The sequence below is a fragment of the Mycoplasmopsis agassizii genome, from assembly GCF_002272945.1.
In the GTDB taxonomy this organism is placed as follows: Bacteria; Bacillota_I; Bacilli_A; order Mycoplasmatales; family Metamycoplasmataceae; genus Mycoplasmopsis_B; species Mycoplasmopsis_B agassizii.
In genome coordinates this window covers 173,015-230,685 of the sequence record NZ_NQMN01000002.1, presented here as the reverse complement: position 1 = coordinate 230,685, position 57,671 = coordinate 173,015, and the positions used below count along the sequence as shown (strand labels likewise).

Annotated in this window: 38 protein-coding genes and 1 tRNA gene (2 of these 39 running past the window's edge); 23 read left to right on the top strand and 16 right to left on the bottom strand. The window is 28.2% G+C overall.

Annotated elements, in window-relative coordinates; all coding sequences use genetic code 4:
- A protein-coding gene (locus CJF60_RS03570) for an ATP-dependent helicase (protein WP_084232715.1) crosses the window boundary here: on the bottom strand, positions 1-887 show its 5' end (the start). It extends 1,123 nt beyond the left edge of the window; only the first 887 of its 2,010 coding nucleotides appear in the window; its start codon is at positions 885-887; the stop codon falls past the left edge of the window.
- Positions 888-1,432: 545 nt separating this feature from the next.
- Positions 1,433-4,276, bottom strand: a complete 2,844-nt coding sequence (locus tag CJF60_RS03565; protein ID WP_084232714.1) for a cation-translocating P-type ATPase — start codon at positions 4,274-4,276, stop codon at positions 1,433-1,435.
- A gap of 181 nt (positions 4,277-4,457) precedes the next feature.
- On the opposite strand from CJF60_RS03565, the gene CJF60_RS03560 reads away from it, so the two are divergent.
- From CJF60_RS03560 to CJF60_RS03545, 4 genes are all read left to right on the top strand, one after another.
- The gene (locus CJF60_RS03560) at positions 4,458-5,561 is read left to right on the top strand and encodes a restriction endonuclease subunit S (protein WP_214608178.1); all 1,104 of its coding nucleotides are present in this window, start codon (positions 4,458-4,460) and stop codon (positions 5,559-5,561) included.
- 105 nt (positions 5,562-5,666) lie between these two features.
- Positions 5,667-6,329: a hypothetical protein gene (locus CJF60_RS03555; protein ID WP_095279144.1), complete on the top strand. Its 663-nt coding sequence runs from the start codon at positions 5,667-5,669 to the stop codon at positions 6,327-6,329.
- A 303-nt stretch (positions 6,330-6,632) separates the two neighbouring features.
- Positions 6,633-6,723: transfer RNA gene (locus CJF60_RS03550), tRNA-Ser, on the top strand.
- A 47-nt stretch (positions 6,724-6,770) separates the two neighbouring features.
- Positions 6,771-8,276, top strand: coding sequence for a phospholipase D-like domain-containing protein (locus tag CJF60_RS03545; protein ID WP_084232780.1), 1,506 nt, complete (start codon positions 6,771-6,773; stop codon positions 8,274-8,276).
- 44 nt (positions 8,277-8,320) lie between these two features.
- Here CJF60_RS03545 and CJF60_RS03540 read toward each other — a convergent pair whose 3' ends face one another.
- The 3 genes from CJF60_RS03540 to CJF60_RS03530 form a co-directional block, all read right to left on the bottom strand.
- Positions 8,321-9,115, bottom strand: coding sequence for a thermonuclease family protein (locus tag CJF60_RS03540; RefSeq protein ID WP_084232781.1), 795 nt, complete (start codon positions 9,113-9,115; stop codon positions 8,321-8,323).
- A gap of 2 nt (positions 9,116-9,117) precedes the next feature.
- A complete protein-coding gene (locus CJF60_RS03535; protein ID WP_084232782.1) occupies positions 9,118-11,274 on the bottom strand; it encodes a P68 family surface lipoprotein in 2,157 nt (718 codons plus the stop codon).
- Between the two features lie 177 nt (positions 11,275-11,451).
- Positions 11,452-13,236 (bottom strand): P68 family surface lipoprotein, encoded by a 1,785-nt coding sequence (locus tag CJF60_RS03530; protein WP_084232783.1) that lies wholly within the window; start codon positions 13,234-13,236, stop codon positions 11,452-11,454.
- Between the two features lie 390 nt (positions 13,237-13,626).
- Between CJF60_RS03530 and CJF60_RS03525 the strand changes: the two genes are divergently transcribed.
- The 4 genes from CJF60_RS03525 to CJF60_RS03510 all read left to right on the top strand — a co-directional run bounded on the left by CJF60_RS03525 (position 13,627) and on the right by CJF60_RS03510 (position 15,735).
- Complete coding sequence (locus CJF60_RS03525) at positions 13,627-14,052, top strand: hypothetical protein (protein WP_095279143.1); 426 nt, start codon at positions 13,627-13,629, stop codon at positions 14,050-14,052.
- Between the two features lie 102 nt (positions 14,053-14,154).
- Entirely contained in the window at positions 14,155-14,631 is a 477-nt protein-coding gene (locus tag CJF60_RS03520; protein ID WP_084232785.1) for a hypothetical protein, read from the top strand.
- A 106-nt stretch (positions 14,632-14,737) separates the two neighbouring features.
- The gene (locus CJF60_RS03515) at positions 14,738-15,187 is read left to right on the top strand and encodes a hypothetical protein (RefSeq protein WP_084232786.1); all 450 of its coding nucleotides are present in this window, start codon (positions 14,738-14,740) and stop codon (positions 15,185-15,187) included.
- Between the two features lie 143 nt (positions 15,188-15,330).
- Complete coding sequence (locus CJF60_RS03510; RefSeq protein WP_143823423.1) at positions 15,331-15,735, top strand: hypothetical protein; 405 nt, start codon at positions 15,331-15,333, stop codon at positions 15,733-15,735.
- 105 nt (positions 15,736-15,840) lie between these two features.
- Here the strand turns inward: CJF60_RS03510 and CJF60_RS03505 are convergent, their stop codons facing one another.
- Genes CJF60_RS03505 through CJF60_RS05425 form a run of 3 tightly spaced genes read right to left on the bottom strand, consistent with a single transcriptional unit; the run spans position 15,841 to position 19,599 of the window.
- A complete protein-coding gene (locus CJF60_RS03505) occupies positions 15,841-16,833 on the bottom strand; it encodes an ABC transporter permease family protein (protein WP_084232788.1) in 993 nt (330 codons plus the stop codon).
- Positions 16,781-17,824 carry a carbohydrate ABC transporter permease gene (locus tag CJF60_RS03500; protein WP_084232789.1) on the bottom strand — a complete coding sequence of 348 codons (1,044 nt, stop codon included), beginning with the start codon at positions 17,822-17,824 and terminating at the stop codon, positions 16,781-16,783. The genes CJF60_RS03505 and CJF60_RS03500 overlap by 53 nt, the downstream gene beginning before the upstream one ends.
- Positions 17,824-19,599 carry an ABC transporter ATP-binding protein gene (locus CJF60_RS05425; protein ID WP_084232790.1) on the bottom strand — a complete coding sequence of 592 codons (1,776 nt, stop codon included), beginning with the start codon at positions 19,597-19,599 and terminating at the stop codon, positions 17,824-17,826. The genes CJF60_RS03500 and CJF60_RS05425 overlap by 1 nt, the downstream gene beginning before the upstream one ends.
- 486 nt (positions 19,600-20,085) lie before the next feature.
- On the opposite strand from CJF60_RS05425, the gene CJF60_RS03490 reads away from it, so the two are divergent.
- From CJF60_RS03490 to CJF60_RS03455, 9 genes are all read left to right on the top strand, one after another.
- Complete coding sequence (locus CJF60_RS03490; protein WP_084232791.1) at positions 20,086-20,604, top strand: BLOC-1 subunit 2 family protein; 519 nt, start codon at positions 20,086-20,088, stop codon at positions 20,602-20,604.
- A 1,762-nt stretch (positions 20,605-22,366) separates the two neighbouring features.
- Positions 22,367-23,470 (top strand): hypothetical protein, encoded by a 1,104-nt coding sequence (locus CJF60_RS03485; RefSeq protein ID WP_084232792.1) that lies wholly within the window; start codon positions 22,367-22,369, stop codon positions 23,468-23,470.
- A 24-nt stretch (positions 23,471-23,494) separates the two neighbouring features.
- Positions 23,495-25,009, top strand: a complete 1,515-nt coding sequence (locus CJF60_RS03480) for a hypothetical protein (protein WP_084232793.1) — start codon at positions 23,495-23,497, stop codon at positions 25,007-25,009.
- A gap of 242 nt (positions 25,010-25,251) precedes the next feature.
- The gene (locus CJF60_RS03475) at positions 25,252-26,445 is read left to right on the top strand and encodes an HNH endonuclease family protein (protein ID WP_084232794.1); all 1,194 of its coding nucleotides are present in this window, start codon (positions 25,252-25,254) and stop codon (positions 26,443-26,445) included.
- 75 nt (positions 26,446-26,520) lie between these two features.
- Complete coding sequence (locus CJF60_RS03470) at positions 26,521-27,366, top strand: adenine-specific methyltransferase EcoRI family protein (protein WP_200807549.1); 846 nt, start codon at positions 26,521-26,523, stop codon at positions 27,364-27,366.
- Complete coding sequence (locus CJF60_RS05310) at positions 27,330-27,683, top strand: adenine-specific methyltransferase EcoRI family protein (protein WP_200807551.1); 354 nt, start codon at positions 27,330-27,332, stop codon at positions 27,681-27,683. The genes CJF60_RS03470 and CJF60_RS05310 overlap by 37 nt, the downstream gene beginning before the upstream one ends.
- An 18-nt stretch (positions 27,684-27,701) precedes the next feature.
- Positions 27,702-28,544 (top strand): adenine-specific methyltransferase EcoRI family protein, encoded by an 843-nt coding sequence (locus CJF60_RS03465; RefSeq protein WP_084232795.1) that lies wholly within the window; start codon positions 27,702-27,704, stop codon positions 28,542-28,544.
- Positions 28,508-28,870: an adenine-specific methyltransferase EcoRI family protein gene (locus CJF60_RS05305; RefSeq protein WP_084232796.1), complete on the top strand. Its 363-nt coding sequence runs from the start codon at positions 28,508-28,510 to the stop codon at positions 28,868-28,870. Before CJF60_RS03465 ends, CJF60_RS05305 begins: the two co-directional genes overlap by 37 nt.
- A gap of 17 nt (positions 28,871-28,887) precedes the next feature.
- A complete protein-coding gene (locus CJF60_RS03455) occupies positions 28,888-29,979 on the top strand; it encodes an adenine-specific methyltransferase EcoRI family protein (protein WP_095279142.1) in 1,092 nt (363 codons plus the stop codon).
- 75 nt (positions 29,980-30,054) lie between these two features.
- Here CJF60_RS03455 and CJF60_RS03450 read toward each other — a convergent pair whose 3' ends face one another.
- The 5 genes from CJF60_RS03450 to CJF60_RS03430 all read right to left on the bottom strand — a co-directional run bounded on the left by CJF60_RS03450 (position 30,055) and on the right by CJF60_RS03430 (position 40,336).
- Positions 30,055-30,975 (bottom strand): hypothetical protein, encoded by a 921-nt coding sequence (locus CJF60_RS03450; protein WP_084232778.1) that lies wholly within the window; start codon positions 30,973-30,975, stop codon positions 30,055-30,057.
- Between the two features lie 172 nt (positions 30,976-31,147).
- Entirely contained in the window at positions 31,148-32,083 is a 936-nt protein-coding gene (locus tag CJF60_RS03445) for a hypothetical protein (RefSeq protein ID WP_084232777.1), read from the bottom strand.
- A 157-nt stretch (positions 32,084-32,240) separates the two neighbouring features.
- On the bottom strand, positions 32,241-33,260 hold the full coding sequence (locus CJF60_RS03440; RefSeq protein WP_084232776.1) for a hypothetical protein: 1,020 nt from the start codon (positions 33,258-33,260) through the stop codon (positions 32,241-32,243).
- 253 nt (positions 33,261-33,513) lie between these two features.
- Positions 33,514-37,335 (bottom strand): lipoprotein 17-related variable surface protein, encoded by a 3,822-nt coding sequence (locus CJF60_RS03435; protein WP_084232775.1) that lies wholly within the window; start codon positions 37,333-37,335, stop codon positions 33,514-33,516.
- Between the two features lie 421 nt (positions 37,336-37,756).
- A complete protein-coding gene (locus CJF60_RS03430) occupies positions 37,757-40,336 on the bottom strand; it encodes a lipoprotein 17-related variable surface protein (RefSeq protein ID WP_084232774.1) in 2,580 nt (859 codons plus the stop codon).
- A 333-nt stretch (positions 40,337-40,669) separates the two neighbouring features.
- Here CJF60_RS03430 and dcm point away from each other — a divergent pair, with 333 nt between their 5' ends.
- Positions 40,670-41,851: a DNA (cytosine-5-)-methyltransferase gene (dcm, locus tag CJF60_RS03425; RefSeq protein WP_084232773.1), complete on the top strand. Its 1,182-nt coding sequence runs from the start codon at positions 40,670-40,672 to the stop codon at positions 41,849-41,851.
- Positions 41,852-42,061: 210 nt separating this feature from the next.
- Here dcm and infB read toward each other — a convergent pair whose 3' ends face one another.
- From infB to CJF60_RS03410, 3 genes are read right to left on the bottom strand one after another with little or no spacing between them, the layout of a single operon-like run.
- Complete coding sequence (infB, locus tag CJF60_RS03420; protein ID WP_084232772.1) at positions 42,062-43,876, bottom strand: translation initiation factor IF-2; 1,815 nt, start codon at positions 43,874-43,876, stop codon at positions 42,062-42,064.
- Positions 43,860-44,132, bottom strand: a complete 273-nt coding sequence (locus CJF60_RS03415; RefSeq protein ID WP_084232771.1) for a YlxR family protein — start codon at positions 44,130-44,132, stop codon at positions 43,860-43,862. The genes infB and CJF60_RS03415 overlap by 17 nt, the downstream gene beginning before the upstream one ends.
- A gap of 3 nt (positions 44,133-44,135) precedes the next feature.
- Positions 44,136-45,854 (bottom strand): hypothetical protein, encoded by a 1,719-nt coding sequence (locus CJF60_RS03410; protein ID WP_084232770.1) that lies wholly within the window; start codon positions 45,852-45,854, stop codon positions 44,136-44,138.
- A 359-nt stretch (positions 45,855-46,213) separates the two neighbouring features.
- Here CJF60_RS03410 and CJF60_RS03405 point away from each other — a divergent pair, with 359 nt between their 5' ends.
- The 5 genes from CJF60_RS03405 to CJF60_RS03385 all read left to right on the top strand — a co-directional run.
- Positions 46,214-48,379 carry a lipoprotein 17-related variable surface protein gene (locus CJF60_RS03405; protein WP_084232769.1) on the top strand — a complete coding sequence of 722 codons (2,166 nt, stop codon included), beginning with the start codon at positions 46,214-46,216 and terminating at the stop codon, positions 48,377-48,379.
- A gap of 451 nt (positions 48,380-48,830) precedes the next feature.
- Positions 48,831-51,050 carry a lipoprotein 17-related variable surface protein gene (locus CJF60_RS03400; protein WP_084232768.1) on the top strand — a complete coding sequence of 740 codons (2,220 nt, stop codon included), beginning with the start codon at positions 48,831-48,833 and terminating at the stop codon, positions 51,048-51,050.
- A 493-nt stretch (positions 51,051-51,543) separates the two neighbouring features.
- On the top strand, positions 51,544-53,742 hold the full coding sequence (locus tag CJF60_RS03395) for a lipoprotein 17-related variable surface protein (protein WP_084232767.1): 2,199 nt from the start codon (positions 51,544-51,546) through the stop codon (positions 53,740-53,742).
- A 235-nt stretch (positions 53,743-53,977) separates the two neighbouring features.
- Positions 53,978-56,200: a lipoprotein 17-related variable surface protein gene (locus CJF60_RS03390; protein ID WP_084232766.1), complete on the top strand. Its 2,223-nt coding sequence runs from the start codon at positions 53,978-53,980 to the stop codon at positions 56,198-56,200.
- Positions 56,201-56,440: 240 nt separating this feature from the next.
- Positions 56,441-57,671, top strand: the 5' portion of a protein-coding gene (locus tag CJF60_RS03385) for a lipoprotein 17-related variable surface protein (RefSeq protein ID WP_084232765.1). Its footprint extends 968 nt past the window's final position; 1,231 of the gene's 2,199 nt are visible here — the first part of the coding sequence; the start codon lies at positions 56,441-56,443; its stop codon lies off the right edge, out of view.

Genomic DNA, 57,671 nt, shown 5'->3' with positions numbered 1-57,671 from the left:
AAGTTTTTAGAAATTAAAGCGTTTGAGTGTTCTAAAATAACTTTGGTTGAACGATAGTTTTGGTTCATAACTATCGTTTTCATATTAGGAAAATCTTTTTCAAGATTTAAGATGATATCCATTTTTGCACCACGCCAGGTGTAAATAGTTTGGTCAGGATCACCGACAATTGTTAATAAAGAAAATCTTGAAAGATACTTGACAATGCGATATTGAATTTCATCAGTATCTTGAAATTCATCAACTAAAATAGCTTTATATCTTTTTGCTCATTTAATTCTGATAGCTTCATAATCTCTTAAAATTTGATAAGTATAAAATAGCATTAGGTCATAATCTAATAAAGCAAATTCTTTTAATTTTTTCTTAAATGCTTGATAAATTTCTTCTCTAGTTCTGACATAACCACTAGCTAATTGAATTAATTGTTTGTCTAAAAATTCTTCTTCACGGCGTTTTTTAATATGTGCTTTAACTGATGAAAATTCGATCACATCTCCAACATTTAATTCCTTCATAACTTTTTTAAGTAATGAATTAAAATCACTTTCGCTTAGGATGTCAAAGTTTTTGCTAATGCCTAAAACTTCAATTTCTTGTTTAAGAAAAATTAAACATCATTTATGATAAGTTGAAATTGACATGTCACTTTTATTTTGTAACATGTCTTCAATTCTTTCTTTCATTTCTCTAGCAGCTTTTTTAGTAAAAGTCATCGCTAAAATTTCAGATTCTCTGAAATTTAATTCATCTAAGAGATAAACTATTTTTGTTGTTAAAGTTCTAGTTTTTCCTGAACCTGCACCTGAAATTAAACGCAATGGACCATCGTTATATAAGACTGCTTCAAGCTGTTTTTCATTAAGTGATTTTAAATATTGTTTCATATATTTAATTATAAACTCTTTTTTTAATCTTCTAGTGTTTTGTTCAGAATTGTTTATTGGAGCATTTATTTTCAAATAATCATGTCTAAAAATAAATTTTTTGATTTCATATTTTAAAAATATTTTTAATTACAAAAATTAATTTTTGCTTAAAACAAAAATTAAAAATTTAACTTAAAAATATAAAACATGTATTTGTTTCGAGGCAAATAATTTAGTTTTAAAAAATTAATTATGATCTAATTTTAGACAATCATAATTTAATAATTTTATTGATTAAAATATTTTTTTAACAAGCATCTTTTTTAAAAACATGAACATCATATTTTAAAAAATAAGACTGAAATATGCGAGCAAAAAATATGTATTTTTGTAAGTCATTTTTTAAATTTTGAAATTAACTAAAGTCATAAATTCATTAAGTATCCAAAAGATGTTTTTTGTCTAAAAATAAATTCCAAATTTTTTAATTCAAGAAAATATATTTAAAAAATAATTCATGTATTTATTTTAAAAAAATAAAAACTAGGTTTTAAAAACCTAGCTTAAATTGACATCTTATTATTTTTTCTTGAAGGCTTTTTAATTAATTCAAAAGATGTAATTTGTTCTGACTTAATTTTCTTAAATAATTTTTTTCTAAGTAATTTATATACTTCTAAAATAGGGAAAATACTAATTCCAAAAAAGAAAGAAATAAGAACTAAATTAGTGTTATCGAAAAAGTCTTTTGGCATGTGAAATAGTTGTGCTAAATTTGAAACACCCACGGCAATTAATAGCATTATAAAACTAAATAAAACAGATGATAAAACAATATATGAATCTCTAAGTTTTACTTTAAATAAACTGTCTTCACTAATTAAATTTAAACTATTAAATACTGCAGCAATTCCTACAACTAAGAAACCAACTGCTGATCCATAATAGTTCATTAAGTGGCCCATAATTTCGTTTGCACTTAATGAAGTATCAACATTATTTAATGTTACTAAATTTAAATATTTAATTGGATCATTTTCTGCTAATGACTTAATATATTCAATTCCTAGTGCATATCCAAGAAGAGCTAAAAAGGAAATTATTAATGATTGTCAAATTAAATCTATTCCCATTCTTCTTGCAAAAATTGATTCAAATTTAGAATAAGGTCGCACATCCATAACATGGTTTTTTGATTCTTGAAGACCAAGAGCAACAGCTGGAAAACCGTGAGTTAACAAGTTAATTCAAAGCAACTGGGCTGCACTAAACACGGCAAAACCAGCACCTTTAAGATAATCTCCATAAACTAAAGTGAAGACAATCATTCCTAAAAAAGCGACAATTAATTCAACTAAAGATGTAGTTATTAAGTTCTGAATTACTCTTTTAATTTTTAAATAAATCTTACGGCCGTTATCAACTGCTTTGACAATCGTTGCAAAATTGTCATCGACAATAATCATATCTGCTGCATCTTTTGAAACTTCTGTTCCTGTAATTCCCATCGCAGTTCCTACATCTGCAGCTTTTAAGGCAGGAGCATCATTAACTCCATCTCCAGTCATAGCAACAACTTGATCAAGTTCTTGTCAAGCTTTAACTATTCTAATTTTGTCGCTTGGATTAACACGAGCATAAACACTAATTTTAATTAGTTTTTCTTTCAATTCTTGATCACTTAATTTTGCAAGTTGCTCACCACTTAAAGCAATATCACCTTCTTGAAAAATTTTTAATTCTTTGGCAATTGCAACGGCAGTATCGACATGATCACCAGTGATCATGATTGTTTTTATACCTGCATTAATTGTTTCTTGAATTGCAATTTTTGCTTCTTCTCTTGGTGGATCAATCATTGCGACTAGACCCAAAAATTGCAAGTCATTTTCAATAAATTCATGGTTAAAATTACTTGCTAAATCTTTTTCAGAAATAACTTTTTGAGCAATTGCAAGTGTACGATATGCTTTGTCATTATATGACTTAATAGTGCTCTTAATTTCATTAACTTGATCACTATTTAAATTGCTACAACGATTTAATAAAACGTCAGGAGCACCTTTTGTAATTACATAAATTTGACCATCAATTTTATTTGCAACAGTCATTAATTTACGGTCACTATCAAAAGGTAAACTCGCTAATCTAGGACTCTTATTTAATAGATCATCTTTTTCGATTTTATACTTATGTGCAAAACCTAAAATACTTGTTTCAGTTGGATCTCCAATTAAATTTTCTGATCCATCTTTTAAAATTTCATAGCTAGCATCTGTACATAAAACAGACTTCTTAATTAAGTCATTTTCTGTTTCATGTTTTAAAGAAGATGTTGATTTATTTTCAAGTGTAAATAAATTAACTAAGGTCATTTTATTCTGAGTTAAGGTACCAGTTTTATCACTACAAATAATTGCTAAATTACCTAGTGTTTCAACAATATTTAATTCTTTAATAATCGCATTTTTATGTGCCATATTTTTCATACCTAAAGTTTGAATAATAGTTGTAAAAGTAATTAAACCTTCAGGTATAGCAGCAACTGCTAAAGAAATTCCACCTACTAAAGCAGTTGATCATGAGCTGCTAACATTTTCAACTCCTAGCAAAAGAATTGCAATAATAAAGTAAGCAATAAATAAAGTTAAACCACTTATAAAAAAGATTTTTCCTAATTTATCTAATTTGATTTCAAGAGGTGATTTTAATTTCTTTTCTTGATTAACCATTTGTGAAATTTTTCCAATTTCACTATTATCACCAATTGCACCAACAATTGCTTTTCCAGTTCCGTTGATAACACTTGTAGCACTAAAAACTCTATTTAATTGTTCACCTAAAATTTCGCTTTTAATTTTAACTGGATCAGCATTTTTATCAACTGCTAAGGATTCACCAGTCAAAATTGATTCATTAATTCTAAGTTGTGATGCTTCGACAATTTGACCATCAGCAGCGATTTTTTCACCGCTTTCAAAAACTATTAAGTCACCAATTACTAATTCTTCACTATCAATCAGTTGTAACTTAGAATCACGGATAACTCTAACTTGACTCTGGCTCAGTTTAGACAAACTCTTAACAGCCTTATTAGCCTTGAGTGTTTGAAAAGTTCCAATTAAAGCATTCACAATGATTACAAAAATAATGATGAAGGTTTCAAAGAAACCAACATGCACAGATGTTTGGACAAAACCATTTCTTACTCCATTATCAATTGTTAAGCCTAAGCTGATGATTGCAGCAGCAAACAATAAAATTGTCATTAAGTCAAATAAATTTTTAAGAAAAATTTGAAAAGCATTTTTTTGCTTTTTTTCAGCCAATTTATTTGAACCATATTTATTACGAGATTCAATAACTTCTTGAGAAGTCAGCCCCGTGTTTAAAAAGTCGTTCTTCATATTTTAAAATTTTACGGTATAAAAGCGATTTTGCAAATATTTATTGTAGAGATGTTTTTTAAGGATTTTCTAAGGTGTTAAAATTTAGAAATTCAAAATTGCTTTATAAAAATCAAGGAAAATATTGTAATCTTGCAAAATATAAATTATTTTTGCTTTATTCATTGATATTATTAAAAGTATGAATCAAGTTAGCGAATTAGTAAAAGAAATAAGCACAAATGAAATTGAGTATAAAAAAATCGGCGATTTAATTGATAGTGTTGGTTCTGCAAGATATAGAGTGAAATCAACTAATTACAATAATAATTTTAAAATACCTGTTTTAACAGCAGGAAAAAGTTTTATTCTAGGTTATACAAATGAAGAAAACGGTATTTATGAAGCTTCTAAAGAATCGCCTGTAATGATTTTTGATATCATTACTGCTGCTATTCGTTGAGTGGATTTTCCGTTTAAACTAAAATCTTCTGCAATAAGAATTTTCTGAAATAAAACTGCTGAAGTTAACTTCAGGTTTATATATTATTCGATGAGAAACCTTGATTATAAAATAACTGCTTCTAATTATCAATCACATTGAGAAGCGTACTCGCAAATCGAAATTCCTTTACCATCTTTGGAAATTCAAAATAAGATAGTAAGTATATTGGATGAATTCTCTAGGCTGGAAGCTAGAAACAAACAATATAACTACTATCTACATCATCTATTAAATTTTGAAGGTGAAAAATCAGATAATACTGAATGAATTAAATTGGATGATCTTATTGATTACATACAACCAACTAAATTTATTGTTAAAAGTGATGAATATAAAAATCAATATGAAACACCTGTTCTAACTGCAGGAAAGACTTTTGTTTTGGGATACACAAATGAAAAAGAAGGAATTTATAATGCTTCAAAAGAAAATCCAGTCATAATTTTTGATGATTTTACAACATCAATGCATTGAGTAGATTTTGATTTCAAAATTAAGTCTTCAGCAATGAAAATATTAGTTAGTAAAAATAACAAAAATAATTTTAGATACATTTACTACGCTATGAAAGTTATTGATTATGAAATTTCTAAAAGTGATCATCAACGACACTGGATTTCAAAATATTCTCAAATAGAAATCCCTGTCCCTTCATTAGAAGAACAAAATCGCATTGTCAACATCTTAGACAAATTCAGCAAACTAACTTCAGATATCAATGAAGGTTTACCTGCAGAAATCAAAATGAGAAGACAGCAATATGAATATTATCGTGAAAAATTACTAACTTTTTCACAATAATAAAACACATTAATTGGTTCATCTTCATGAACCAATTTTTATTTCAAATGTGAAAAAAATGAAAATTTTTTAAAGGAGATATTCTTTAGTTATAATTAAATCATTATGAAGAAAAACAAAAAAACTAAAATTGATCATAAAAAGCCTGCAAATACAGTCAAACTATTGGATAAAAGCCACGAAATGGAAGAAACAATCCACAAAGTGGATATCCATCCAGAAACTGGCAGAGCAAAATTCCATTATGAAGCAGAAGGAGACCCACGACCTATTGTTGTTACACCTCCTGGGCCTCAAATTGATCCACCACCTGGTGGTGGCGATTGAGAAGAAGATGATTTACCTTTTGATAAGAAATGGGTTATGGTTCAGATTCAAAAATCTGCAGATGGAATTATTAAATCAATAGGTTCACAAATTGATAAGATAAATACACAAAATGTTGCAATCAATTCTAAAGTGGATAATCTTGAAACAAAGTTTGACAATCTTGAAAATAAAGTCGATAACCTTGAAGTTCAAGTTAAAGAAGTAAAAGAACAAAATAAAGAACTAAAGGAACAAAATAAAGATCTTTATTCAAAGGTAGAAAATCTTGAAGTTCAAGTTAAAGAAGTAAAGGAACAAAACAAAGACCTTTATTCTAAAGTTGAAAGACTAGAGGTTCAAAATACTGAATTAAAAGCACAAAATGAAGGTTTAAAAAAGCAAAACGAAGAAATTGTTGAACAATTAAAAGAAATTTTAGAATTAATTAAGAAAAAATAATTAACGATACCAAATCAAAATGATTTGAGTATTTTATTTCATAAAATTAAAAATTGCTTGTCCAACCATTCTTTAGTCATAATTAAATTAATATGAAGAATGAAAAATTTAAAATTACATATAATAAACCTTCTAAAACTAAATAAGTCAATTTTTTTATTTATACAAGCTTTTCATTTATCATTAACTAGCAAAATTAAATTATTAAAAACAAGATTCAAAATATCCAAAAACCACTCTAATTTTTTGCAAAATTTTTTTATTATAAATCAGCCTTGATGATTTATAATAAATAAACGGCATGGGTCTGTACTCAAGAGGCTGAAGAGGTGTCATTGCTAACGACATAGGGGAAGAGATTCCCGCGAAGGTTCAAATCCTTTCAGGCCCGCCATTTTTTTATTGCCTTTTTAGGCTTTTATATTAGTATAATTGCAATATATGAAGCCCATTAATAATTTATTTTGATATCTTTTTTCCATTTTAGTTGTTTCAATTACAGTGGCAATTTATGCTGTTATTCTCTGAGTTAATACTTATGCCTTTGTCTTTACTTTGCTAGCTAGTTATATTATTAATATCTTGACAGCCTTAATTATTTTTAGTCAAAAACGCCATAGCAGTGCTAAGTTGAGTTGAATGCTATTTGTGATTATTGTACCCTTAATTGGTCATGTTTTATATTTTTCTTTAGGACAAAAATATCCGCATCGCCGTGACTATTTAGTGGTGCAAAGCGAGATGGATAATGATACTGAAATTATTGATGAAAAAATGACACTTGCTTCTAAAGAAGAAGTAACTTTTAATCACTTATCAATTTATAATAAAACAGCTATTTTAAATGGTGAGATCAAAACTTATGAAATGCCTAATGATTATTTTAATGACTTATTTTTAGCGATCGAAGAAGCTAAAAATGAGGTCTGATTAGTTTCCTATTGAGTTGAATCGGGTCATTTATTTGATGAACTTGCTTTTTTATTATTAAAAAAGCAAAAACAAGGGGTCAATATTCGCTGATTAGTTGATGATTATGGGCGCCGTAATGTCAAGAATCATCAGTGAAATGAACTGAAAAAACAAGGTATTAACATCGTTTTTATTGGTAAATTAAAGTTCACTTTTTTCTTAAGTTCTAACCTTTATCGTAACCATCGTAAGTTCATTTTAATTGATTCAAAAATCTTATTTAATGGTGGAAGTAATATCGCTGATCAGTATGTTTCTTTAAATCCAGGTTATGGAATTTATCGTGATTTTAATTATCGTATTAAAGGTACTTACGTTTATAACTATATAAAATTATTTGTACAAATGTGAAGGCGTTGAGCCGATCAGGATTTAACAACTAATTATAATATTAAAAAATTAGTTGTTAAAAGTAAACTAGAAGCTACTGAAAAACAAAATAGTTTAATTCTTAGTCAAGGTGGACCTGAAATTGATGATCCTGTTTTAGAAGAAACAATTGTGAAGTTAATTTCTCGAGCAGAAGATGAAATAAAAATTATGAGTCCTTATTTTAGTTTACCTAATAATATTATTTCTGCATTAAAAGTAGCTCTTTTATCAGGTGTCAAAGTGACCTTATATTTTCCAGGTTTTTCTAGACAAAAACTAGTTTCTAATATTAGTTTATTTGAACTTAATGTTTTACTTAGATATGGTATGACTGTTTATTTAAGCAATAATTATTTTAACCATTCTAAAGCAGGCGTTTTTGATAATAAGATTGCTTATTTAGGGACAATGAATTTTGATATTCGCTCTTTCTATGCTCAATATGAAACTATCGATATTATTCAAGGCGAAACAGTGTCTGACATTGTTAAGTATATGCAAAAGGTAGAATCAGAAAGTAAAAAACTAACTGTGATTAATACTGCTAGAAGTTTTTCTTGACCTAAAAAAATCTTCTATGCAATGTTAAAATCAATTGTTTAAAAGCAAGAAAAAAGACTTATCGCTAAATTGATAAGTCTTTTTAATTAGCTTTTTGTGCTTCAGTCATCAAAGACATTTGGCGAGTTTGTTTTTAAGAAGTAACCAGGATCTGGTGCTCCTCTTTTTTTATAAACTTCTTTTGCAAATGTCATTGCTTCTTCATCTGTAGAATTAGATTTTCCTGTATCAAATAAACCTAAACGATTTTCTCAAGCATAGTAAAGTGAATTACCAATTGCTTTTAAGATATAACTATTAACATTATTTTCTTCAAAATCATAACTAGTTAAAGTCGAACCTGCTAGTGGCAAGGTTAAACCTTGTTTAACTAATTCATTTTCATAATTAGTTTGATAATCACTAGCGCCTGCTTCATTATAGAAGAGTCCACCAACTACTCTTTCATAACTGCGTTGATGAGTAGTTGTAATTCTGACTTTAGTGTCTTTAGGCATTACTTTTTTACCAAAAGCCGAAGCAGCATTGGCGTATTTAAGTTCATTAGGTCCAGCAGGTGAACCATTAACATTGACTTCAGGAGTATCAATGTTATTTAGTCTAATTGAATATTCTACACCAACTGATAAACCAGTACTTTTTGAAACTGCATCAGTAATTTTTACTTTAACAGTATCTCCATCTGCTCAACTAACAACAACTGCATCATAGATGCTTTGAGTAGTAACTTTTGCTCAATCAATTTTTTTAATTTTAGTTTCTTCAAGCGTAGTTTTTTTAACTTCAGCATTAGAACAAGCAACAGCAAGAGTTGCTGTTGCTGTTATAGTTGTTAAGGCTATTAGTGAAAAAAATAATTTCTTATTTTTTAATAACTTCATTATTATCTAACGTTGTCTTTACCAAATGTTGTTTTTAGGTTATTTAAGAATGTTTCAAATGAACCTAAACCTGGATTAGTACGGTTAGCAGTTTTTGAAGAAGCTAGTGTTGCTTCAAAAGATTCTCTAAGTTTAGCTGTTGAACTATCAACTGATTCTGCAAAGATATCTAATTCATCTGAGTCACTTTTTAGCGCTTCTTTGAAAGCGTTGAAAGTAACTTTCTGGTAATCATTAGTTCTAGTTCCTGCCATACTTTTAGCTATAACTGAATCATCGCTTGTGAATCCTTTGTAAGGAACGATGTATGAAGCTGCTTCGTAGAAGAACTCTTGTGGGGTTAGTTGTTTATATTCTCTAGTCCCTACTTTTCAGTCATATTTTTGATCTGAAGCAGTTAATCATTTAACAAACAGTCTAGTTGCTTTATCACCTTTAGCATTTGAGTGAATTGCTAATAATTGCGGACCTTGTTGGTAAACAATTGCTTTAGTGTCAGATGATTTCATTTTCTTAGGTGCTTGTAGAGTAAGTAGTTCTTTTTGCTGTAGAGTTTTAGTATCTGCAGAAACTTTTTCTTTTATTTTATCTGCCGCAAAAAAGAATAATGCTTTGTCACCTTTATCGTTTGTTGCTTGATCATTAACTGTACCAACATAAAGAATACCTGTTCCAAATTGTTTTTCGTATGCTTCTTTTTGATCAACAGGTTTCATTACAAAGAATCCACCAGTTAGTTTATCTTTGATTTCATTTAACTTAGCATCGGTTGCAGCATCCTTAGATTGGATATAGAAGTTATTTTCAGGTAGAGTGGTTACAGTTGAAAGGTATAAATTATTTGTAAAACGACCAACAGTAAGACCTGTAATTGCATTAGTTTTTACATCTCCAGAACCTGTTGCAGTTTTTAGATCTAGAACATCTCCAGAATCCACTACAAAGGTTTGGTCGCCACCGATGTTAATGATGCGATCTTGTAGCCCTGCTCCAAGATAGTTGTTTCTATATCCTGCAGTTGAACCTAGAGAAACCCCCATTCCGTGGCGAACTAAGTAGGTTGAACCATATTCTCCACCTGCTCCCATTCAGATAATTCCACGCCCAATACCTGGAGAAAGAACTTCTTCATAAAGGTTTTTTAGTCAAATATATTGTTTTGCGTTTTTAGCATCTTTACCTTCACCAAACATATTTTTGTAGTTGATAAAGTTGTTTTTATTACCTTCAGTGTCTAGTAGGTAGCCATCAGTTCCACCTGCATCAGTGTATGAATATGATGTTAAAAAGTTAAAGAATGAGTCAATTCCAACTAGTGATCGACCGTTATCGATGTTTGATGCAACATCTTGAACTCCTGTAAAACTGTCGTAAACATTAACCCCAAAATCAAATAATTCTCTGAAGTTTTCAAACATTGATTTTTTAATAGTGTAGTTTGATCAAACAGATTTTTTAGCATCATCTACTTTACCTCAACCTCCGCCTTTAAGACCTTTTTGTCCTTTTTCGATGAATTCATCATCTTTTAGGAAGTCTTGTTTTTCAGTAAATTCAGTTTTAAATCATGTTTCATCAGCACTATTAATTGTTGCTCCTGCTTCAACTGCTTTTCTTATTAAATAAGACATAACAGGACCATTTATTCCTGAAACAACTGTTGAAGTTCCAAAAGGAATCACGTTAGTTACTTTTGGATCGGTTCCACCAATATTATTAGTTACGAAACTTGATTCATAACCTTGCATTAGTGAGCCATCTGTATCTAACGGCTCATTCATATTATATTGAGCCAATTTTGATGTTAATGAAGGGTAGTTTAAAATTAAGTTATAACCACTAGTTTTGTTTTTTGAAGTAATGTTACTGATAGTATTTTGCTCTGCACCACCATAACCACCATTAACGGTTACTTCTTTAACTTCTAAATAACCTTCAACACCTGCCTGAGTTTTGTTGTATTTTTCAATTAAAGCTTTAATCGCTTGCTGTTGTGTACCGTTTGCCGAAAAAGATGTAGCAAAGTTGACTGTCGATTCGTTATTAGTGTCAAAGCGACCACTAGTTCCACCAGTTGAACAAGCAATTGCTGTTCCTGCTAGTGCAAGTGAAGCAGCTGCTCCAAGACTAATAAATAATTTTGTTTTGTTTATTTTCATATTAAACCTCTTGTTTTTTTATCTAGATATTATTATAAATTAATAAAGCCATTCGGTTAAATATCTACGAAAACCGAAAGAATTGTGAAATTTTTTCAATCATTTTTCTGAAAAAACGACCGAAACGCACCTTTTTTAGTTATTAATGACAGTTTTTGAAAAAATGTAGTAATAGGCTTATTTAATTTTGTCAGTCCCAAATGTACTTTTTAAACTTGCTATGAAAGTTTCAAAATCATCTAGTTTAGTTGCTGACTTTTTACTTGTTTTTTGAGTATTTAAAACGGTTTCAAAAGCTGTTCTTAAACTTGAAGTAGAACTATCAGTAGGTTCTGCAAATGCTTCAAATTGATCAGTTTTGCTTTCTAAAACTTTAGCAAATTGACTAATAGTAACTTTTTGATACAAGTTTGTATTTGAATCAGCATCAATAATTTTTCTAATTTCTGATCCTTCTTTTGCAAATCCTTTTTGTACAACTATGTATGAAGCATGAGCAAAAAACATCTCTTGTGGAGTTAGTTGTGTATAGGTTTTATCCTTTACTGTTCAGTCGTAACGATTCTCAGTTGATGTCATTCACTTTATAAAAGCACGAACACCTTTATCAGCTTTTTCATTTGCATGAATACCTAGAATATGTGGACCTTGGCGATAGTAAGCAGCTTTAGGGTCACCTTCTACATATTTACTTGGAGCTTTTAAGGCAACTACTTCGTTTGCTTGTAATGTTTTAGGATCGTTTGTTTTTCCAGATGGTGCTGGTACTGAACTATTTTTCCATCTTGAAGTTGAACCATTAAGAATAACTTGTTGGTGGTTTGCTAAAAATGTAGAAGCGTCTTCTTTGCCACCTGTTTTCATGAATCCCCCAACTCATAAAACACCTTTTGCAATTGCTGGTGAAAGAGTTTCATCGTAAACTTTTTTAAGTCATTCATACTGTTTTGCTTTTTTACCTTCTTTACCTTCTCCAAACATATTTTTGTAGTTAGTAAAGTTGTTTTTATTACCTTCAGTATCTAGAACATGACCCGACAAAGATCCTGTTTGAGTGTATGAGAAGGTGGTTAATCAATTAAACATTGAGTTAACCCCTACAAATCCACGAGCATTATCGATATTAGTTGATGAATTTTTTAAACCTGAAAAACTATCAAAGACTTTAGTTCCAAAATCAATCAGATCTTTGAAGTTATCAAACATGGTTTGTTTAATTTTGTAGTTAGTTCAAACTGATTTATCAGCATCAGCAATTGAACCATAACCTCCACCTTTTTCACCTGATTTACCATCTTTAATAAAAGCATCTTCTTCTGGATCTTTATATTTATTAGTAAAATTTGTTTCAAAGAAAGTTTTATCAGCATCACTATTATAAGTAGCACCTGCTTTCACAACTTCTCTTAAGATGTAAGACATCATTGGACCATTAACTCCTGAAACAACTGATGATGTTCCAAAAGGTAATACATTTGTAACCTTACTGTTGGCTCCACCAACTGTTTTAGTTAAAAAGTCTTCTTCAAAATGATCGCCAAGGGAACCATCTGTATCAAGTGGTAAAAGCATATTTTGTTGAGCAACTTTAGCTGCTAAAGCAGGGTAGTTTAGGATTAAATTTCAATAAGTTTGAGTATTACGACCTGTAATATTTGATAAGGTTAGTTCATCTCCTTTATCATAACCACCCGCAACATTGACTTCTTCAACTTTAATATAGTCTTCAGGTTTAGTTTCTAATGAATTATATTTATCAATAATTGCTCTAATTGCATCTCTTTGAACACCCTCTTTAGCAAAAGTATTGGCAAATCTGACAACATTAATATTTGGAATATCAAAAGCAAAACCTGAACCAGGTGAAGGAGAAGAAGAACAAGCAATTGTTGTTGCTGCAAGTGCTACACTAGAAGTTGCTGCTAAAGCAACTAATAATTTTGTTTTAGTTTTTTTAATCATAATTTTCCTTTTTAAAATTGGTTTGTAACTACTTTTAATAAAAAAAGTAGTTAGCTTGATTTTGTGAATTAGATTTATAAAATTTTGAGTTTATAAATCGTTTTTAATTGATTTAGTTTGAAACGTTATTAAAATAACCTTCAAAGAAGGTTTAAGGTTAGACTATGGATCGTAAGTCATAACACCTCTCTCACTAAATAATAGCAAAAAAAATAAAAAATTTGCAACTGGCACAAATCTTTATTGCAATGTGGAAAAATTTGCATAATTAACAAAAATTTTAGAATAATTGCATTCATAAGTCTGTTATTAACTTTATAAACCAGTTAATTTAAGTAAAAAGTAACTCTTAAATTGTTTGGTTTTAATAAAAAAGCATATAATTGACTTATGAAAGAACAAAAAAAATTACTTACACTAGCATGAGTTAAATTTATTTTAGGTCTTATTTCAAATGTGGCTTTAGCAGCATCTATAATTATAATTTTTCTACCTGTTGTTGTTCCATCAGGTACATTCCTTGATACTTTTTTTACTAATTTGATTATCTACTTAATTTTAACTTTGATATCAGTAATGTTTTTTATGGCTTATATTGGAGTTACGATCGCCCTTTACTTAATGCTTTCTTATCGAGAAATTAGTTTATTTGATGAAAAAGCATTAGTAATTATTTCAATATTTATTATTCAAGCCATTCTTTCATTAGTATCACTTGTTAGAATTTACAAAGCAATTAAAGATAATCAACTAGGTGAAAGAGATTACTTAGCTGAAGCCAAAGAATTTATAAAAAGTAAAACTGAAGCAGTCTAGCGACTGCTTTTTTATTCTTCAACATTTTTACAAAAGCAAAAATGTTGAAAAAACATCAATATATAAAAAATATTTATATAAAAATCAAGTAAAATTAATTTTATGAAAAATTTAAATTATAGTGGACTCAAGAAAGTTGCTTGGGCATATCTAGGTACTAGAATAGCAATTACTGTTTTGGGGTGAATCTTTTTAATTACTCTGATTATTAACTATCTAAGTTTAGTTGCATCACTAAACCTAGAAAACCCAGACTATGTAATTAACTCTTCAGATGTTGCTTTAAGAGTCTTTTTTGTCTATATTGCTGGATACGTTATATTAACTTTATTACTAATCGGACTAGGTATTGCTAACTTTGCATTGACACTAGTATTGTGATCAAAACTTTCATATTATCCACGCGGAATGTTTGATACTGCTAAAACATTAGTAATACTTTCTCTCTTTTTCTTCCCTTTAATACTAGGTTCTGTGGCACTTCATAAAATTAATAGTGCTATTAGAGATGAAGTATCATCAGAATCTGATGAAGAAGATTTGATTACTAAAGCAAGAGAGATGAAAAACAATAAATAATTAAGCAACATTTGTTGCTTTTTTTAATCTTTTTATCTTAAAAATTGCCAATCTAATTTATTTTATATAAATTCATATTTATAGTAAATAAGGTAAAATGTCTATTATGAAAACTAAACAATATAAAAAACTAAAAACACTAGCTTGATGATACTTGTCAATGCAAATTGCAATTGCTTTTCTATTTATTTTACTTGTAGCTTTTGTAATTGATTTAGCTGTGACAAATCTAAGTGAAAACCAATTAGTAATCAGCGATACAAGAACAGCATTTCTAGTCGGTGCTAAATTTCTTGCTCCTTTACTATTAATTGTAGTGTGTTACATAGTTTACATAGTACTTGCAATTATCCTTTATATAAAACTGGCGAATTTTGATTACAAGGGCTCATTTGATACTGCAAGAACACTGGTTTTAATTTCAATTTTTGTTTTGCAACTTGTTTTAGCAAGCATAGCAGCTGCTAATATCTATCGTGGAATTAAAGAAGATATGGAAGATAGCGAGCCTGAAGACTATATTGAAAAAGCAAGAGAAATCAAAAACAAACAATAATTTGAAAACAACTTTCTCGGTTGTTTTTTTATTAAAATAACGCTGAAATCTCTTAAAAATATCTGGTTGTTTAAACAAATATGGTATAAAATAAGATTATGAAATCACATAACACGTTAAAGATTTTGTCATCTATAATGGTAATGATGTTTGCTCTTGCAACACTTTTCTGAATTCTCTTTTTCGTTTTCCTTTTTACAAGATCTATTTCTACACTTTTAAACGCCACAGTTATTGGTAATACCGTAGTTGATGGAAGAGCAATAGCAATGATTATATTAGCAATTATTTCTATGGTTGCTTACTATATCATAGCTATTACACTTTATAGAGATATCAATAATAGAGGATACAACTTTGATGTTGCTAAAAAGAATATCAGGTTTGCATTAGTCTTTCCAATATTTGGAATTATATCTTTAAGCAGTATCTGAAAAGCTATTCAATTAGAAGAAAATGAAAAAGCAAATCCTGAGCAAAAACAGGAAGTTGATCACATAGTTGATGCAAAACCAAAATCTGATGATGAACAAGAAACAACCGAATAAGGTTGTTTTTTCTTTACCCTTTCAGTAAAACTATAGAAATTTTCTATACAAAGGTAGAAAATATATAGAAAAGTAAAAAAAACATCGCCTTTGCGATGTTTTAACTTATCCTTTGATTGCCCTTCCTTGCCGAGAAATTGCATTCATGATTTTTTTTCTAAACACAAAGTATAGAATAAAGATCGGTGCAATTGCTAGTAAAGCGGCTGCTAAACGAACGTTTAATAAAGTATCTAATACTCCATCACCACGATCTACTTGTCCTGATTGAATAGTTCATAAAGAAATAACTTCTACATATTTCAATGAATTTTTTAAATCAGCAGCTTGACCTGATAGGATGATTGAAGGTCATAAGAATGAGTTTCAAGATGCTAGAGTTGTTAAAATAATAATCGTTCAAGTTGTTGGACTTACCATTGGTAAGGCAATTTTGAAGAAGAATTTAACTCCTGAAAAACCATCAATTTTAGCAACTAATTTTAATGAATCAGGAATCATTTCGAATGAATTTTTTAACATAAAAGCATGGAAAGTACTTGCCACATAAGGTAGAACCAAGGCAGTTACTAAACCAATTGTGCTTCCGTTTAATTCTAGCGAGTTAATAACTAACAACTGACCAGTAAGCAGAGCACTTTCAGGTAAAATCAATAGCGATAATAAAAATAATCAAGTTTGTCTTTTACCTCTTCAGCGTGGAAAACTGAAAGCATAAGCTAATAAAGTTGTGACAATTAATTTAAAAACTATCGAAGCAACAACTGAAACTGCTGAATAAAAAGCAGCAAATCAGTATCCACTACTAAATGCTTGTTCAAAAGAATTTCAGTTAAAGGCGTTGTCAAATACTTGAGCAACGGTTAATCCTTGTGAATCAACATTTGTATAATCAGCATGCAGAGCAACTGAAATTAGAAGTACAAACGGAAATACTAATAAGATTCCAAAAAAGACTAAAATAGACATCTTAAAGATGAAAGATGTAACAATTGAAGCAATTGAACGGTCGGTTATTTGCTTCGAGTTACGTTCTGCAGTACGCTTAACTCTGAACTTTTGCAGTTTTCTTTCAAGCGCTAACCTTGTTGTAAACATTTTGCTCCAATCTTCATGAAATTAATTTTAATAGCCTTCCATAACCACCTCTAAGGACAATCGTGAAGGCTAGTCCTAAGGCGAACATAATTACAGATGCTGCAGCTGAATCAGCAAAGTCACTGACACCACCTGCTCTAACTTTTCCTGTTATATAGGTCATCATGGTAGCCCCACCATTTAGGTTGGCTAAACTAGGATTATTGTTGAATAAAGCTAGTGGGAAGACTTTTAAACCACCAATAATTCCTAAAGTAATTAATAAGTTAGTTGTTTTTTGAATTGATGGCATGGTAATTGTAAAGAATTGCTTTACAGTACCTGCACCATCAATTGATGCTGCTTTATAGTTGTTTTTATCAACACTTAACATAGAAGTAGTGAATAATAAAACGTTAAAAGCTAAATTTCTTCAAATTCCCTCAATCAGAATAACTCAAAAGGCTTTAAACCCTTGTGCATCTCCTGAATCTAATCATTGAATTTGATCACCCAAAATTGAGTTAATAATTCCACCACTAGTTTGGAATAGATAAGCAAATGACATTGCTATTGCTACCGAGTTTGTCAAATAAGGTAGAAAGAAAATAGTTTGTCAAAATCCACGAGCAATTTGCTTATAAACATGAGCAATTGCTGATGAAATTAAAATCGCAATAATCAGTGTCAATGGTAATGACAGTAAAGCATAAATTACTGAATTACGCATTCCTGTTTGGAAAAACACATCATCAGCGACTCTTTCATAAACGGCGCCAAAATTTTGAACCATTTGATTAATGTTGAATCTAGGATCTTCTAGATAGTTACCCGAACGTTGAATTGTAATAATTGCTGGATAAATTGTAAATAGCGTAACAACTATTAAGGCAGGTAAAATCATTAATCAAGGAATTCAAAAACTGACTGGCTTATCAAGAATTAATAAACTTTGTCCTTTAATTCTTGAAGCTTGAAATTTAATTCATCTTTTTAAAAAGTAACTGCGCATTAGAGATCAACTCGCTTTTCAGTTTTAACATCGAATAAGTGGAACTTACGGTGGCGAATTTCAAAACCAATTTCTTCATCAACTGAATAATGGGTTTTGTTTCTTAAGTGAGCAAAAAATTCTTTTGATTCATCACCTTTAAGAGTTAAAACTGCTTTAATTTCTTTCCCTAGATATTCAACGTGTTTAATACGACCTATAAAAACAGGTTGATCTGATTCACGTAGATCTTCGGCACGTACACCAAAATAAATTTCAGGATATTTATATTGAAGACTTTGAGGTAGGGTTTCAACTTTATGATCAGCAACTCATAAGTTATTTTGCTCATCAATCTTTGCTCTAAAGATGTTCATTTCAGGAACCCCTAAGAAACGAGCAACAAATAAGTTAGCAGGTTTATTATATAAATCTAATGGTGAACCAATTTGTTGAACCTTAGCAGTTGACATACAGATAATAGTATCTGAAATCGACATCGCTTCTTCTTGATCGTGAGTAACAAAGACAGTTGTAATTCCTAAAGAAGTTTGAATTTCCCGAATTCATTGACGTGTTGAAACACGTAATTTAGCATCTAAGTTTGATAAAGGTTCATCCATTAAGATGATCTTAGGTTTTTTAACAATCGCACGAGCAATCGCTACCCGTTGTTGCTGTCCCCCTGAAAGTTTAGTAGGTTTTTTACCTAAGTTTTTGACAATATCCACTCGTTCACTAACTTCCATAACGGCGTTATGGATGATCTTTTTCAGTGGAATAATGTCAACACTTAGTTCAGCAATTTGCTTTTCTAAAGTTTTATTAGAAACTTTTAAGACTTTACCGTATTTTGTAATTAATTCTTTTTCAAAATTACGGTATTCACTATTTAATTTTCTTGCTAAACCACTTTTTTGGGATTTTAAGTTTTTATGTTCAGCAGCTTCTTTAGAAGTTTTAATGGCTGCTTTGATTTTTTTAGCAACCTCTTTTTTCTTAGTGATTTCAGCTTTAAATTCAGCCTTAATTGACTTCATTTTTTCGTTGAAAGTGACTTGGATTTTTTTAACTCCTTCTTGATATTTAGCTTTGTTAGTTTTCGCCATTGGTTTGATTTCATCTAACTTAGCAATGGTGGCTTTTTGTAATCAGCTCTTTTTAAATTCAAAAGCTGAATTAGTTTTTCTAACCTCGGCACTAGCTAGTTCATATTCAGTATTCATATCTGCAAGTTTTTGTTCAATTTTTCTTTGCAGTTTATAAGGTTCATGAATTTTAGCTTGCAATAAGTCGTTATACTTAATAAGTTCATTATTGTTAGCCCCATTTGCTTTGAAGATAATGGCGTTGACTGCATTTTGGGCAATCAAGCGTTTATTCAGAACTTTGGTTTGTCATTCCTTATCATTTTTTAAAGGATAAGCAATGTTGGTATAAACAGATAGGTGAGGGTATAAAGCGTAGTTTTGAAAAACGAATCCTAACTTGCGTTTTTGTGGCGTTCACTTTGTAACATCAACACCATTGAAGGAAATTTTTCCAGCAGTAGGAGTAATCAATCCTGCAATAGCATTCATGGCAGTTGTCTTACCTGAACCCGAAGGTCCAAGCAAGGTAACTAACTCGCCATCTTTAACTTCAAATGAAACATCATCAACTGCTAATGTTTCACCAAAGTCGATAACTAAGTTTTCGACTTTGATCCGTGGTCTTGAAGTTTTATGTGAAAACGCAATTGTCTCGTCAATCGCGGCAACGTTTTCTAGTTTTTCATCAGTGTGATTTTTAGGCATGAGTTTATTATAATTGCGTGCAGGAATAGACTGTGATAATTGCCAAAAAAATAATCATAATGTGAAATATTTCACATTGCTTTTGCAATTTTTGGCAAATTTAAAACTATTTTAGCCTTTTTTTGAATTTGTAAGCTTTTTTAGGTAGAGGGAAAGTTATTCGAAAAACTTGTGGATACTCATAAATGATTTAAGATGATTATTTAAAACTTAAATATTTACGTTTTCTACTAAAAAATAGATTTTCAAGAAACCTAAGCGAACTACTAATTAGTCAATTTTATTAATCAAAATGTGAAATTTTTTCACAAATTTCACGCCTTGATCAGCACTTTTCAAGTTTTTAAAAATTGCAAAGTATAATTAAAAAGCAGAAAGGTGACTCCAATAAGTAAAAAAATAAGCCATTTCTGCAGAAAGGTAACAACTATACCAGAAAAAAACTTTAAAACACTATCCGAATTATATGGCCAATTAAAAGTGGTAATGAAAAACTATGAAGATTTCAATTTATCATGTAATCCTTCAATAAATGATGGAATTTCCTGTACAATTTCTACTAATACATTAAAAAAACCAAGAGTTAAAATAGGTGGAGGTAAAAAGATGACTATTGAAGAGCTTCATGACATCGTGGTTAAAGGATTTGCTAGAATCGATGATTTTATTACTCAGCAAAAGGCTTTTAACAGTCAGCAAACTGAATTTAACAAATTGGTAGCGAATTTCATTCAAGAGCAACTAGCACATAATAAAATGATGGAAAAACGTGTAGGAAACCTAGAAAACGAAGTCCGTGAAATTAAAGAACGTGTTAAAAAACTTGATAACCGTGTTGCAAAACTAGAAACAACAGTTGATAAGTTAGATAATCGAGTTGCTAAACTTGAAACAACAGTTGAAAAACTTGATAACCGTGTTGCTAAATTAGAAACAAAAGTGGAAACTATTGAAGATCAAGTTAAAAACATAAAGGCTATTCTTAAAAAGAACAATATAAAATAATTAAATTCATTATTTATTTGTAAAACTAACTGTTTTACCTATGGCAAGATTTTAAAAATCTTGCTTTTTCTTTATCCTGAACGACTACTTCTTCATAAAAAAGCAATATAAAAAGGGAAGCATAAGTGCTTCCCTTTAACCTTTTAAATGTATTTTATTGAATGTTAATAATTAAATGTTGAACTTAAAAGTTCATTATATATTGAAAAATGTTAAGAAGGGACAATAGCAATAAGAACCTTCTCTAAAATCAAAATTAATAAGCAAATATGATGTTAATTAAATAACAAAGAAAAACTCTATAAAAAACAAAAATGACTAATTGACAAGTTAAAGGAGTGACTTGTCAGGCAAAACTAATGATGAAAATTTAGTTGCTCAAAAAAGTAAAATGCACTAATTTACAAGTTAGAAAGTTAAGAAGAAATCTTGTAAATCTGATAGTAAAATATTTATAAATTGGTAGTAGAAATGGATAAAAAAATTGAAAAAAGTTTTCTGCTACCTTTGTTTCATGTCTAGAAATAACTTAAAAATTGAATGGTCTTTACTATAAATTAAGGAAACAAAATAAATATACACTTAATAAAGGTTTTTCTGCAACTAAGCCTAACATCTGATTAATAATTATTTTTAAAAGGTTTTTCAACCTTGTGGTTTTTAAAAAACTTACATGATAACCACATTAACTAAAACTTCAAAGTTATTTTTAGTTGCTTTTAGTATCTAAATTTATTTAGATACAATCTAGAATATTTTTTATGTTCACTATGAGTAATGGATAACTCGTATAGCGGCAGCTAGTATTTTAACTGCTCTAATATTATAATATAAATTAAAAACAGATATTTATTTTTGCTAATTTTTTTGTTTTGGTGGATGCTTAATTATCTGCTTAATTTTTGATTTATTTAACCTGATTAATTAAATTTCTATTTTTCTTAACTTCATCTTATAAGAAAAGACCTTCGCTAGCAAATTTTTAATTCGCTAGCTCGGGTCTTAAAATTATAACCTAAGGATTTAGTAGATAGACACTACCAAAACATAACAACGTATAATAAACACAAATTGCCAGTTTAATTCAAAATTAAGAATCTGCATAAATGCATAAAAAAGAAACAATTAACTATAAACAAGAAACAGTATAGAAAAAATATAGTTAACCAAAAATAATAATATAAGGAGTAAGCTAGTGCTTAAATTAAAGGACCAAAAGACGATGTCTTAAACACCAAAGGAAGTAAACAAGAAAAGGCTTTTTCTTGCTTAGAAAAATTCTTAATTAAGAATCTAGTTACTTTTTAAAAAATTACGATGAATAAATGAACTGGCAACACTTATCAACTTAAATTTAATAATATTATAGAAGTAGGAAAACAGAGAAAACAACTACTTCTATTTATACCTAGATACCAATTAATTGGTATCTAAGAAGAATTACAATACACTAATAATAGAAGTGTAAGGGCAACTAGTTCCTATAGTTGCTTGTCTATTATATTTAAAGATCAAAAATAGTTGGTGAGTTTACTTAAAAAAGCCTAAAAAGTGAAAAAAACCAATTATTTTTTTCATATTTGGTCAATAATTGAGTTATTTATTATGTAATTTTTTGGTTGCTACTTGATTTTGTAGAGAATTTGCAAGGTGAATGTCTGTAAAATTACTGATTAGTAATCTGATGAATAAAAGTTTTAGGGTGATTTCTTAGCAAAAATGATTTACTACAGAAATAGCTTTTTAAAGTAAAATTAAAAACATGAGTGAGAATAAAAAGCAATTTCAAACTAGTGATAATTTAAAAATACCTGTCTCTCAATTTGCAAGAGAATATGCAGAAAAAGTAAATTTTTTTGACGATGAAAATCCATTTATAGAAATTGATTTTAAAGAAAAAATTAAACTTAAATATAAATATTCAAATTATTACAGAAGGAATTTCTTTAGTCTTTTATCTAAAAAATCATATGATGAAATTCATGCAACTAACGATTTTTTAGAATCAAATGATAGGAGTAATTTTAACCAACTAGTAGGTAGTGTAGTTGAATATATGACTAGAAGAAAACTACTTTCATATCAAAATTTATTTGCCTTAAATAAATCATTTATGTCTTCTAAAAGTAGCAAATCAGTTAAAGAAAATATTCATATAATTGATACTAACCATAAATTAAAATCTGAATCAGATAATAAACATTTAACAATTCCATATTATTGAAATGTTCAAAAGAAATTTAAAAGAGATAGTTTAAATAATAATTTTTTGTTGTTCTTTAAATGACAAAAAATTATCAGTTTAATTATTCATTATAATGATGAATTTAAGCAAACTAAAAAACTTTCAAAACATGAAATGGTCTATATTAAAAAAATAGTTAAGCAAACATTATACATGCTGAAAAATAATAAATGATTGCAACAACTTTTAATTAAAGAGAATAAAGAATCTAATTTAATGATTAAAAATAGATTTTCATGATTAAGATTGTGAATTAGAAAAAATGCTTGAACAATTCCCCACATAACTTACAATGATGAAACTTTTGAAGCACTTAATATTGCAAAAAGTTTTCCTGATTTTGCAAGCGACAAAACATTTTACGAGCTAAAAGTTTCTTCAGAAACTGAATTTAAATATGAATGAGGAATTCAGTTAATGAGCTATTTAATTTTAGGTTTGGAAGATCAAAAGTTAAATGAATACTTTGAAAAATTAGAATGATTAATAGTTATTAATCCAAAATTAAATCGATATTATGTTACTAGAATTCAAGATCTTAAAAGTCAATATTTTAATGAATTAGCAAAGGAATTAGGGATTAATGATTTCAAGAATAACTGAAACAAAATAAATAATTAAAATTAATAAAACTAAGGAGCCAAAATGAAACTTGAGGAACTACTAGGTGAGTACAAGAAAGAAAATGAATGAGTTATCAATATAGAAAACCGTATTGAAACATCAAGTTTCATTACAACAAAGATAAAATCTAAAAAAATAGATTCTGAAGATCTATCAAAAAAGAAAAAACTGGGAACATATAAAATTTTTTCTGATCAGACAATGAATAATGTTGTTAGATATATTGTTATTAAAAAGTTGATTGAAAAAAGAAAACGGGATTGAAGAACAATATTATCAACATCTGAATTTGAAAAAAGTAAACCACTAGAATCTTGAAATATAAAAATTGAAGATTACAAGAAAAATATATCTGAAACAAAAGAAATTACTGTCGAAAAAATAAAACCTTCATATGACCTAGAAAAACCAAGGGCAGATTTTGAGTTAGTTGATGCAATTCGTTATATTGAAAAAAGTGCTGAAGTGAATAAACTTGAGCATGATCTTAAAAACAATAAATTATTTATAAAAATTAAAAAACGAGATCTTGAAAGATTAGAAGATGAATTTTTATCTAACAACAGCAGCGTAACTAAAAAAGATCTTGATGATCAAAATAAAAAAATAGTTGAAGAAATTAAAAGTAAGAACAAAAATCTTGATTTACTAAACAATCAAATTGATCTGATAAACACATACATAGTTCAACTTAATGAAATGAGAACTAAAGAGTTTCAAGATTATTATGAAAAACATGAAAATTTAAAATTTCATTCTGACTATTTTAAAGCTAAATTAAGTTCTGCTAATCTAAATAGATTAGCTCATGTTTTGGTAATTAATCAAAACAAAAACCTTACTATTTTAAATCAAAAGATTACTGAAGAGAACAACGAAATTATTGATGAAATGTTGTCAAACTTTAAAAATTATGAACAACCAACAAATAGTGAAGATTGACCTGTTGAATACCGAAAACTAAAAAAGCTAACACTTATTGAAGCACCAAAAAACACGCATAAACCTAGTAATAGATATACCTTTAAACTTCTTAGAAACAGAATTAAATTTACTTTAAAAGCCTTAAACAATACTTGATATAAAGAATATCTTGATAAAAGAAATGACTGAGTAAAACATTGAATCAAAAATCCTAATTTTTGATTAAAAGGATTTAGGTATAAAAAACCTAAATTCATTTGATCTGATGTTAATTATGAAAATTATACTTTTAAAAAACTAAATATTGATCTTGATGTAATAACTTATGGTGATTTCTTTAACGATACAAGTTTATTTACTTTATATGCATCTAAAGATCCAAACTATAAAATCAAATGAGGTTTAGAATTAATGAGTCATTATTTACTAGGATTAGTAGATAATAAATTAAGCAAACATTTTCGTTCTATTAAATTCTTAGTAGTTATTAAACCAATAATTAATCAATGTCATGTTGCAAGAATTGATGACATTGATTATTGAAAATGAAAAAGTCTAGCTGAGAAACTAGGTATTAATAATTTTGAAGAGTTATGAAAACTGAGAAATTAACTTAGTTTTTATTGAGTTTATTGAACGATTTACATAACTTAATTTACTGCTTTTTGTTCCTACAAGAAGCAGTTTTTTATTTTTATTTAAGATAACAGAGTTATGATTTTAATTAAGAAAAACAGCAAATTAAGTGTTCAAAAATTAATTTTTATTGAGATAATAAGAAAGGTACATGTTAATTTTTGTTTGATTGAGCAAAAATTAAGTCATGTAAGTATTGAATAAATCATGGAGAAGATATGAAAAAATATTTAGAAACTAAATGAAAAATAAAAGATATTTGTGAAGGCTTTATCTTCAAAGAAGATGATTGAAAAGGTGTTCATGGTTTAAATAGTAAATTAGTCATTCAACCTGAATATCAAAGAAATTATATTTACGGCCGTAACAATGAAATGGATAAAGCAGTAATTTATTCACTGATGAAAAAACATCCAATTGGTCTTTTATATTTTGTCAGACCAGAACATGGAAAAGAGCATTTTGAGGTGCTTGATGGTCAACAAAGAATAACTAGTATATGTCGTTTTAGGGAAACTCAATTTGCTATTAAAATTGATGGATGAGAAAGAAATTATGATAAGGATAATTTCAAAGATTTCGATGAAACATCTTTACTTGTTTATGTTTGTGAAAGTGATAAAGAAAACGAAATAAAAGAATGATTCAAAACAATTAATATTGTCGGACTTCCTTTAAATGAACAGGAAATTTTAAATGCAATTTATTCAGGACCTTTTGTTTCAGCGTCTAGAAAACATTTTGGTAAATCAGCAATTGATGGTACTTCTAAAATTTGATCAAGTTATCTTTCATGTAATGCAAATAGACAAGAGTGTTTAGCTAAAGCATTAGCATGATTAACAAAATCTAAAGATACTACAATTGATTCTTATTTAAATATAAATCGTGAAAATGCAAATATTAGTGAGTTAACTGATTACTTTGATTCAGTAATTGGCTGAGCAAGCAATGTTTTCAAATATGACAAAATATCAGAAATCAAGAAAGCACCAAAAGACCTAGCGACTCTTGATTGAGGAAGATTATATGAGCAATATAAAAATGAAAAATATGATTCTGATTATATTTCAAAAAAACTAAAAAAACTATACGCTGATGATTTTGTGTCAAATCATAAAGGCGCTTTTGAATTTTTATTAACACATGAAAAAGAAGTAAAACTTCTTCAAATTAGAATGTTTAATTCTACAATCAAGAATAAAAAATATAATGAGCAAACTGAAAAAGCAGTTAAGAATGGTCATTCAAATTGTCGATTATGTAAACAAATAGATAAGGTGAAAACAATTTATAAATTAGATGAAATGGAAGCTGACCATGTTGAACCATGAAGCAAGGGTGGAGATTCAACTATTGAAAATTGTGAAATGCTATGCAAAAAACATAATAGAATGAAAGGTAATGATTAGTTAATAAATAATATTAATTTAATGCTGAAATCGAAATTAATATAAACTAAGGGCTAATAAATAAACGGAGTAAAAATGGGTAATGAGAATCTAAGTAAAGCAAAAAATTCAAAAAATGATGAATTTTACACTCAATATGATGATATTCAAAATGAAATTAATTTTTATCATGCATATGATCCAAATGTATTTAGAAACAAGACAATTTTTTTACCTTGTGATGATCCAGAGTGAAGTGATTTCACTAAATTTTTTGTAACAAATTTTGAAAAGTATGGGCTTAAAAAATTGATAAGCACTTCTTATGCATATACTAGTAAAAAAGTTAATTTTCCATATCAGCAACTGCTTTTTGATTTTGAAAAAGAAAGCCCACAATTTGACTATGATAAAAGTGTATCAAGGGGAAAAATTTTTACATTAACTAAGGACACTAGTAATAAAAAAATTGACTATGATGACCTTAAATGAGATTATCTAGAAGGTGATGGTGATTTTCGCTCTCAAGAATGCGTTGATTTAATAAAAGAAGCAGACATTGTCATTACTAATCCACCATTTAGCCTATTTAGGCAATTTATTGAACACATTTTTAAATACAACAAAAAGTTTTTAATTATCGGAAGTAAAAATGTCATAAGTTATAAAGAAATCTTCCCATTGATAAGAGATAACCATATTTGATTAGGAAGAACAAGTGTGAAGAAGTTTATGACTATTAGCGAAAATGGTAAAGAATGAAAACAGTTTGGTAACATAGGTTGATTTACAAATATCGAGCATGGTGCTCGATATGACTGATTAAAACTTTTGACAATGGAAGAAAATCTGATTTATGATAAACGTTTAATTAAATCCGTTAGAGAAGCGGCGCAGAGAAGCAATTATCATACCTTAAGTATGATAACTATAATGCAATAGATGTTCCATCAGTAAGTGCAATTCCAAGTGATTATGATGGTGTAATGGGTGTCCCAATAACCTTTCTAGATAAGTATAATCCAGAACAATTTCAAATTGTTGGCTTAGGAGTTAATAGACTATATTTTACTCCTTCTAAAATTTATCAATCGGCTAAAAAAATATTGAAAGATGGCTCAGAAAAAGATGGTAGTGCAATTAATAATTTTTTAATTATGAAAACATATGAAAAACCTGAATCAGTTTACTACACAGCTGATAATAATGATGGATATTTAATTGCACCATATGTAAGAATTCTGATTAAAAGAAAGTAATTTCTAAAAGGAGTAAAAGTGGGTAAAGAACATTTGACAAAAGCAAAAAATTTGAAAAATGATGAGTTTTATACTCAATACGATGATATTCAAAATGAAGTAAATGGTTACTTGGAATATGATCCAAATGTTTTTAAAGACAAGGTAATTTTTTTACCTTGTGATGATCCTGAATGAAGTAACTTTACTAAATTTTTTGCAGTTAACTTCGAAAAATTTGGGCTTAAAAAATTGATAAGTACTTCATATGCTCATACTAGTAAAAAGTTAAACTTTCCTTATCAGCAAACGCTATTTGAAGAAGAAAGTCCGCAATTTGATTATGATAAAAGTCGAACTAGGGGAAAAATTTTTACTTTGAAAAGAGGACAAAATAGTAAAAAGATTGATTATAATGATTTGAAATGAAAATACTTAAAAGGTGATGGTGATTTTCGTTCTCAAGAATGCATCGATTTGTTAAAACAATCAGATATTGTTATTACTAATCCACCATTTAGTTTATTTAGAGAGTTTATTGCACACATTTTTAAGTATAATAAAAAATTTTTGGTTATTGGAAATAAGAACGCTATTACATATAAGAACACTTTTTCATTAATAAAAGACAACAAAATTTGATTGGGTAGAAAAAACGTTAAAATTTTCAAGACATTTGATGAAGAAGGTGAAAAATTTAAGCAATTCGGTAATGTGGGATGATTTACTAATCTTGAACATGGTCTTAGACATGAAAAGTTAAAACTTTTGACAATGGAAGAAAATTTGATTTATGATAAATCTTTAACTAAAGCCGTAAGAGAAGCCGGGCAGAGAAGCAACAATTACAATATCTTAGATATGACAACTATGATGCAATAGAAGTTCCATCTGTTAGTGCAATTCCAAGTGATTATGATGGTGTGATGGGTGTACCGATTACATTTTTAGACAAATATAATCCTGAACAATTTGAGATATTAGGTTTAGCCTCAGGGAGAAATGAATTTGATATATGACCTTCCAAAAGATATCTAAATACTAAGCAATATGGTCTTAATGGAGCACAAACAAACGGTAGTAAAGTAAATACAGGGCCGACAATTAAATTTGATGAAAAACCCAATTCTAAAATATACTACACTGCTGATAATTCAGAAGGTTACTTGACTGTTCTATATGCAAGAGTATTAATAAAAAGAAAATAGTTAAAAAAGGAGTACAAGTGGGTAATGAACACCTAAGCAAAGCAAAAAATTTGAAAAATGATGAATTTTACACTCAATACGATGATATTCAAAACGAGGTGAATTATTATTATGAATATGACCCAAATGTATTTAGAGACAAAGTAATTTTCTTACCTTGTGATGACCCTGAATGAAGCAATTTTACAAAATTTTTTGCAATCAATTTTGAAAAGTTCGGGATAAAAAAATTAATTAGCACATCATATGCACATTCTAGTAAGAAAGTGAATTTTTCTTATCAGCAAACTTTATTTGAAGAAGAAAGCCCACAGTTTGACTATGATAAAAGTCAAACAAGAGGAAAAATTTTTACTTTAACCAGAGAGAAAAACAACAAAAAAATTGATTACAATGATTTAAAATGAAAATATCTAGAAGGCGATGGTGATTTTAGATCAAAAGAGTGCGTTGAATTAATTAAAAAATCAGATATTGTTATAACTAATCCACCCTTTAGCTTATTTAGAGAATTTATTTCACATATTTTTAGACACAATAAGAAATTTTTAATTATCGGTAGTAAGTTAGCTGCAAAAAACAAAGATATGTTTCCCTTGATTAAAGAGGATAAGGTTTGATTGGGTAGAACATCTGCTAAAAAGTTTTATATATTTATTGAAAATGAAAAACATTACACATCTAAAATAAATGGTCTAACAAGATGATTTACCAATTTAGAACATGGATTAAGACACGAAAAATTGAAACTATTGACAATGCAGGAAAATTTGATTTATGATAAACGATTAATCAAAGCCATCAGAGAAGCCGGGCAGAGAAGCCGGGCAGAGAAGCAACAATTACAATACCTTAAATATGATAACTACAATGATGTAATAGATGTTCCTGTGGTAAGTGCAATACCTAGTGACTATGATGGAGTAATGGGTGTTCCGATCACATTTTTAGATAAATACAATCCTGAACAATTCGAACTACTTGGAATTATGAATACAGGAGAAAAAAATGTCGGTTATAGAAAACCAGATAGCCCACACGGAAGAGCAGTTATAAATGGTGTTGAACAATATCTTAGAGTTTTAATAAGAAAAAAACCTGAAAATTAATAACTGAATCATTAGTTATTTTTTAATCCTACATTTGCTTAATTTGATTTGATAAATCCATTAAAAAAACAAGATCTATTGATAAGATCTTGTTCTTAATTTTCATAGTTTATCAAAATCTTCAATTAATAAAGCTTCAGCAAGCAGTGCTCATTTTTGATCAGAGATTGATTTTATACTAATAGTATAAAATGAATTTAATCTAGGATTAATGATCTTTATATAATCTAAATTAGCAAAACTATTTCTTGTTAATTCATCTTTTAAACCAATTAAATAAATAGTCATCATTTTTAAAGCATCACTATAAGATGCTTGATTAATAGATGTATTAATATTTCATAAAGTGTTATGATCAAATAATTCTATCTGAGTTAAGTAAACATAATTAGCATATGTTTGTTGCTCTAAATCAATTTTATAAAAAAATTGATTTTTAGGTAAAGCAGCTGCACATCTATTAATTAGTTTGATTAACTTATTAATAGTTTCTTCACTAAGTAATTCTTGATCTAAGATCTCTAAATTATAATCTTCAGCTTCTAACATTTTATGCAGTAGATTAATTTTAAATGCTAGTTTTAAATTATCAACAGTTAATTCTTCATTAATAGCTTTAACATAAGAAAATAATTTTTTGCTACCATTTAAAACATTTTTGATATCAAAAATTGTATCCTTGCTAGGCATACGCTCATCAAGTAAATTTAGGTTATGTGAGTTTTGATCATTTAAGGCATCGATAAAATAAACTTGATATCTTTCAATTCCTGCTTGCATTAATGCCATTTGACTAACTACTTTTTCAATCATTTCATTAGTTAAATATTTAGTTTCTTCGATTTCAATTACATCATCATGATCAAGAGGATCTATTATAAAATCACTATTTTCAAAAACTGGTAAGATATCAAAAGAAGCATGCTTTAAAAGATCTTTTAAAGCAATTGGTTTACTATTTTGTCAAATATATTTCTTTTTTATATCATTGTTCATAAGTTAAATTTTATTATAAAACTAGTTATTTAGTTTTAAAAAATAAGTAGGCTTAATTTACTAGATTATTGGTTTTTAAGAAGTGTTTTTTAGCTAAATAAATTTAGCTTAAAATTCTACTTTTGATATTTAAATTAAATAAAAAATTCTTATCTAAAAGATAAGAATCATTTTAATGAATAGGACGATTTCTTCAAGTTCATAATTTTTCAAAATCTTTTATATTTAAAGCATCAGCAACTGCTGCTCATTTATCTTTAGAAATATCATTAATAGAACAAGTATAAATTCTATTTGTACGTGGGTTTATTTGTTTTAACATAGTTAGATCTGAGAAACGTTCTTTAGTATCTTTATCTTGTAATCCTATTAAATAAATTGCCATTAATCTAACAGCATCTTTATAATTAAATTTTGAATTAGATACTTTAATTTGTCAAAGACTTCTTAAACCTACATGTTTAAGATACATTGTATTGAAAAATTGTTTTTGTGTTTCATCGCTAGTTGGTGCAGCATATCTAAAAGTCTGATACTTTTCTAATTTAGATGTAACTCTATTAACCATGTGAGTAATATTTTTGACAGTATCTTTATCAACAAAAATTTTGCGTACAGCTTTTTCATTATAAGAAAGATGAACCATCATTAATGCCATTTTTATCAAACGTGCAATAATAGTTAAATTCTTAGAAGTTAAACTACCATCTATATTCTGAAAAAACTCTAAAAAAACCTTCATGTTTTTTCATTCTTCTTCACTTTTCTTATTGGAAGTATTACCACCTTTTACTTTTATAAGTTTATCTTCTTCTTTTTTTTCATCTCGATAAGCAACAGTCATTTCAAAATAATCTTGAAGTGTTCATCGGGCTTTTAATCCTAATGCTGCTTCTGACATATGAATTACTAGTTCACTTACAAGTTCCTCACTAATTGACTCATTAGCAAAAACATATTGATCACCATCTTCATCAATTTTAGTTTCAGCAAATTGTTTTGCTGAAACAAGTGGCATTATTTTATTATTAACATGTTTTACAAATTCATCGATGCTAATAATTTTTCTAGTTTGTCATAGATATTGTTTTTTACAGTCTAAACACATAAAGTAATTTTATTATAAATAACTATTTTTAAAACTAAATTTTTAAAGTACAAAAAGATGCTGTTTTTGCATACCTGTACCCACTTTTGGATTATTTTTTAATGAAATAAAATATAAAAAATTCCTGCTTAAATAGCAAGAATTTAAAAACATTTAATTAAGCAAATTTTAATGTTCATTCATTAAAATCAAAATCACTTAATTCTGATTTATCAACTGGTAATAAAAATGAAGTTTGTGCTTTTGGTCCTATAAAAATATAAGGTTTAATATCAGCTGTAACAATAACAGGACCTGTTGTAGGAATTCTAAAATATTTAAGAGATAATGTAATTGTTTTAGTATCTTTATCAATTTTATAGTCTGCAATTTGAAGCCCACGATCTACTTTTAAATATTGCATCATTGCTACATAAGAACCGTAATGACCTTCCTCTAAAACTTCAGTTAAATCTTTGACAAATAAATAATTATTATTTTCTAAGTCAAGTTTCTTATTGATTAGATCATAATTAAAATATGAATTTCAAGGTTTTAATTCTTCAATTTGTTTATCAGTTAAATTAGAATCTACTTTTTCTTTAATAAAGTTAGCAAATTTTGTTTGCTCTTCATCACTTACTCTTAGTTGTTTTTTTAATGAAGTTTGATCAGTAATTAGACTAATTGTTTTATGTTCTTTATCAGTATTAATTTGATCATCAACTGAAAGTGCAACATTAATTAAACGTTTTTCTTTAATTGCCTTTTTGATGTTTTCTAAACTATCTTTTTTAAGAAATAATTCTCTAGAAATGCGAGGTTCACTATCTAGTTGTTTTTCTAATTCTTCCCTTTTTTTATAATCAATGTGTTCAAGATTAATTCCATAAGCTGTTGAAGCATTTTCAACAAATAAACTTGATCCTGCTAATCAGTGAAAATCGGAAAAAGTAAAATACTCATAACCTTCAGTTTTCAGTTGAATAATTTCTTTTTTATTATCAAGTACTTTAACACTTAAATCAGTGCCTTTACCAGTTTCTTTTAAACGTTTATCTTCTTCAGTTATAACTACGTTAGAAGCAGAACAAGCAATTGTTGCAAAAGCAGAAATTGATAAAATAGATAAACCTGAAAACAGTAAATATTTTCTTATATTAGTTTTTCTAAATTTTTTAATCAATAAGTTTGACATTGTTACAACTCCTGTTAGTTCTTATAAGCTAATAAGTAATTTAAAATTTAATGATGTTTTTGATTTAAAAATCAAAAACAATTGTTTTAAATTATTCATCATAATAATTATAACAAATCATATTGGTTGAATTTGTTTTTGAAAAGTTTTTAAATAATTTGAAAAACTAATTCAAAAAATAATGTCACAAATTAATGTGACATTAATTAACTAATTATTTGCTTTGTAGCATATTAACAATTGGATAAATATTCTAATTACTATTTTCTTCAGTTTTGAACTTATGTAAGTATAAAAATCTATCTTCTACTTTTGACTTATCAGACTCTTCTTTTATAATTGGTTTCATATTTTCATAATCCCAACTGAATGAGTAATATATTGTTTTATTATTTTCTGTTTTTGAAATTAAGAAGTTAATCACTACATATCCTTCATCATTGTTGTAAGGTTTTGAATCTGCTTCATCTTGTGCTGTTTGTAATTCAATTTTGTAACGAGAATCAGATTTAAGCGTTTTTGCCAAAGTGTTAATTGTTGGAATTTTAGGGTTTGTACTAAAGATATTGGCAATGTCCACAGTTTCATATAATTTATCTAAATTCACAACTGCTTCAGAAGCTGTTTTTGATTTTAGATCACTTAGGTAATCTTTGAATTCTTTTGAATATTCATTTTGCACTATTAATTGATCTATAGGGAGTTCACGATACATTCCGAGCACAAGATAATAGTATTCAGGTAATTTTTTAGGATCTAATTTAGGAAAATTTCTTACTGTTATTAATTTACCTGCATCAAAGTTTAAATCATCTTCTTTATTTAAAATTTGTGCATCTTTAGAAATTATTTTACCTTCATGATTTAATTTTCTAACCTTAAACGTTAATATTCCAGTTTCTTCGTTTGATGAAATAACCTTGAAGTCATATTTTTCTAAAGGGTTACCATCTGCTCTGTCGCCCCTCTTATTACGAAGGTATTCACGCAGTAATTCATTTTCTTTTAAAGGAAAAAATAAGGGCAGTGAGTATTGTCCATTTTCAAGATTGATATCACTTTCAAGGTTTTTGTATCATGAAATAATATTTAGTTTTTCTTCTTGTTGTTTATATTTATCATAATTGAAATAAATAGTCATTTCCTTACCAGCTAGGGATTCATCAATAATTTCTCCATCTGTATTGAATAAATCATTTTCTTTGTAAAAAAGAACTTTAACTTTTAAGGTTTCTTGTTCTTCATTGAGTGAGCCGTCAATAATCACAACTTTTGTTTTGATTTCGCTCATATTTTTTCTATGATCTCAATAACTCTTAAACATTTCTGTAAAAAACTCATTATCAAAATCTTTGATAGGTTTAGATTTTAGTGGGTCTGTATCTGATTTAACGGTATATACTTCATTAACTCTTGAATATAAATATTTCACATAGGATTTAAGCTCTGGCTTAAATCCTTCAATATATGTGGTATAACCTTTTGCTTTTGATTTATCCAGAACTTCAGAAACTGAACTCTTACGTATTTCACTTTGATTTTCAAGAGAATAATATTTAGTTACTCCATTAATTGTGCTTGAAAGTAATAACTCAATATTTAATCTATCCTTTATATTAATATTATTATTCAAATCACTATTTTTTTCAGTTTGTGGAACTATAATAAATTCAAATTTGAAAGTATCTCTTAATAAAGGTGGTATAGCGCTTTCAAGTTGCAGTTTAAATAAGGTTTTTAATTCAGAAATATTATCTTCATTTAGATCAGATAATTTTATTTTTGATAGTTTTGAAGATAGCGCTTCTAATTTCTCTTTTTCACTATCATCCAAATTTCGCATTCTATAAGGAATTGGATAATCAATATCAAATGAATTTCTAAAATCTAGAATAGATAATCGCTTATAAGCAAAAGGTGCATAACTTTCTGTTTTAGCAAGATTTTTTAGTTTTATTAACTTTATTAAATTTTCAGAGAATCTTTGTCCGTTTTCTGGAAAAGCTTTGCCTGTTGTTACATCAAAAATATAATTATTAGACCATCGTTTTCGGGTATCACTTGCTTCTAGATAAATAAAAAAATCAGCTTCACCCAAAGCATCATCCCCAGAAATAAATCTCACATTAAGTCTAAAATTTTCTGGAAGTGCCATTCAAGAATCAATTATTTGCTTTCTTATATAAAATGAATCTCGGTCTTTAAGCTCGCTTGGAAAATACATCTTAGCATCACTATCTACAATAAGTTCATCTAGATTAAAATTTTTGTATCAATTTAAAGCATCTTTTTCAAATCTAGCAATCGGACTGAAATTTTTTATAGTAACAACTTTTCCTGCACTAGATCTATTTATTAAAGCAACTGATTCACCATCTGTTTTGAAATATTTATTATCCAAGTACAACGTAATTTTTACTTTTAAAGTAGATTCATAATCGTTTATTCCATCTGGTAAAACAGAAATGTTATAACGAAATCTTTCTGTTGTTTCTATCGCTCTTATATTAAATAATTCATTAAGTTGCTCAGTTGTTACTTGAGAAGGTAAAAGATCAATAAGTGAAGACTCTTCATTAATTTGAATTTCATCTGCTGAAACATCGCTATATCATTTTGCTACATCTGCTTTTAGAGTATCTTTTTTAAATCCACTAATAGTGATAGTTTTTCCTGATTCACGTTTACTTGTGTCATTTCCAGATGTATCATAATATTTATTATTAGCAGTTAAAATAACTTTAACTGCTAAAGTACCTTGTTCATCATTTGCTGTTATTTCAACAAGAAAATCTGATTTTGGAAGTTTGATTAAATTAGGCTTTGTAAAAATTTCTTTAACTTTTGAAAGATTAGTAATTGATGAAGGTAGTTGATTTTTTCAGTTTGCAATTTCAACTTCTAATAAAGAAAAATCGATTACATCTTGATATCAATCACTAACATTTTTTCTGTAATTATGAAAACCTGTTAAAGTTACAACTTTACCAGCCTCTTCTTTTTCATTTACTTCTAATCCATCAGTTGTTAAATATTTATTGGCTTTTTTAATAGTTACTTTAACTTTTAAGGTGCCTTGATAATCATCATCGCTTAAAATATCTAATTCTATTTTTGAATCTTTAATCTCATAAATAGTACTTTCAAATCTAAAAAGATCTATTAAATCATTTTTTGTAAACGATGAAGGATAGCCACCTGCTAATGAACCAGACACATTTTTATCAATTACAATTTCTTTATATCAACGCTTTGCTTTGATCTTATCTAAATCGCGCAATTCTATACTTGAAATAGTAATTACTTTACCTGAATCAGTTGAATTAATATTATCTTCATCACCGTTTTCTCTATAAGATATTGAGTCAGTTTTTAAAGTAACTTTAAGTTTTAAACTAGTATCTATTTTGCTGTTGTATTCACCTACAAAAGATACTTCAATTCTTGCTGAAGGTATCTGTGGCTTATTTTTTTCAAAGAAATTAGTAAATATTAATTTATCTTCATATGCATTAATTGAAGATGCTAAGAGGTTGTTGAAGCCTGTTGTTGCATACAAATCAATAATATTCTCATGATATCATCTAGCAATTATTTCTTTATTGCTTTTTTGAGTAATTACAGGTGTTTCAAAGTTAATTGTAAAGTCGATATTTTCTGTAACTAAGCTCTCATTAGCTCCTAAAGACAAAGTTAATGTTAATCTAACTTGCTTATCTGACAGATTAGATATATCATTTGAAACAATAATGTTAGTTAATGTTGCAAGTCCGAATTTTGGAGCAGTTTTTAATAGTTTTTCAAATTCAGTTTTATTATCTTTAACTGATGAAGCAGTTAAAGCATTAATTGCTTCATCTTTATTTTGATAACTACTTTTAGCATCATATTCTTGAGTTAGAGAACTTAATAATGCTTTAAGAATTTTTCTGTTACTATCTTTTTCAGAAGTTATAGGTGAAGGTTCTACAGGTGCTATTTCGGATGAACAAGCAATTGCTGTTAAAATAGTTGTTGCTGTGATGATTGTGCCAGATAATAACAATCACTTTTTATTTAGTTTTTTCAATTTCATTTCCTTAGACAAATATTTAGTAAATTCAATTAAAATGTTTTACAAAATTACATATCTAAAAAGTTAATGAGAACAAATAATCTAAATTTTTGCAGTATAGTAACTATTTAAATAATCATTAAATAAACATAATTTTGATAAATTTTAATCTAATATTAGTTTAACACAAGTGGACTTCCAAAAACACCAACTCAAAATTCCCAGAAAATTTTTCACTTTTATGTGATATTTAATTAGATATTTTTAATTTTTAGATTTATTTTGTTATCCCTTAGTAAAAAATATAAAATTCAGGCAATTTATGCTGATTAACAAGTGCAAAAAAATGGCATCAAATGATGCCATTAAATTCAGTATAGATTTTTGTTTTAAACTTACTGATAAAAGTCCTTCAATAAAAACTTTTGTATCAATATTTAAACTAAACCTTAAAACCACTAATAGTTATTTCATAACCTTTTGCTGCAGTTTTATCTGTAGTTTCTTCAATTACACCTGTTTCAATATCACTACCAACTTTTAGTGAATAGTATTTAGTAGTGCCTTCAGAAGTACTTGAAAGTAATAGCTGAGCACCTAATGTACCTTTATCTTTATCAGGATTACCTTCTAAATTTGCAACATCAAGATCTGTATTTTTAATTAGTTCAAATTTAAAAGTATTTCTTAATGCTTCAGGTACTAAAGCTTCTAGTTGTTTTGCAAAAGCTTGATTAAGTTCATTCATATCATTAATTTCTGATGAACTAGTTTCAGATAATTTTTTCATTAAAGCTTCTAAGGTTTTTCTTTCAGATTCTCAAAGTGATTTATGTCATACATCTGCTTTTAAGTTAAAGGTTGTTGGAAAGTATGAATTTTTTAAGCGCTTGTAAGCAACTGAAGCAAAGTCTGCTTTTTTGGTTAAATTTTTAATGGTAATTGACTTTTTAATAGGTGTGTTTTCTGAATTATTTGTAACTGCACTTTTGCCAGTTGTTGCATCAAAAATATAACTACCTAGTTTTCCTAAATCTGCTTTTAAAATAAGATTAATTTCTAATTCACCTGTTTCATCATTAGCATTAACTAGGCTAAAATCTAGTATAAATCCTTCAGGAAGATTAGGTAATTTCATTTCTAGTTTTTGCTTGAAACTAGAAATGAATCCATGTTTAGTTTTTACTTCACTAGGTAAATACATGGCTTCAAGATCACTTAAATTAATTTCTGTTGCTTGCATTTTTTCATATCATTTTAAGACTTCATTTTCATATCTAGTTAAAGGACTAAAACCCGTTAAAGTAATAGTTTTTCCTGCATCAGATTTATTTGCTAGAGCCACAATTTGACCATCTGTTTTAAAGTATTTAGTTTGAGACTGAACTAAAGTAATTTTAACTTTTACACTACCTTCATAATTATTAATTTCATCTTTAATAAGTGTAACTTCAGATTCTAAATTATCAATTCCATCTGGTAAAGTAAGTTTAAATAATTCTTTTAGTTTTTCATTTGTAACTAAAGATGGCACTAATTTTGCTAGTTCAAAATCACTAACTTTAATTTCATCTTTAATAGTTTCACTATATCAACTTGTGACATCTTCTTTTAAGGTATCTTTTTTAAATCCACTAATAATAACTTTTTTACCTGCTTCTTTTTGATCAACATTATTTCCATTTAGATCATAAAATTTATTATTTGCAGTTAAAGTAACTTTAACTGCTAGAGTACCTGCTTTATCATCTGCAGATAACTCGACATTAAAATCTGACTTAGGAAGATTTTGTAAATCGGGTTTTGTAAAAATAGATTTTACTTTTTCTAAATCAGTAATAGTTGAAGCAAAAACATCTTTTCAGTTTTCTTTAGGATTATCTATTAAAGATACATCAACAATATTTTTATATCAATTACTTACTGCTTCTTTTAAGTTTTTAAAGTTAGATAAAGTAATAACCTTACCTGCTTGATTTTTATCATCTACTTTTAAAGCATCAGTAGTTAGATATTTATTTTCTTGTTTTAAAAATACTCTTAAACTAATAGTTCCTGAATAATCATCTTCTTCTAAAATATCTAGATCAAGATCGGTATCTTTTGTTTTATAGTTAGTAGTTTTAAAAGTGAATAAAGGAATTAATTCACTTTTAGTAATTGCTGAAGGTGCTTTAGTTTTTAAGTCTGAATCAACTGTTAAATTATTAACTTCTTTTTGGTATCAAAGTTTTATTTTAGTTTGTTCTAGTTCACGTTTGCTTAAATTATTAATAGTAATAACTTTACCTGCTTGATTAGGTTCACTTGTAACTTTTTCACCGTTTTCTTTATAAGTATCATCGTTAATTTTAATAGTTACTTTGACTTTTAAAGATGTGTCTAAATCACCACTTCATTCTTCAGCAAAATCAACTTCTATTTTAGAACCCGAAATTTCAGGAACTAAGGTTTTTAAAAAATCCTGCAAGATTTTTTTATCTTCTTCTAAGGTAATTGATGAAGATAATTTTGTGTTTAATTCATGGCTAGCATTTTGATCAATCACCTTATCTTTATACCAAGCAGCAATTGCTTCGCTATGAGTATCTACTAATTGATTTACAAGATCAAAACTAATTGTAAAATCAATATCTGCAGTAACTAAATCATCGCCATTTCCGTATGATAAAGTTAAAGTTAGTCTTATTTGTTTATCAGTTAAATCATCTTGATTAGATGAATTAACTGCATTAGTTAAATTTGAATCTCCGAATTTAGGTGCCACTTTTAATAAATTAGAAAAAGCACTTTTATCTGTTTTAACAGCATCAGCAGTTAAAGCAGAAATAAGCGATTCTTTCGATGGATACGATGTTTTAGCATCATAATTTTGATTAATTGAAGTTATTAAAACTTCTAAAATCTTTTTGTTTTCTTCCTTGTTTGTATTATCTGGTGCACAGGCAATCGCAGTAGCAACGAAGCTACTTGCAAGAACTGTTCCTGAAAGTAACAACAATTTCTTATTTAATTTTTTCAATTTTTCCTCCTGATTAAATAGTTATTGAAATAACGTCATAAATTGTTTTTAATTTGTAAAATTAATATGCAAATTTGATTGGAATAAGTTATAAATAAGTTCCAAAATTAACGGGCAAAAAAGAATAAATTTTTTAACTTTTTTTAATCGTAATTTAATAGTGTAAAATACTTAACGTATTTAATTTGTCTAGAATTTAAATCTGATAAATTAAAGTTTAGAAAAATAATTATTGAAATCATAAAATGTAAAAACAAATTTTTGAATTAATTAAAAATTTGTTTTTTATTTGTTTTAAAATCAAGATATCTAGATAAAAGAAGAGAGTGTAAAATGAGCATAATTGATGGCAAAATTTTTGACAAGAATTTTCTAATTAAAGATATTCGTGAAAAATTAAATATTACTAGAAAAGAATTTTCTGATGCTTTAGGTCTTAGTAAAAATGATGAAAAGATGGTTAAACTTTGAGAGCTTAATCAAGAAAAAATTCCTTTAGATATTTATAAAAAGATAATCAATTTTCCAATAACTCCTTCACTTATTTCGCCATCAGAAAAAGATAGTAAATTTACACAAATAGATTTATTTGCAGGTATAGGTGGAATACGCCAAGGCTTTCAAAGACAAGGTGGAAGAACTGTATTCTCTTCTGAATGAGACAAGTTTGCACAAAAAACTTATAGAGTAAATTATGGCGAAACACCTTCAGGTGATATCACTAAAATTGATCCAGAAGATATTCCTGATCATGATATTTTATTAGCGGGTTTTCCTTGTCAGCCATTTTCAAATGCAGGTTTAAAATTAGGTTTTGAAGATGCACGTGGTACATTATTTTTTAATATTGCTTCAATCTTAAAAGAGAAAAAACCAAAAGCATTTATGCTTGAAAATGTCAAAAATTTAAGAACACATGATAAAGGAAAAACCTTAAAAGTTATCTTGTCGATTTTAGATCAACTTAATTTTTATGTCCCCGATCCACAAGTTTTAAATGCCTATCATTTTGGTTCTCCACAAAATCGAGAGCGAATAATTATTGTTGGTTTTAACAAAGATTATTTACCTAAAAATTTTACTGAATACACTTATCCTAAAGGTGAAATTGATGACCATTTAACTGTTGGCAACATTCTTGAAAAAGATGTAGATGAGCGATATACACTTTCAGATAAATTGTGACAAGGTCATTTACAAAGAAAGCAAAGTCATCAGAAAAAAGGTAATGGATTTGGTTTTAATTTATTTAATAATGAAAGTAAATATACGAGCACAATTAGTGCAAGATATTACAAAGACGGCAGCGAAGCACTAATTTATCAAGAAGGTAAAAACCCAAGAATGTTAACTCCTAGAGAGTGTGCTAGACTTCAAGGTTTTCCTGAAAATTTTGTTATTCCTGTTTCAAATGCGCAAGCATATAAACAGTTTGGAAATTCAGTTAATATTAATGTAATTGAAGCAGTTGCTAAAAGCATGATTAAATATTTAGAAAAAAATAATGTCTTGTAAAAAGACATAAACTAAATAATTATTAAATGCATATTTTTAACGATAAGCATTTAATTTTTTGCTAAATATTCAGTTTATAAAAATAATTAAAATACCTTCAAAATCGATGACCTGTACTATATTTCAGAACAAATTTAGGGTAATAAAAAATACTAATAACAACTTTAAAATCGTTGTTATTAGTATCAAAATTTATTTGATTTTTAAGGTTTAATTAATTCTAATTTTTTCATAAGCTTCAATAATGTCGCCTTCTTGAATGTCATTAAAATCTTTAATATGGCTACCAAATTCAAAGCCTTTTGCAACTTCTTTAGTATCGTCTAAACCTCTCCTCAAAGTGTCTAAAACACCTTCATGAACAAGTTTATTTTTACGTATTAATTTAATAATTGCACCTGCTTTGATTGAACCATCTTCAACACGACAACCTGCAATATTACCTAATTTTGAATAAGTAAAGATTTTTAAAATTTGCGCTTTACCAGTTAATTTTAATTCATAAATAGGCTCTGCATTTTTATCTAAATAAGCTTGTAAATCTTCAATTAAATGATAGATAACATTATAGTCTTTAATCTCAATTTGCTTTTCTTTAGCTGATTGAGAAATCTGATTTTGTGCCTTAACATTAAAGGTATAAATTTTTGCATTTGAAGCTTGAGCAAGCAATAAATCAGCATTTGAAACATCACCAATTGAAGCACTAACTACGTTAATTGAAAATTCTTTTGTTGATAGTTTTTCAACTGCATGTTTAATCGCTTCGGCTGTTCCTTCAGTATCTGCTTTAATAATAATATTGATATTATCTTTATCAGAAACGTTTAAAGAAATAGTTTGTGTTTGTTGCATAAACTTTTCACGCTTGATTAAACGTTCATTTTCTGAAGCAATTTTTTTAGCATATTTTTCATCTTCAAAACCGATAAATTTTTCACCAGCCATTGGTGAAGATGAAAGTCCTGTAATTCTGACAGGCATTCCTGGAAGTGCTTCTGAAACATTTTTTGATTCACTATCTGTCATAGTTTTAACACGACCTTGATGTGAACCTGCAACGATATAATCACCTAGTTTTAAGGTACCATTTTTAACAATAATAGTTGTTGCAGCACCAACACCTTTTAATAGTCTAGATTCAACAACTACCCCGATAGGATAACGGTTAAAGTTGGCTTTCAAATCAAGAATTTCACTTGTTAAATTGATGATTTGAAATAACTCGTCAATTCCTTCACCTAATAGTGCTGATCCATAAACTACAGGAACATTACCACCTCATTCTTCAATCACAACATCTGCTGCAGATAGTTCTGATTTAAGTTTTTCTAGGTCTTTATTAGGTTTATCCATTTTGTTGACAAAGACAATCATAGGTACTTTTGCAGCATGTGTATGAGCAATTGCTTCTTTAGTTTGGGGCATTACTCCATCATCTGCAGCAACTACTAAAATAACAATATCTGTTAATTTAGTACCACGAGCACGCATCGCTGTAAAAGCTTCATGACCTGGAGTATCTAAGAAAGTAATGGCTTTATTATTATGAAAAATCTGATAAGCACCTGTATGTTGAGTGATTCCACTAGCTTCTGATTCGGCAATTTTTGATTTACGAATCTTATCAATTAAAGTAGTTTTACCATGATCAACATGACCAACAATTGTCACAATTGGAGCCCTTGTTGTTAGTTCACTTTCTTCATCACTAAATTCAACTGTATCTAAATAATTACCTGCATTAATTTCTTTAACAACTTGAAAATCTAAATTTCTTTCAAAACATAATTCAGCAATTTCTTCTTCAGAAAGGATCTTATTTAGATCATATAGTTTTCCTGCTAAAAAGAACTTTTTAACAATTTCTGCTCCTGAAGAATTAGTTTTTTGAGCAAATTCTGCAACAGTCATTGGACCTGAAAAAATAAATTTATTGTTTTCAACTCCACTTTTGACATTGAATAATTGTGTTTCAATTTGATCAATATTTGTTTTTCTTTCTTTTTTACTTTTCTTTGCCATTTTCAATCTCCTCTAGTAGTTGTTGTTTTAAACTATTATAGATGGCTTGATCTATATTTGCTTTAAAAACTCGATTTAAAAGTTTCTTTTTGAATAACTCTTCAATCACAACTTTATCATTTAAACAATAAGCACCTCTTCCGGGCGCTTTTAATGATCAATCAATTGTGATTTGATCATTTTTTTTTGCAAAACGGATTAAATGTTTTCTTTCATAAATTTTATGAGTAACAAAACATTTTCTTTTAATTTCCACTTTTTAATCTCAATCCTCATCATCTAGATTATCTAGATCGATTCCATCTAGAGCAAAATCTGCAAAGTCATTATCTTTAATTGCATAGTCTTGTAGTTTAGCTTTAGTACGGCGATCTTGTCGTTCTTTTTCATCACTTTCTTGATTTTTGATAGCAACTTGTTCTTCAAAATCTGAATCAATTTCTTGATCTAATTCATCAAATGAAGCTGCTTCAATGGCTGCATTAATTTCTGCAAAATCAACATCATAATAATTATCTTCTTTAGTTACAGTTTTATCTTTAGCAGGTTTAGTTTTAACTTTTGGTGCTTCTTTAGTTACTAAATCAGCTGGGCCTGCTCCTTGAGTATCTTTGATACTTTCAAAATAATTATCGAAGGCTTCAATATCTTTATTAAAGTCTGAAATATCAAAACTATCTTTGCGTTTAGGTTTTGCAGTTTTAGTATAGCTTGATTGTGAACGGTTGGTTTGCACTCTTTTATTAGTTAAGCTGAAATTATTAAGTTGTTCTAGTTCATCTTCAGTGACATTAGCATTTCATAAAATTTCTTGTTTAGCAGCTAAAGCATCTGTGTAACCTTTAACATTAACACGACTTCTAGTAATTTCACTTGCTAAATAAGTGTTAATTCCACCCTTACCAATTGCTACTGAAACCATGGCATCAGGCACAACTATTTCATAAGCATATTGATCAGGTGATTCTTGTTTTTCACTGATTGAAATTACTCTAGCAGGTTTTAAAGCATCTAGCATAAAACTTAAACGGTCTTCGCTGAAGGTAATAAAATCTAGTTTTTCTTCACCTAATTCTGAAGATAAGGCTTGTGATTTTGATCCTTGTTGACCAATTAAAATTCCAATTACATCTAAATCTTCACGTGCTAAATCAGGGTTAGCCATCACGGCAATTTTACTTCTAACACCTGCACGGCGAGCAATTCTTTTAACTAAAATTTCTTTTGAAGCAATTTCTGGGAAAGTGCTTTCAAGCAGTTTTAATAGTTCAAAAGGGCTAGTTGTTGAAACCATGATCATTGAACCATTTTTCTTAGGCTGTGCTAAAACATCTGTAATAAAGACTTCATAAACTCCATTAACTTTGATTTCAGGATATTTTTTCTTCAAATCAGCAGTTCTAATAAAAGTTACGCTTTCGCTATCTCCCACAATTGAAATTGTGACTAGCATTTCTGTAATGTTTTCAATTTTAACTTTAATTGCTTCACCAATACGATCTTTATAAGTTAAATAAATACGATCTTTAGTTGCTTTTGAAAGGTTTTGTTGGAATAAGTTTTGAATTTTTCTAACTCTAGCTTGAGAAAGGTTTTGATATTCAATTGCTTCAACAACTGTATCATCAACCACTGCTTTTTTATCTAGTTTTAAAGCTCTTGAAAGGGGAATATAAGTAATTAAATAAAGGTCTTTTGTATCTAAATCTGACTTTTTCTCAGCCTTAGCTAATTCTTCTTCAAACTCTTCATCTGAAACAATAATTTTAGGTGCTTTAACGATTAAGGTTTCACCTTCATCAACTCATTCTTTTTCTAGTTCCACATCTTGATCGATCTCTAAAAAAATGTGTTTTAAGGCTTCGAAGAAGATTTCTTTGACATTTTCAATGTCTAATTTACGACTTTCAGCAATAAAAGCAAAATTCGCATAATTTTTTTTGCTTCCTGTCTTCTTTTTAATTTCTGCAACACTCATTTATACCTCTTGTTTTTTGTGTTATATAATGTAAAAAAGTTGCCAAAGCAACTTTTTTCTCGCTCGAATACAATTATTATCACTGTTAAAACAATTTTAATAATTTGTATAAATTCATTTTAATGCAAAACTAATAAAAAACTGCAAAAAAATCTAGTTTTTTAAATATCTTTAACCTATTTATGCAAAGTTTTAAAATTATTGCATAGTTATTTGAGAGAGAGTGGAAGTATTTTTTTTGAACTTACTAATTATCCTAGATTCACATCTAGGCATTTCAACTAACTATATATAAGTTTATATATTACAACAGAAAAGAGGAAAGGTAAATTTTTTCAATATAAATTTACCATCTAAACATGCGAAAAAAAATCATATTCACATCTACTTTATCAGTAGCATCAGTTGCTGTTGCAGCAACTGCAATTGCTTGTGCTCCAGATCAAAACCCACCTGCTAAAGATACTGTAGAAACAACTTTGAAAAAAATTGCTGATGCATTAAATAGTTTAGAGTTAACAATCAAAGAAAAAGATACAGATACTGCAGTTAAAGCAAAATTAGAAGCAATTACTAGTGACTACAAAAATAAATTAGTAGCATTAGTAACTGATGCAACTAAATTCAATCAACATCTAGGTTCAGCAGAAATTACAAGTTGAAAGGTGACAAATACAAGTTCTACTTCATTAAGTCTTGAATTATCACTTAAATATACTGAATCAGGAGTAAGTGCAACTAATAAAGCAACAATTAAAATTGTTGGTTTAGGAACAAGTACAACAGAAATAATTAGACAAGAACTTGCAGATGCAGTGGCTAAATTTGCAGATCGTGATCTAAAAGCAGATTCAGCAGATAAAAAATTATTTGCAACACAGTCGAATATTAATTCACTCGAAACATGAAATAGTAATACAACTGGAACAGCAGTTACAGTTGATAGTTCAATCACTGTAAGTTTTAATAAAATTTCAAGTGATTCAGGTAATGGAACTGCTACTTACAGAGTAACATTATCTAAAGAAAGTCAAACAATAACTAAAGATATTAAAGTTAGTGGCTTTAAACCACAAACACTTAGTGATGATGAAAAAGCAGTTGAAAAAACCTTCAATGCCTTTACTTTAAAAGAGGCTACTTTTGATCGTGGATCTCAACGTATTGAAAAAACAGGTAAGTTTGATTTTGATAATAATCGTGACTGATTATTATCAATGTCTAATTCATATTCAAGAGCAAGTGCTTATAAACCAACTGTTTTAGATAGCAAAAAATTTACTACTGCAGACTATTTTAAAGCAGAAACAGCTAACCACTTACAAGCAAAATTAGTTGAAAGAGACCAAATTAAACTAGAAGAAGGTGTAACTGGAAAAGTTAGAATCGTAACCTCAAATGATATCAAAGGTGAAGTAGTAGTTGCTATTAGTTTTGAAAAAGGTAATGCTAAATCAGGAGAGAAATTCTTAACTATTAAGAATTTCTTAGACCAAAAAGAATTGGGTACATTTGCTGGAGCAATTTATGGTTATTTAGTTGATAAATGAAATAAACCAGAAAATAAACATTTAAAACCTGCATTTGCTACTGAAGCAGGAGCTCAAAGATATATTGAGTTAATGCAAAAAACTTTTGATGATACATGAACATATCCTAACGATGTTAAATTAACTTTAACAATCGATAATAGTAAAGGTGGTATTGATTATAAAAATCTACAAATTCATTTATTAGGAACATACACCTTAAATAATGTAGTTCTAGCAAAAAATGATATTACTTTAATGAATTTCAATGATGGCTTAAGTGCTGATGCTAGATTAGTTTTAGAAGCTTATAATGGTTTCACAAAAACTGAGTATAGAACTCGTGTGCCTAGTCAAGAGCAAGGTGAATTTACAGGTGCTAAATGAATTCCTAGCACTCAAGGAATTAATTCAATTGAAAAATTGAATCAAAAGTTACCATCAACAGATCAGATAACTTGACTGAATAAGGAACAAGGCGTTGAAGTTGAAGTTGAAACTGCAGGATTTAATAATAGCAATGGAACCGTTGAACTTGAATTAATTTTCAAAAAAGGTGAAATAAAATCTGATGCATTAAAAATTACTTTATCTGGATTTTTTACAGACCAACATATTCTTAGAGGGGCTACTGAATTATACAAAAAAGCAATTACTACAAAGGGTTCTGATGGTAAAAATCCACTTGAAGAACAAATGAAAAAATACATAGTTTATCTTAAACCAGGTGAAACCACTCAATTATCACCAGAGTCAACAATTCAAATCATGGCATATCAATCTTATGTTACTAATTTATTAAATTACGGAGATGCCTCAATAGGGTTGCCTGGATTATGACAACTTGCAAACTCTGCTATATTAGTACTTCTTGATGGTGGTGTTGCAGGTCCATTTAAATATGTTGTTCAATATGGGGGACTACAATCTGAACCATTCCAATTAACAATTCCACAACCACAATTTAAACTACCTCCTGGTTCAACAACTAGATAGTAGATTAACCAACATCAAACAGAAAGATTTTGTCTTTCTGTTTTTTTATATTCTTTTGCTTAATTATGCTTTTTTTATATTTATTCACCTTATTTAACTATTAAAAAGTTAATGAAAAAAGGCCGCTTTCACGACCCACTTTAGATACACTATATATACTAAGAATAAAATTAAAAGGAGAAAATCTTATTCCTTAATAATTTTAACCCAAAAAAGACTGGTTTATGCAAAAAAAGTGAAAAACATTTTTAGCACCCGTCTTTTTTGACAAAAGTCTAAAATCATATCCTGTTACTTTACTATATAAGAGAGAGTTAAAGGAGTTTAATTTAAACTACTTTTAAATTTAGTTTCTAAACTATTTATTTTAGAAACTAAGGGTAACCAGAGAAATTTATAAACAACAAAAGAGAGGGAATTTAAATTTGCTAGACAAATTTAAATTTAGATAATGAAAAGAAAATTTCTAATAACAACAGTGTTGTCATTAGGTTCTGCTATTGCTGTAACTGCAGCAATAGCATGTTCACCAATTGATAAGCCGTTAATTAAAGATACAGTTGAACTTACTTTAGCTAAAATTGCAACTAGTTTAAAAAACTTTGAACTAACAATTAAAGACAAAGATTTACCGAGTGTAATCAAAACTAAAGTTGAAGCAATCACTAGTGACTTTGAAACTAAGTTAGTTGAACTAGCTACAAAAGGTAAATTATTCAGTGAATTTTTAGGTGAAGCAAAAATTACTAGCCTTAAAGTAAGTGATCAAAGTCCTACTTCATTAAGTCTTGAATTAGGACTTTCATATACTGAAGAAGGTGAAACCTCTACTAATAAAACAACAATTAAAATTGTTGGTTTAGGAACTAGAGTAAGTACTTTAATTCAAGAAGAACTAGCAACTATAATTGCTAAATTTACAGATCGTGATTTAAAAGATACTTCAAAAGAAAAAGAATTATTGCCATCTAAAACAACAATTAATAATTTAGAAACTTGAAATATTAATACAAGTGGAGAAGTTGTTGCAGTTGATAATTCTATTACTGTAACTTTTACTAAAGTTTCAAGTGATACAACAAAAGGAGTAACTATTTTTAAAGTTACACTTACAAAGCAAAGCGAAACTTCATCTAAAGATATTAAAGTAAGTGGTTTTAAAACTAAGTTACTTAATGCTGATGAAAAAGATGTTGAAACAACTTTCAACAACTTTACTTTAAAAGTTGCGAATTTTGATCGTGGAGCAGAAAAACTAACAGTTGAATCATTTGTTGAGATAGACACAGGAAATGACTCAGGTACTATTTATGAATATCGATTTGAGAAAAACCCTGATTGACTTTTATCAATGTCTAATTCAAATTCAAGAGCAAGTGCTTTCAAGCCAACTGTTTTAGATTCTAAAACATTTCCTAAAGCAGATTATTTTAGTAACGACATCAAAAACCATTTACAAGCTAGATTAAAGGAAAAAGATCAAATTAAACTAGAACAAGGTGTAAGTGCAAAAGTGAGAATAGTAACTGCAGATGACATTAAAGGAGAAGTAGTTGTTGCTCTTACTTTTATTAAAGGTGATGCTAAATCAGATGAGAAATTTTTAACCATTAAAAATTTCTTAGATCAAAAAGAATTAGGTTCTTTTGCATACGCTATTTACGGTAAATTAGTTGATACGTGAAATCGCCAAGATAAAAATTTAAAACCCGGTTTTAGCGATGAAGCAACAGCTTTAAAATATATTGAATTAATGCAAAAAACTTTTGATGATCAAAAGTTTTATCCTAATGATGTAAGTCTAATGTTAGCAGTTGATACTGCAAATGGTGGCATTGATTATGATAAATTAGAAATTAATTTAATAGGTACTTACATTTTAAATAATGTAGTTTTAGCAACTAATAAAATTGTTTTACAAGGCTTTAATGATAGTTTAAGTGGTGATGCAAAACTAGTTTTAGAAGCATCTAATAATTTTAATATTAAGGAATTACAAGCGAGAAATCCTGTTGTTAGTGATACAGTTAATGAAGCAAGAGGAGGACTATGAATTCCTAGTAGACAACACTTTAATTCGCTAGAAGAACTGAATGAAAAATTAAGTCAAGATCATAAAATTATGACATGACCTAATAAAAATAAAGGTGTTATTTTAGATGTTAAAACTATTGGTTTTAACGGAGTTAATGGATCAGTTACATTACAGTTTAATTTCAAAAAAGGCAACATTATTTCAGAACCTATTACTGTTACACTGAAAGGCTTTTTTATAGATGCACAAGTTTTTGATATTGCTAAAAATGCTTTTAAAGCAATGCTTGAAACTAAAGATCAAGATGGTGTAAAAGTTATTGATAAAAAGATTCAAGAATTTGTTGTTTATATAGCACTACCTCAAACTAGTGAAAATCAAAGAAATATTCAAACACAGTTGAATATTTTTGGAAGTTATTTTGCTAACTTAATTAATTTTGGTTCACCTTCAGATGGTATACCGGGCTTATCATGATTAGGAAATACTGCATTAGTCAGAATTAAACATTTAGATTTTAATGGTAATGCTAAATTTGTTGTCATGTACAACGGTTTAGAATCTGAAGAAATTAGTATTAAACTTCCAAAACCTCAATTTAAAGGTGCAATTATTCAACCAGTTAATGTTGTTTAAAATTGAGGACAGAAAGTCAAAAACTTTCTGTTTTTTTTCTTTCATTTAGGTCTAATTAGGAAAATAAGTTAGTAAAAAAATATAAGTAGTAAATTTAATTACTTTGATTAAACATTTAAAGCATTTGTAAACGTATTTATTAACACGTTTTTAAATGTTATATTAAGCCAAAAAGCCCCATAAACATGGTTTTTAGCATTTAAAGTTCTTTATTATCAACTAATAAACCAAGTTAATAATTTGGTTAAATAAATTTTAATCCCAAAGAAATTAAAAGTTCCAAAATAAACCAAGTTTTAAAATATCTTCAGACTATTTTGACAAAGTTTTAAAATTGGCACGTAGTTATTTTAGTGAAAGAAAAAAGTGTTTTTATGAATCTACTTTTTTAAGTTTATAAGTAAACTTTAACAAATCAAAAATAACTATAAACTTATAAATAACCAAAAGAGAGGTAAGGCTAAATTTGCTTTGTAACTTTAGTCTTAAAATAATGAAGAGAAAATTTTTAATCACAACTGGTTTATCACTTGGTTCAGTAATTGCTGTAACTGCAGCAATTGCTTGTTCACCAATTGATAAGCCACCAGCTAAAGAAACTGTGGAAATTACCTTGCAAAAAATTGCAACTAATTTACTCAACTTTGAATTATCAATCAAAGAAAAAGAAACTGATACTGCAGTTAAATCTAAAATTGAAGCATTTACAGGAGAGTATAAAACCAACTTATTAAGTTTAGTAAAAAATACTGAACAATTTAGTCAGTTTTTAGGTGATGCACAAATAACAAGTATCAAAGTAACAACATTAAATACTAAATCAATCGGTCTTGATCTAGGTCTAGTTTACACAGAAGATGGCGTATCAGCAACTAATAAAACTACTATTAAAATTATTGGTTTAGGTGCTAAAAATAGCGAAGCAATTCAGAAATTATTAGAGGATGAAATTGCTAAATTTACAGATAGAAATTTAAAAGATAATTCATCTAATAAATTATTATTAGCATCAAATTCAGATATTAATTCACTAGCAACTTATAACACTAATACCGTAGGTGAAGCAGTTGAAATCGATGCATCAGTTGCTGTAAGTTTAACTAAAGTTTCAAGTGATACAGAAAAAGGAAGTATCGTTTTGAAAGTAACACTTTCAAAAGAAAATGAAACTAAAACTAAAGATATTAAAGTAAGTGGTTTCAAAATTAAAACACCTGACAGTGATGAAAAAGCTGTTGAACAAACTTATAACAACTTTAATTTAAAAGTTGCCAATTTTGATCGTGGAGCAGAAAAACTAACAGTTGAATCATTTATCGTAGAACAACCAGGAATTAAACATCCAACGGGAACAAATAGTTCAAAACCTATTCTTAAGTACGACTTTGATAAAAACCCTGATTGGCTTTTATCAATGTCTAATTCAAACTCAAGAGCAAGTGCTTATAAGCCAACTGTTTTAGATACTAAAACATTTGCTAGAGCAGACTACTTTAAAAAAGAAACAGCAGATCATTTACAAGCTAAATTAAAAGAAAAAGATCAAATTAAGCTCGAAGAAGGTGTCACTGGAGAGGTTAGAGTAATTAGTTCTGATGATATTAAAGGTGAAGTAGTTGTAGCAATTTCTTTTGTTAAGGGCAGTGCTAAATCAGAAGAAAAGTTATTAACTATTAAGAATTTCTTAGACCAAAAAGAACTAGGTACTTTCGCTGAAGCAATTTATGGTTCATTAGTTAATGAATGAAATCTACTAGATAAAACTAATGAACCAGGCTTTAGTAATCAAGTTGAGGCTAATAAATATATTGAACAAATGCAAGAAGTATTAGACCAAAAAAGAGCCTATGTTAACAATGTCAAAGTTCAGTTGCTAATCGATGCAAATAAAGGTGGAATTGACTATAAAGATCTAAAAATCAATCTTTTAGGTACATATACTGTGAATAATGTAATTCTAGGTGATAATGATGTTGTTTTACAAAACTTTAATGCCAACTTATCTCAAGATTCAAAACTAGTTAAAGAAGCTTATGATAGCTTTACAAAACTTGATTATAAAGTTAGAGATCCTAAGCCAAATGAAAAAGTTGATGGTAAATGAGTTGCTAGTTCACAAACAATTACTACTATTGATCAACTAAATGAAAAACTATTTGAAAATCAAAAAGTGACTTGAACTAATCAGGATAAAGGTGTTACGGTTGAAGTCAAAACTGTTGACTTTGTAAACAAAGATGGTTCAGTTGCTTTACAATTAATTTTCAAAAAAGGTAGTGCTAAGTCAGAACCTGTAAAAATTACTTTATCAGGATTTTTAACTGATAAACAAGTTCTAGATCACGCAGTAGCAATCTTTAAAAAGGTAATGGAAAAAGATGCACACGGTAATAACAAATATGAAAATAGAATGAAAAACTATGTTCTATATTTGAAACTAAATCCTAGACAAACACTAGATAATTTAGGTACTATGCAGATGGTTGCTTACCAAGCATATGTTACAAAACTTCTTAATTCTGGCGATGGACCTGCTCGCATCGATGGTTTAGAAAAACAAGTAAATGGTGCTATATTAGTCTTTGTTGATGGTGGACTTGCAGGTGATTGAGAATTCACTGTTCATTATGGTGGACTAGTTTCAGAGATTTTTACACTAAAAATTCCTTATGCTAAAACTCAAGAAATTTAGTTTCTGAAAATTAAAACTAATAAATATTAAGATAGCAATTTTTTGAAAATTGCTATTTTTTAATCTTAGTGTTTAAGCATAAAATTCATAAATTTTGGCATAGCACTTTTGCAAAAAATTCTTGTAAAAATTCAGGTTTATTTCATAAATAGTTTGACTAATTTTATAAAAGTTTATAATTCGCTTATCAAAAAAGGAGGTGCTAAATTTGCTCTTCAAATTTAGCAAAATTCATATGAGAAATAAATTTTTACTTGTAACTAGTTTATCAGTAGGAGTAGCAATTACTGCAGTTGCAGCAATTGCTTGTGAGCCTATCGACCAACCCATTAACAAACCTATAGAGCAGCAACCTATTAAGATAGATACAGCAGAAAATAAGTTGAAAAAAGTAGTTGAGAATTTAAATACCAAAGGTTTTTTTTCTGCTAAAAAAAGAGATGATCTTGAATCTGTCATGGCTAAATTTAAGGCAATCACAAGTGATTACAAAAATAAATTATTAGATTTACTTTCTGACACTGATGCAGAAAGTTTAACAGAGTTACTAGATAAAGCACAAATAACTAATGTTAAGGTTATCGGATCAGAAGAAACTATTATCAATTTAAAATTATCACTTGCTTATACGGAAAACGGTTTTACTTCAAATAATGAAGCTGAGATTAAGATATGAAATTTTGCACCTGAACAATATGAAATTCTTACAAAATTTTTAATTTCTGAATTAAATAAATTTGCTGATAGAGAACTAAAAACAGATTCTTCTAATAAGAAACTGCTAGCCTTTAAAAGTGACATTAATTCATTAGAATCATGAAATAGCAATACAGTTGGTGAACCCGTTTCAATCAGAGAAGATATAACCGTAACTATAATAAAAACCAAAACCAACGCAGCCGAAGGGGAGGCTTTTTTCAAAGTTATACTTGAGAGCTTTTATCAAAAACAAGAGAAAATAGTTAAGGTCGGTGGCTTTAAAACAAAAGTTTTAACTGATGATGAAAAAGCAGTTGAAAAAACCGTAAATAACTTCACTTTAAGAAAAGCGACATTGGATTGGGAGAACACATATAATCAATGAATAAATGGTAGACTTCAGGATGTTATTGATGATTATGATCCCAATGAACCAAGAACACTTATTATAGATTCTAAAAAATTTGCATTAGCTAGATCTAATTCACACTCACGGGCAGGTGCTTTCAAACCAACCATCTTAGATAATAAAAAATTCAAAAAAATCCAATATTTAGAAAAAGAAACTGCAAAATATTTACAAGCAAGACTAGAGGAAAAAAATGAAATTAAACTTGAAGAAGGTGTAACTGGAGAAGTAAAAGTTATTAAAGCAGATGACATAAAAGGAGAAGTAATTGTTTCAATTACTTTTGTAAAAGGTGAAGCAAGATCTGGAGAAATTCAACTAACTATTACTCAGTTTTTAGCAAAATGAGAACTTATTAGCGTTGCTTATAAAGTTTATAAAACTTCATTAAAAAAATGAAATGAGCAAGACAAAATCACTAAACCAGCCTTTACTAACAAACAAACTGCTAATGAATATATCAAAACTATGCAAAAAATTTTTGATAATAAAATAACATATGTAAATGAGGTTAGGTTAAAACTAGAAGTGGATTCAACTAAAGGCGGCATTGATTATAAAAATCAAAAAATCTATCTTTTAGGTACATATAGCATTGGTGATTTAGTTTTAGACACAACAGAAATTGTTTTAGAAGGTTTCAACGACAACTTATCTGAAGACAATAATTTAGTTTTAATGGCTTATAACGATTTTAATAAATTCAATTATCAAGTTAGAGAACCTAAAGAAAATGAAAAAGTGGAAAGCAAATGAGTTGCTAGTTCGCAACAAATTGATACTATTGAAAAACTAAATGACAAACTACCTGAAGGTCAAAAAATAAGTTGAACTAATCAAGATAAAGGTGTTGCAGTTGAAGTAAAAACTATTGACTTTTCAAACAAGGATGGTTCATTAACTCTAGAGTTAATTTTCAAAAAAGATAATATTAAATCAGAACCCGTGAAAATTACTTTATCAGGATTTTTAACTGAAAAGCAAGTTTTAGATAACGCTGTAGAAGTCTTTAAACATGCACTGGTTAAAGATGAAAATGGTAAAAATAAATATGAAGAACGCATGAAAAATTTCGTTCTATATTTAAAATCTAATGCTAGAGATACTCTAGATGATAAAGGGCTTTTACAAATGGTTGCTTACCAATCATATGTTAGCAATTTATTAAATTATGGAGATGGGCCTGCTTCTATTAAAGGAATAAGTAAACTTGTAAATGGTGCAATTTTAGTCCTTAAAAATGGCGGGCTTACAGGTGAATGAGAATTCACTGTTCATTATGGTGGATTAGTTTCTGATGTTTTTACACTAAAAATTCCTTATGAAAAAACCCAAAATATTTCGTTTTAAAAAGATGAAACTAATAAATATTAAGATAGTAATTTTCAAAAATTGCTATTTTTAATTCTCATTAATAAGTAGGTTGAAATCTTTTTTAAAGGAATAAATTTTGCCATAGCACTTTTGCAAAAAGTTCTTGTAAAAATTCGACTTTATTACACAAATAGTTTGACTAATTTTATAAAAGTCTATAATGTGCTAAGAAAAAGGAGAAGCTAAATTTGAATTTCAAATTTAACTAAAATTCAGATGAGAAAAAAATTTTTAATTGTAACTAGTTTATCAGTAGGTACAGCAATCACTGCAGTTGCAGCAATTGCTTGTGAACCTATAGACCAACCAATAAGACAAGATATTGCAGAAAATAAATTGAAAAAAATAGTTATGGATTTAAGTAACAAGGGTTTTTCTGTTAGAGATAGAGATGATCTAGAAATTGTTAAAGCTAAATTTGAAGCAATCACAAGCGATTACAAAAATAAATTACTGAATTTAATATCTAAGACTGAAATAAAACGCTTTACAGATTTACTAGATCAAGCAGAAATAACTAATGTTAAGGTTACTAATTGAAGAGAAGATGATATTAGTTTAAAGTTATCGCTTTCTTATACAGAAAATGGTGTTACTGCGGCTAACGATGTAAATATTCACATATGATATTTTGAACTTAAAGATAACGAAATTCTTGAAAGATTTTTAATTTCTGAATTAAAGAAATTTACTGATAGAGAATTAAAAGCAGATTCTTCTAATAAGCAATTACTATCTCCTAAAAGTGATATTAATTCCCTAGAATCTTGAAACAATAATACAGTTGGCGAAGCAGTTTCAATTAGAAAAGATATAACCGTAACAGTAACAAAAACCACAAGCGATACAACAGAAGGATCTGCATTTTTCAGAATTACACTTGAAAAGTCTTATCTGAAAAAAGAAAAAATTATTAAGGTCAATGGCTTTAAAATAAAAGTTTTAAATGCTGATGAAAAAGCTATTGAAACAACAGTAAATAACTTCACCTTAGAAAAAGCGACTTTGGATCGAGGGAATATATATTTTCCAAGAAGAAGCCGTTGAATTGATGATGGCTATTATGATCAACCCAATCCGCCAGTTAAAAGTGGCATCGATGATTTTACTAGAGATCCTGAAAAGTGAGCATTAGTAAGTTCGAACTCTCACCTACGTGCAGGCGCTTTTAAACCATCTATTTTAGATAATAAAAAATTTGAAGAAAGTCAATATTTTGAAAAAGAAACTTATAAGTATTTACAAGCAAGAATAAAAGAAAAAGCCGAAATTAAACTTGAAGAAGGAGTAACTGGAGAAGTAAAAGTTGTTAAAGCAGATGACATAAACGGAGAAGTAATTGTTTCAATTACTTTTGTAAAAGGTGAAGCCAGATCCGAAGAACATCAATTAACTATCGATAACTTTTTAGAAAAATGAGAACTTATTGATATTGCTTCTGAAGTTT